Consider the following 56,220-nt stretch of genomic DNA (forward strand, 5'->3'; position numbering starts at 1 on the left):
GTCGCACTTGCAATGCTGAAAATCGTGTACTCACCTATCCGTACGGGCAGAGCTGGGTTTGCGGCAAATGCGAAACGCGGCATTCGTACGCCGGCGGAAAGTATGCTACGCACGGAGCCCAGCATACCTATAATCAGGAATTTTGTTTCGATATCGGCGACGGCATTACCATTGAAGGCGGAGACTACCAGGTGGTGGGCCTCGCTCATAAATATGACATCGATTCACGGACCGATTACTGGCATGAATACACGCTTTACAGCAGGCTGCACGGGTTTATGTTTCTTACCGAGTCGGACGGGCATTGGACTTATCTGAAAGAAACCCGGCACGCTCCCAAGCCGACCGACGCGAGGCTGCGCCGCATTATTTTTGATAAGCGGGAGTTCAGGCGTTATTCCAAATACCATTACCGCATTCTGTATGCACTGGGCGAGTTTCCCGGCAATGTATTTTCGAACCACGAGAAAACGGAGTCGATGGACTACATTGCTCCGCCGGAGATACTCAGCATCGAGAAAGATCACAAAAAGCGGGTTACCTGGTTCAGAGGGAAATATGTGCCGCGTGGAGTGATTGCCGAGCAAACCACCAGCTCGCTTCTCGAGCGAGCGGGCATTGCGCCCGCGCAGCCATCATTCATTAATGTAAGTACCGAAACGATCGTGAAATCGGGGGGAATTGCATTGCTGCTCGCGATGCTGGTGCAGATACTGACGGGGAGCATGCATACCAATCGGCAGATTTTTAATTCGGAATATGTCTTTTCGGATTCACTGAACACCCAGCTCTTTATTTCTCCCAAATTTGATCTCGAAAAAAAGAGTAGCAACCTTGAACTGGATTTCAATGCGCCTTTGAGCAATACCTGGCTGGAACTCAACGCTACGCTCGTCAACGCTGTGAACGGCAACGAGTACACCGCGGAGGAGGGCATCGAATACTACTCGGGTACCGACGGCGGAGAGCACTGGACGGAAGGTTCCCAGAGTGAGACGATCCATTTCACCAAAATACCAGCCGGGACCTATTTTCTGCAAATGACGGCCAGCCGGGATTCGAATATGTATACCCGGGCGGGGCTGTTCACCGGGAAACTGATATACGATGCCAGTACCTATCGGAACATCTGGATCGTGGTGATGTTGCTGCTGATCTGGCCGGCGAGCATGGGGATTATGAGATATTACACCGAAAAAGTGCGCTGGAGTAACAGCGAGTTTGCCAATTCCTGAAACATTACGAACATGAAAGAACTTTTAAAAGAACTCCTGCCGATGAAATGGTACTTTGTGTATGTGGCGGCACTGCTGGCCTGGCTTGCGTACGCCAACCTCTACGGCGACCGGATTTTGTCGTTTGATAGCCAGGAGGAATGGAGTTCCGGCGGGAGATCGTCGCACAGGAGCGGGATCATGCACCATAAATAGTCATTAAAACCTAAACACATATCGATGCAACAATACATCATCAGTTCGCTCGTGTACTCGGGCATTGGGATATTGGTCCTGTTCGTCACATTTGCGGTGATTGAAATACTTACTCCGAAGCACAACCTGCGACGCGAGATCATGGAAAACAAGAACGTGGCGCTGGCCATTTTTGCGGGCTTTTTCATGCTGGCGATCGCCATTATCATAGCGTCGGCAATCCACGGGTAAATGAAAAACGCGGCAGGCAGGAACAGTGCGCAGTGGGTGCTGCTCGTGGCGGTGTTCATCATCGCTACGTGCGGATTGATTTACGAGCTGGTTGCGGGCACGCTGGCGAGTTACCTGCTGGGCGACAGCGTCACGCAGTTCAGTATCATCATCGGCGTGTACCTTTTTTCGATGGGGATAGGGTCGTACCTGTCCCGGTTTTTCAACGACCATCTGCTCGAATGGTTTATCAGGATAGAGCTGCTGGTGGGGCTCGTGGGCGGTTTCAGTGCGATTTTGCTGTTTCTCGTGTTCCCGCTCGCATTCAGTTTTCAACCCGTGTTGTACGCGCTGGTGGGAGTTACCGGTATTCTGGTAGGGATTGAAATACCGCTTTTGCTGCGGATTTTGAAGGATAAGGTGGAGTTTGCCGAGCTGGTGAGCAGGGTTTTTACCTACGATTACATCGGGGCATTGCTGGCATCGCTCATCTTCCCGCTGATTTTTGTGCCCTACCTCGGGCTGATCCGTACGAGTTTGTTCTTCGGGTTGCTGAATGTGGGTGTGGGGTTGTACCTCTGCCGGTATTTTGCCGGTGAGGTGCGGGGCGTTACGGCCATCCGTTTCGGTGGGATCCTGATCCTGATCGCCGAGGTGGCTGCATTCATTTTCTCCGAGCAGATCATGAGTTTCAGCGAGACGCTCGCCTACAATGATCATGTTCTTTATTCTACCTCCACACCTTACCAGCGGATCGTGATCACCAAAAACAAGCACGACCTCCGGCTTTACCTGAACAATAACCTCCAATTCAGTTCAGCCGATGAGTACCGCTACCACGAGGCGCTTGTGCATCCGGCGATGACGGCGGCCGCGGAACCTCGTAATGTGCTCATCCTGGGCGGGGGCGACGGACTGGCTGCCAGGGAGATATTGAAATACAGATCTGTACGGAACATACAGCTTGTGGACCTCGATCCGGGGATGACAAAGCTGTTTACGGGCCAGGATATCCTGGCCGAAATCAACCGGCATTCACTGAAAGACCCCCGCGTAACCGTCACGAATGCGGACGCGTTTATCTGGCTGAAAGAGAACAAAAAGCGGTTCGATTGCGTGATCATCGATTTTCCGGACCCTTCCGGTTTTTCGGTGGGGAAGCTGTATACCACCGCTTTTTACCGGTTGCTGAAAACCGCCATGACGCCGCAAGCGGTGGCAGTGGTGCAAAGCACGTCGCCGTATGTGGCACCGAAGAGTTTCTGGTGTGTCAACGAAACGCTCAAAGCATCCGGTTTTCAGACCATCCCTTATCATAACTACGTGCCGTCATTCGGCGAATGGGGGTATGTAATGGCGCGGCAATCAGGTGCTTACCAGCTTCCCGACACGTTTGCGATCGAGAAAAAATACATTAGTCAGGCGGTGATGGAGCAAATGCTGCAATTTCCCGACGATATGCTTGCCCATGAGCCGCTGGAAATAAACAAACTGAACAACCAGGCTTTGGTGAATTATTTTGAAAAGGAGTGGGGTAAATTCCTGGATCAATGAAAAGGGGTGAATTCATCAGACTAACGACCGGAATCGCCGTCGCGGCTCCGCTTCTGTACGCTTGCGGGGAGACAAAAAGGGGTACCTCTGCCATTCCCGGCGAGATCGTGGGCGCGTCGGCCGCAGCAGGGCATTTACTGCGCGACCATACTTTTAACCCTCCTGCCGCATTCGAAGCGAAGGAAGTGGTGATCGTAGGCGCGGGTGTGAGCGGCTTGTCGGCGGCGAGGTATCTGGTGCAGCATGGTGTAACAGACATCATCGTGCTCGACCTGGAACAGCAGCCGGGCGGTAATGCGGCCTCGGGCGGCAATGCATTCTCCAAATATCCCTGGGGGGCGCATTATGTGCCGGTTCCAAACAACAACCTGACCGAGTACCTGTCGTTTTTGGAGGAAGCCCGGGTGATAACCGGGTATGACCAGGCCGGTTTGCCGGTTTACGACGAGTTTTACATTTGCCACGATCCCGAGGAGCGTTTGTATGTCAATGGGCATTGGCAGGAAGGGCTAGTCCCGAATTTCGGGCTGAATGCGGCCGAACTGGCAGATTTTAAACAGTTTTTTGCCCTCATTGATCATTTCAAAAAACTGAAAGGCTCCGATGGGCTGGATGCATTCAGCATTCCGGTCGATACATCAAGCCGTGACGAATCGTTGCGCGCTCTCGATCGCATGACGATGAAAGTGTGGATGGACAGCCAAAAGCTGACCAGTGAATACATCCGCTGGTACGTCGATTACTGTACGCGCGACGATTTTGGTACGCCTTACGATATGGTAAGCGCCTGGGCAGGCATTCATTACTTTGCCTCCCGAAAAGGAAAAGCAGCCAATGCCGCGCACAACGACGTGCTTACCTGGGAGCAAGGCAACGGGTTCCTGATTGAAGCGTTACGTAAAAATCTCGACGGTAAAATCGCTACCGGCGCGCTGGCGACTTCTGTTAAGGCATCCGGCGATAGAGTGCGGATCAGCTATCTCGATGTCGCTACACGCCAGCTCAAAGGGCTGGAAGCAAAGCATTGCATTATGGCAGTACCGCAATTTGTGGCTGCACGGCTCTTGGGAGACACCGAACGCGGAAAGGCCGTAACGGATTATTTTCATTATGTGCCCTGGATGGTCGCCAATCTGACCGTCGGCGACCTGCATGAACGTGGCGGACAACCGGCCAGCTGGGATAACGTGATTTACGGAAGTGCTTCGCTGGGTTATGTGGATGCTACCCACCAGCAGGTACAGCAGCGGAAGGAGCGGCGAAACCTTACCTATTATCTCCCGCTCACGCACACATCGCCCGAGGCCGCGCGCAAGGAAGCCTACCGTGCCGGGCATACATTTTGGGCGGAAAAGGTGCTCGCCGACCTGCATCGCGTGCATCCGGACATCCGGGAGCAGACCGAGCGGATCGACATCATGCTTTGGGGCCACGCCATGGTGCAGCCCCGGCCCGGTATGGTTCATGGAGAGGCGAGAAAGTCCCTTTCGGAGAGCATAGGAGGGGCCATTCACTTTGCCCATACCGACCTGGCCGGCGTAAGCATATTCGAAGAGGGCTTCTACCAGGGCCTGAAAGCCGCCAGGAAGATCCTTCAAAAAACCTGATGGCCATGCAAAAACAGCAGCCGTGGCTGGGTAAGCCGCTAACCGACATCTTTTTCATCCTCGCTCCGCCGTTCCTGAGTCTGGCGGTGGTGGTTTGCTTTCCTGCTATTTTTCAGGACAATGCTAACATGCCCGACGCCTGGTGGGTTGCTTTGATTTTGCTCATCGATGTAGCGCACGTGTACAGCACGCTCTACCGCACCTACCTGAACAAGCAGCTTTACAACCGCTTCAAACCGCTGTTGATCGGTATTCCGGTGTTGGCGTTATTGGTGGGGTCGGGTATTTATTCGCTGAGCGGGCTATGGTTCTGGCGGGTGCTGGCTTATCTGGCCGTGTATCATTTCGTGCGGCAACAATACGGGTTCATGCGTTTGTACAGCCGTTTTGAGCGTACGCCCGCGTGGTACCGGCAAGTCGACCGCTTCGTGATTTACTATGCCGCCATTTATCCGCTGTTATACTGGCACCTGCATGGCGGCCGTAATTTCAACTGGTTTGTTGAGAACGAATTCTTCATTGCCGCCTCCCGACCAGCCCTGAAAGTAGCCACAGCCGTGTATGGCGCTATGCTGGCGGTGTATGTGTTCAAGGAAACACATTACTGGCTGCATTTCAAAAATCTCAATATTCCCCGGATCGGGGTGATTACCGGCACGTTGGTATCGTGGTATTTTGGGATCGTGTATTTCAATGGCGACCTCGCATTTACGCTACTGAATGTCGTCAGCCACGGCATACCCTACATGGCGCTGATATGGATATTCGGGCAAAAAGAAGCAGCACGCCCGGAATCGGGCAGGTGGCTGCCGCTTTTCTTCGGGCAATATGGGGTTGTGCTCTTCCTGGGACTGATTTTTCTGCTGGCGTATTTCGAAGAAGGCCTTTGGGACTGGACCGTCTGGAAAGAGCACCGTAATCTTTTCTCCCTGTTTCATCAATTTCCGGTCGCGCTAGGCAAGCCGGCGCTTGCATTGATTGTGCCGCTGCTCGCTGTGCCGCAAATCACACATTATGTGATCGACGGCTTCATCTGGAAGAAGGGGCAGCATTAGAGTTTTACGATTTTCTTCACAACCTGCCCGTTGGCACCTGAATAGATAATCATATACTGGCCGGGAGGGAAGTTTCTCATATCCAGCCGTTTGCTCTTTCCAACTGTTACTTTGAGCTTCTCAAAACCCCTTGGATCCAGGATACGGATCAGCCCGCCTTCTTTCAGATCAATATTAAGTTCGCCGACGGCCGGGTTCGGATACACATTCAAATGCATATTGTCGGGCAGGTTGCTCACATGGTCGGGTATTTCGGGACGTGTAACAGGCAGTTCGTCGTCATCGTCGGGAATGAGGTTCATTTCGTCCATTTTCCAAACCTGCAAGCCTTTCGAATAGGTAAAAGCCGTCGCATACACACTGCCTTTGAAATGGAATACCTCGTGAATTGTTGCTCCTTCGGGGCCTTTGATGATTTCCGGAAAATGATACAGCGAGTCGCGATCGATCCTGACAAGCTCGAATCCCCTCGCTTTCGTGCTGAACGGCGTGTAATTTACCTGTCCGAAGGACGGCGAGTCATACCAGTCAATGAGGTCGTACATTTTCACCGGAGCGCTGCCTTCCAGCGCATAAACCGCGGGAGCCGTATTATCGAACACGTCGTACGCTATGGCAAGCTCGCCAGGCATCGTTTTGACGATCTGGAGTCCGGTTGGAAAATCGAACCGTTTTTGTTTAGCTAAATCGAAGAGCACTTGGTGCCGGTTATTTCCGCTATCGTAGAACAACAGCTGATCACCTGCTCCGGCGTTGGAGAAATCGATCGTCTGGTCTTTGGCAAGCTCGGTGATCTTCCCGCGTTTCAGTTCATAGATGTACCAGGAGCTACCCGTATTGCTTTTGACTTTGATCAATATGCCCTGCGGTACCGGACTTGAAAATTCGATGTCCTCAGTAAATTTCTGGCTGATAATACGGTCGTTGTGGACGATTACCGCCTCCCTTTTGCCCCAAAGCCCCACCGCGTTGGATGTAGTGGCGTCGACAGGATATATATCAGTGAACTCGCCAAGCAGCTCGGCTGTGCTGGCCTTGTAGATTTTTACGTCCGGCCCGCTCATCGTGCCGGCAATGAGGTAATCGCCACGCCGGAGCAGGTAACTCATCGGGCCGGAGAAAAGCCGGTTTACCTTGTCCGAACCTATATCGGTATAGCAAATATCATGCAGGTAACCGGCGCTGCTGCGGAGCATATAGTAGATCCGGTTATCATAAATCTGATGTTCCATCGCGTCGGCACCACCCTTGTTCAGTTCGATTAGTTTCAGATCGCCGTTTTCGAATTTGTAAACTGTACTATAACCGATCCCGTTTTTAACTGACGAATGGATCATGAAAAGGTCATTGGAAGTGGCACGAAACTCCCGTTGCGCGTATTGAGAATTATCTATTTCCCATACCTTTTCCAGGTCGGTCACAATGCCTACTATTTTCCCTGAGACACTCAGTTCAAACAAGGCCAGCCGGTTGTTGGTAACGACCCTTTCCACGTAGGGTCAGTCGGTGGTGGGATAATGGTATAGTTCTCTGGTGCCCGCCTTGGTACCATCCGTTTTGAATATCCTGAGCCCTTGCTGACTGATCGAAGCAAACACGATCCGGTTGCCAACCCTGATCGAATCCATCGCCATTCTCCAAGAAACTACCACGCCTTCGTACGAGAACAGTTCGGAGGTCGTTTTGCCGTCGCTTAACCACAGTTTTCCGTTGTGCTGATCGTCGTTATTTGTCCAGAATAGCAATTTGTTGTTGAGCACGGTCCTGAAAGCAAGCGCACTTTCTCTGTAAACAGGCCGGCGGTTTATCAGCGGTATCCTTAGCGCACTGCCCGAGACATACACATTATCCGAGAGTTCATATTCCGTATTTCCTACTTTTATCTTCTGAACCTGATAAGGAAGTTGCTCAACGGAAATGGCTTTGTTTTCAGCGATATTGTAGATGCATTTATTATTGCCGGAACGGATTTCAAATACATCGCGTGACTGCGAGGCAAGCTTTACTTCGCGTGCCGTAACCTCCCCCGGAAGGCGTGGTGACATGCGCTTGATATTCTTTTTAAAATCAAATACACCGAGGTATGCCGAGTGGACACTTTCGTATCCAAAAAGCGTAGTGAAAGTAAGCTGATCCCCCTCAATAATAAAATTGGTATGAAATGGGCCTTCGGTGGATCCCGTCGGCGTGTCGGCATACAGCATGCTGGGTTTAAAGTCGGCAATCGTTTCCCAATTCTGACCTTCAATGACTTTATATATTTTTAACGTAATATCATTGCCGGAGTAAATAGCGTCGTTAATTAAGAAAAGCGATCCGGCCTTATCTCTCAGCATCGTCGGCGCGGCGCCACGGTTCCATTCATAGGTTTTGGGAGCTTCGGCCCGGTTTGCAGCGGTTACCACCAACCTCTTTTCTACATTTCCGGCGTCGACGGCTATGTATTCGTATCCTTTTTGTATCTCAACAATAATATCAACCAACGCTGGACCCGGCTCACTCGCCAGGGTATGCAGTTCACTGTCCTGCACTTTCAAAGTCCATTTTCTGGCAGTCGAATCGTAGGAGCCATAGTAGAGATTTCCGCCCGCGCATTTAAAAGTTGTGGCTTCATCTTGTAGAAAATCGGTTTTTCCGTCGGCATTGAGCCATGCAAATACATACCGCTGGGTCTGGACGTTGCGAAATGTGACGAGCAGTTTTCCTGAAACTATGTTCAGGTTCAGGGTGCTGTCGGAGTGCAACAGCCTTTGGGTTCCAGCAGGAGAGCCATCGGTTTTCCAGATTTCATATCCATTAACAACGAAATAAACAAAATCACCGGATTTGCTGAAATCGGAAGGATAAGTGCCCTGATACCCCGGCGTAATGTCTTTCAGCAGCTTTGTATTGGCTTTTGTTCCTTCCGAAACCCAAAGCTCGTTTCCGGTTGCGGGAGCAAAAGACGAGAAGATCATCTTACTGCCTATCTGTGACCAATATACCGCATTAAATGCTTGCTTGTCTTCGGTATTGTTGAAGTTGGTAATCTGCCTTTGTGCAATGCAGCAGCCAGCATTGAATAGCAGGAAATAGAGAAAGTAAAAATGTTTTTTCATGGCTAATCGTTGATGGTTTGTTTAATATTCAGGCAAATAATTCCTTTAAAAGGTGTTTTCGCTGTTTACTGATCACGGCTTGATAGTTGCCTTCCATGAGCAGATAGCCCCCCTCTTCCTTTCTGAAAGATACAATCCTGTTTTTATTAATCAAATAGGATTGATGGGTCCGTATAAAGCCATATGGTTCCAGGATATTTTCGTATTCGGAAATAGGTTTGCTGACGGTTATATTTTTGTTTCTGGTTAAATAAAAAGTAGTGTAGCTGTTATCCGATTTGCAAAATATAATATCATCAATCAATACATAGTGAATTTCGTTGGCCTCCGCCAATGCGATCTTCTTTTGCCGTTGGGAAGGCAGGTTTTCAAACGATTGGATCAGCATTGAAATCTGTGCACTTTGGTCGCGCTCTTTCTTTTTTTCGGTCGCTTTTCTGACAGCCCCGGTAAGTTCCAGGTGGTCGAGGGGTTTGAGCAGGTAATCGGTAGCCGAAAATTTGATGGCCTGAATGCCGTACAGATCGTACGCCGTCGTGAAGATGATGCTGCCCTGGAAATGATTGAGCCGCTTCAAAAGGTCGAAACCCGTTTCATTTTGCAAACGGATATCCAGGAAAAGGATATCCGTTTGTGTCTGGGTAAGAAAATCGTAGGCGTCGCTTACGTTGTGCGCATACCCTGCGAGTTCTACCTGCGGGCAATGCGTTTCGAGCGCGAGGCGCAGGTTATGCACCGCCTGGATCTCGTCGTCGAGTATAAAGCAGCGGATGGGATTCATGAGAGCCATTTTAAAAGTCGGATTTCCGTGGTAGTCCCGGCACCGGGGCTGGATTGGGTTTGAACGATAATGCGCATCGCCGGCAGCTTTTCATTGATCAGCGCGATTCGTTTGCCGGTTAAGGAAAGGCCATGCCCCTGCGCTTTGACCAACGGGTCGTAGCCGATGCCGTTGTCGGCAATGGCCACAACCAGGTCGGTGGCGTCGCAGCGGATAGTAATGGTCAGTGTAGGGTCACGCACACTTTCGGCCAGGCCGTGGCGGATGCTGTTTTCGATAATAGGCTGTAAAAGAAGTGGCGGGAAATCGATCGAAGAGAGTTCATTCCCGCACTCGATCCGGAAGGTGTACGTAAATGCTTTTCGTTTTTGTTCCAACACAATGTACTTTTCCTCGATAGCGATTTCTTCGGCGAGCGAAACGAGCTCTTTCCGGCCGCTATCCATGATGGTGCGCATGAAAGTCGCCACCTCGGTAATGTATTGGTTGGCCGCTTCCCGGTCGTCCTGCCGGATCAGCGATTGCACGGCATTCAGCGAATTGAAAAGGAAATGCGGGTTCAGCTGGCCGCTGAGCAATTGGAGCTGGTTCTCGATCTCGCTTTTCTTGCGATCGAGCCTGGCGAGTTGCCTTTTGTGGCGTTGCTTTTGAATAAAAATTGCCAGTAGTGCGAGCACAATTATGCCAATTACCGGCAACGCAGTATCGATCCAGCCAGGGTGTAGAGGCGTCACATCAATGGTTACCTCGTGGATGCTTTCCGGTTGGTGCCTATACCGTAGGAATACTTTTAGCGTCTTGCCAGGTTTGGGTTTGTCTAGGTAAATGTAGGTGTAGCCGTTGGTGAATTTCAGATCTTTCCTACCACCGAGTGGTTTCCAGTTTTCAGGCTTATCTAATGCATATTCGATCCCGCTATTTCGTGGAATACGGCCAAAGAAGTAATACTGTTCATCATCTGCGAATCTAAGAAATGCAGAATGTCCTCCTTTTATTTCAAAATGAGTGGCCTGGGGGCCCTGTTCCGTACGTGCTTTATTAATTTCAGTATTAAGTATCTCTTCGAAGCTCTTGTCCGAGGAAAATTCGACAAAATTGAAATAATCAGGTACGCTATACACGCGCGTAATCGAGAAATGATACACATCCGCTAACGTATTTTTGTCCCTGACTTCCACTGTAAGGGAATCACTAAGCCGCAGGTCGAATGTGCCAGCGTGGTAGTGCTCTGCCGGTCTCGTTTTAATGTTTTGAGAGTGATCGTTGACCGCTTCCAGTGTGGCGTCGCCAAAATAAAAGTCAGGATCTTTTTTGAGCGATCCGATGTCGGTCCAATCCTGTTTGATAACTCCATTAATTCTAGTTCTGAATTGAAATTTCTTGAAATCCCAATAAACTTCGGAATTGCCTTTAAGCGGTTTGTGTATGAATGAATACGGATAGAAGTCAAGAGAAAAGCGTCCGACTGCGATATAGAACCTGGACAGCTTTTCAGTTGTAAAGCTGTTCATTAATAATGAGTCCTTGTAAAGAAACTGGTTGTAGTGGTTGGGGGTCAAAAACGATATTTGCCCGGGATTGGTACCAATAACGCCGGCTAATGGCACAAGACAAGATTCGCATACAATACCATTACGGATTTCTTTAATGACAAGAACATCATCAGCCACGCGCTGCCCGAGGGAATTAACTGACAGAAACCATAAAAGAAGTAGTGTTAGTTTTTTCATGTTGTGAAATGGTCTGGTTCTGCCGCAAATACGCAACCGCGCCCGACAGCAATCCGGCCAAAACTGAATAGGGTGCTTTTTGATTTGAATTCGGGACATTATCAGGGAAAACAGATTTCAAATGCCTAAATTTGTAACCATGAGATTCGCACCAACACTCTGACACTCCTTCCCGTGCAGCCGTTGCACACCGTCCCCGTTTTCGGGGATCAGGATTCTATTATCCCGATTTTTCAATCCTTAATTATTGAAATTCCATGGAAGGAGTACTGAATACTCAGCAAATAAATCAATTCATCACCCAGGGCTACATTCGCCTTGATCACGCATTTTCCGCCGAAATAGCCGCGCAGGCAAGGGACATTTTGTGGAATGACCTCGGTGTGGACCGGAACAACCCCGCGACCTGGACAAAGCCGGTGATACGCCTCGGGATGTACCAGCAGGAGCCATTCATCGCCTCAGCGAATACGCCGGTGCTGCACGCGGCCTTTGATCAGTTGGTCGGCGCAGGTAAATGGTTGCCTTGCCGGAGTATGGGCACATTTCCCGTGCGATTCCCCTCCAACGAAGACCCCGGTGACGCGGGTTGGCATGTCGATGCCAGCTTTCCCGGCCCCGACCCGGGTAACTTTCTGGGCTGGCGTGTGAATATCCATTCCAAAGGCCGTGGCTTGCTGATGCTCTTTCTGTACTCGGACGTAGGCGAGCACGACGCGCCTACGCGCATACGTATAGGCTCGCATGCGGATGTAGCACGCGTGCTGGCGCCCGAAGGTGGGGCCGGACTGTCATTTATGGAACTCGCGGGCAAGCTGGATGCCATGCCGCAAAGGGAGGTCGTATGGGCAACCGGTAAGGCGGGCACCGTTTACCTGTGCCATCCGTTCATCGTCCACGCCGCACAGGCGCATCACGGCACCGCGCCGAAGTTTATGGCCCAACCGCCGTTGCTGCTGCGGGAGGACCTGTCGGTTGATGGTGCCTCGCCGGTGGAGCGGGCTATTCGGGGAGCGCTTGTGCGAATCTCCTGATTTGCACGTATTATTTGCAGGCCTCTGGCCGGTCCTTACCGAAATTGGTGGTATTGACCGGCCGGAGGCCTGCGAATATCTTGTCACGAAGGTCGACCTTCGCGCTATTTTTACCACTCCGCAGCGCTGCCGTCTTCGTGTGACCAGAGCGGGTTTTTCCAGTTATGGCCGATCGCAGCCATTCTCCGGACCTGCTCTTCGTCTATTTCGATGCCCAGGCCGGGGCCGGATGGGATATTGACGAAGCCGTCCTTGTAATCGAATACCGTTCTGTCGCTGAGGTAGTCCATCAGGTCGCTGCCCTGGTTGTAGTGAATGCCCAGGCTTTGCTCTTGAATGAATGCATTGTGGGCGGTGGCGTCCACCTGCAAACACGCTGCGAGCGCAATAGGGCCCAGCGGGCAATGCGGTGCCGCAGCTACATCGAAGGCCTCCGCCATAGAAAGTATCTTTTTGCATTCAGTGATGCCGCCTGCGTGGGAGAGGTCGGGCTGGATAATGTCTACATACCCGTCCATGAGCAGGTTTTTGAAATCCCAGCGGCTAAACATCCGCTCGCCGGTTGCGATCGGAATGGAGGTATGTGCGGCAATTTCGCGTAGCGCCTCATTATTTTCCGACAATACCGGTTCTTCGATGAACATCGGTCGGAACGGCTCCAATTCCTTGGCAAGTACTTTGGCCATTGGCTTGTGCAAGCGTCCGTGGAAATCTACGCCGATTTCGAGTCCGTAGCCGAGCGCCTCGCGGATGGACGCTACCCGTTTGACAGCGAGATCTATTTTTTCGAAAGAATCGATGTATTGCACTTCATTGGTCGCATTCATTTTAATGGCCTTGAAACCACGGTCAAAGCATTCTTTCGCTGCTCCGGCCACTTCATCCGGTCTGTCGCCGCCTATCCAGGAGTATACCTTGATCTTATCGCGGCATTTACCTCCAAGCAGTTGGTAAACCGGCGCATTGAAGAACTTGCCTTTGATATCCCATAATGCCTGGTCGATACCGGCAATGGCGCTCATTAGGATGGGGCCGCCCCGGTAAAAGCCGCCCCGGTACATCGTATTCCAGTGGCCTTCGATATCGAGCGGGTCCTTGCCGATCAATGCTTCCATCAACTCGTGCACCGCGGCAGCTACCGTCGCAGCTTTGCCCTCGATCACCGGCTCGCCCCATCCGACAATGCCTTCATCGGTTTCAATTTTTAAAAACAACCATCTGGGAGGTACCTGGAACAGCTCGTAACTTCTGATTTTCATTCTATTTTTCTTTTACATTGTATAACCCTGCTAATTGGTTATAAATGTAAGGGAGGCATTTCTATATTTCGGCAATTTGAGCTGCTGTTTCATACTTTTAAATGTCTCCATAGGCCCCTCGGCCGCGAATGCGTTCACGGCCCAGGCAGGCAGATACCCGCCGGGGTCTGTGTGCAGCATGTACTCGATGCGCACCTTGCCAGCGAGCGGCGTAAGTACCCACCGGCCCTTTGAGTCACTTACCCTCACGACGTTTTTCTTTTTGGGTACCATTCCAGCGACCACCGGGCCGTCGATCGTCACGGTTTTGGTAGCCGGATCCTGTCGCGCAACCAGGTGTGCCACAAAATCACGGTTATCCAGCGGCCACGGCAGGCTTATTTCGGAGTGATAGTACAAATCGGTGGGAGAGACCCGCTTGACGAGCGTGCACGACTTGGTTTTGTAAACCCATTGGGTACCGGCCTCTACGTCCAGCAGCAGCGACACCATCTGAGCAAGCGAGGCGTCCACCACGCAATCGACCTTAATGGCCTTGATTTTGGATTCGGGCACTGCCGAAGAAAAAATACGGATTTGCTCCTCTTCGGCGATCTGTTTCCATTTGGTTTGGGCCGTGGCTGAGAAGGAAATGCCAGTGATAACGAGTAATAGGATGAATTTCTGCATTTGTTGGATGAAGTAAAGTATGGTTGCACACTTTGTTTTTCAGTATGACAACCTGACTTCTACAACCCCTGCCAAAAGCATTAAATTCCTGCTAACGCGTTAAATAAACGCATTATTGGACTAATCATGAGTACTCATCGGCATATGCGAGACAGAAGCGGCTATTCCACGACAATCAATTTCTGCGGAAATTTCAACCCCTTCATTTCTATCTGATACTTTCCGGGTTTGAGTTCCCGGTCAATGGGGGAATACAACGTGATCGCGATACGATTTGGCTCTTCGCCACGGCAGCCCGTGAGGCAGGCGCCATCGGCATATACCCAGGCGCCGCTTTTACCGTCCTCGCCCTTGAACGAAATTTGATCGATGCGGTGGTTATCGTAGAGGTTTCGGACCGGTAAACTCATTTTCAAGACGCCGGTTTTCAGCGAAAAGGTCGTTTCTTCATAAATGTCCTGTGGCGCCAGCGGGCCCGTAGCAACAATGTTCAGCCGGTAGGTAGCAGTTTTCGTTTGGTTACTAATCCGGAAGAAAACGTCTTGTGACGGCTTGCTGCACGCGCAAAAGGCAGAAATATCCACGGTTCCATCGGGAAGCAGGCCGATAGGCTGTGCTCCGTCCGTCAGTTTCATAACCGGCTTCAAACCGCCTTTCAACACCGCCGGCATTCGAACGGTAATCACCGAATTGGCGGCGTCGAAGGTCACATTTTCATCAGGTAAGCCCTCGAATGAAATGCTTCGAATGGCGGGCATGTCACTTACAGGGGCGGACGAATCCTTGCAGCCGAACAGCAGACTGCTGGCAAGGAACATGGTCAACAGAATGTGTTTCATGGCGTTAGCTGGTTGTTTCTTGTGAATATACAAAAAAAGCTAACTATGGTTACATCAGGTGAGATCCCATTCTTTTCTCGGCTTGCGGGATAGCAGCCGGTTGGCCTCTTTGTCGCCGGTGAACTTCTCTTTCTTTGGATTCCAGGTCAGTTCGCGTTTCAGGCGATAGGAAATCAGCCCCAAATGCATCGGGATCGTCAACTCGCGTGCGTAGGCGAGGTTGGATTCGGGTTGTTTGCGGGATTTCACGCAATCGATGAAGTTCTGCTGGTGCCCGGGTGAGCGTGGGTTGGTAATCGGGACGGACGCGATGTCCGTTATTTTCTCTCCGTTGATCGTCAGTTCGCGCGTGCCGTAATCGCAGATAAGCGTTCCTTTATCGCCTTCGAAGAATGCCCCAATGCCGCGGTCGGCAGCGCCGGGCACATTGGGCGGGTTGGACGACCAATACACTTTCAAACCATCGAATTCATAATCCACATCCAGCGTTTTCGGCGCGTCGGCTATACCTGCGTATGCGGTACCCCGTGCGTTGATTTTCCTCAGGCCCGTCGGGTGGATCGCCGAATACATCACATCGGCGATATGGCACCAGAAATCGGCGAACTCGCCGCCCGAATAATCGAGGAAATAACGGTAAGTGAAGTGACATTTTTCGGGAATATATTCGGTAAATGGCGCCGGGCCGAGCCACATATCCCAGTTCAAAGTCCTGGGGACCGGCTGAACGGTCGGCGAGCCCAATTCCTTGGTACTTGGTTTTTTCCAGAGCCGGACCGTATGCACCTTACCGATCGCTCCCGATTGGATCAGCTCTACAACCCGGTGGAAATTATCACCCGCATGGATCTGGTTGCCCATCTGGAACACGCGATCGTGTTTTTCGAGCTGTTTGAGCATCATTTTACCTTCCTTCATACAATACGAAAGCGGTTTTTCACCATACACATCCTTCCCGGCCTGAAACGCCAGCGTCGCGATCTGCGCATGCCAGTGGTCGGGTGTTGCTACGGTAATGGCATCGATATCCTTCCTTTCGAGAATGCGTCGGAAATCACCATAAGTATCCACCTTAATGCCCGGTTTCATGGCTTCCAGCCGTTGCTTCGTCTCGCCTAAATGCAGCTCATCCACATCGCAAAGTGCGACAATCTCCGCGTCGGGCAGGTCTGCAAACCATTTCATATGGTTGTTTCCCATCCCTCCCAAACCGATATGTGCTATACGCACACGATCGCTGGGCGCAGCACGCGTGATCAGATTGGGTAAAACCGTCAGTCCGAGTGTCGTAAGCCCGGCTGTTTTAAGGAATTCGCGGCGGTTGGTCGATTGTGTCATTGGTGGTTGGTTTAGGATGTTGTCGGTAAAAGGTGGGAGTTCTGGAATGTTACTGTTTTGTTTAGGGGAGAAGGGAGGATGGAGGAAAGGGAGATGGATAACGCAGAAAGTCAAGGGAGGAATGAGGAATGGGTGGATGCTTGCGGAGACCGTTGCTTTGCTGTTGCGTGCCTACGGCACTTTTTGTTCGTTAGGAATAGGACTTTGACTACTACCAATGTTACACCCCTAGCGGGATTCCAGAATATTTGCACATCACTATGCCGGTGCTGCAAATGCGTCTTTCACTGACAAAAGCCAAGTCCCGTTAGGGACGTAATATTGGTAGAAAGGAAATGGATTACCCCCAATCGGGAAGTGCCGTAGGTACGGAACAACAGGGAAATATGCAGTTTTCCGGGCGTTTGAAAATTGGTTGGTAGCCGTTTGTACATCCGTGGCACACACATATTGCATTTAAATCATCTCTTTCTGATTTTGTGCCCTCCTTTAACATATACTTTGAATTATTGAAGAAATTGCCCTGCGATGGTGCGGATCCAGCGAAAGCTCCGGGCGTTGTATATGACGTTAGGACACCTTAACGCAGGGCATCCCCAAACCTAAAACATATATGAAACCATCAACAACGACTTCTGCATCCGAGGATTCCATTTGCCTCACCTATGGCAGGGGCGTCAAAGAACTATTAAGCCAAAGCACCGCATCCGAATGGATCGAGGACCTTTGGATCATTTACAGCGACCATATGGCATTTCAAAAGGAGGCGGGGTGCAATCCGCGTATCGGGGAGATTTTTCTGTCGTTTCGGGAGCTGGTGTTTTTCTTTCAGAAGTTGGAGGTGGACAAAGAGAGATAACATTTGGACAATAGCTGAGAATGGCGCTGTTAGCTGGACAGCACCATTTCTTATTAATATTTGAATTTTTATAGTATTCATATGAATTCCGAAAATTATCCGATCTGCAAAACTTCTAGCGACGAATACCAATTTTTCAGCGATGGGCGACGAGGTGTTTTCGAAATGCGAATTGTTTTCGAACAAGTTGGCGACGATGTGTATAATTTGGCTTTTGGGATGCACTATTCGGAAGCATCAACGATAGCGAACTGCTCCGGAACGGAGATATGGATAAGATATTGGCAACAGTGGGATTCGCAGTGATTGAATTTGTAGGAACAAGAGAGAAGGCTAGTATAATCGCAACTGGAAGGACGCTGCCTGGTGAGAATCCTACTCGTAACCGCAAGTATCGCATGAGTATCGGTAAGCATCTCGACTGGCTCGCAAGAGAATACTACATTTTAGGGTTCATAGCCAAGCGTGACGATGATCGGCAGATAATCGGGCAATGGCCTCATGGATGGTCTGGTACCTGGAAGGTTTTCAATAGACAGACCAACTTCGACGCATTTTTGTTAAGAAGGAAGTAAATCATTAACTTTCAAATACCAATTACATATGATCCCAATGAAAAGAGCCGTAGAGGATACCCAAAATATGAAATCGGGCAATCAAGTACCGAATACGCTGACAACTAATGGAGAAAAGACACTTTCCAAAAAAGCGGCTGAAATGAAAATTTTTCTCGCCAACAATCCTATACCCAAAGAATTTCTGCAATAACTTCCTCCCTACGCGGGCCTCCCTTTCCTCCTTCCAAAAAAACCTCACATCGAAAACGAAATCCCAACTGCCCCTGCCTGGTCGTATTTCTCTTTCACAAATCGGTACAAATACGGGGACTTATTCGCTGCTCCGACGCGTTTTTCGTCCAGGCGTTCGAGGATGTCGTAGCTCATGAGCAGTTTCTGAAAATTCCGGCGGTCGAACTGGCGGTCGAGGATGGTTTCGTAGAGGCGTTGAAGTTCGGGCATGGTAAATTTCTCCGGGAGGAGATTGTAGCCGATCGGGTGGTTGCGGGTGTGCTGGCGGAGGGCTTTCAGGGCGCGGTCGATCATTTCGTTGTGGTCGAAGAGCAGGTTAGGGACATCGGCCAGGGACCACCAGCGGCATTCGTCGGTAAACCAGTCGGGCGTGGGTTGCACCTGGTCGAATTCCACGAGGGCGTAATAGCCAATGGATACGACGCGGCGGAAGATAATGCCGTCGAAAAAGCCCTTCCCGAATGTCGCTTCCAGTTTTTCGAGCAGTTCATTTTCCGGGTGGTAGGTGTATCGGTTCACATTACCGAACGTGTGAAATTGTTGCAGGTACACGTCGTTCAGGCCGGTGCGTTGGGTGAGAATGCGGTTCGCCGCGTCGTCGGCCGACTCGTCGAGCAGGATATGCCCTCCCGGCAGGCTCCACCCATCGGTGCCTTTCCAGCGCAGCAGCAACACTTTTAGCTCGCCTTCATGAAACCCGAACACCGTGCAGTCGAGCGAAACCTCCTTCAATGCCTTGTCAAAAAACTCCTTCAAATTGTGCTCCATCGGTAATAAGCTGACAATGAGAAAAATTTTCAATGCGTAAATTTTACACAAAGAAAATTTTCTTTATCATTGTATCCATGTTTTGGATTGATAAAATTCAATTTTTTAGAAAATAATTTCTACTGCTGTTTGCTTTCCTAACAAACCTACTTAACAACAATTGCTTCATGAACAAAACCTCTACACTTTTCTCCCTGCTGTTGTGCGCTTCGCTTGCCCATGCGCAGGTACCTGAGGAAAACCGGTTTCGGAAGGTCGTCCTGACGGAGAACCTCAACGAGCCATTGGAACTGACAGTACTTCCCGATGAACGCGTGCTGTTTATCGAGCGGCACGGCACAGTGAAGTTGTACAGCCCCGTGTCTAAAAAGACGACGGTGATCGCCACCATACCCGTCAGTACCAAGTATAGTGATGATTCCGAGGCGGAGGACGGTCTGCTGGGTGTCAATATCGATCCCAACTTTAACAAAAATCATTGGATCTACTTCTTCTATTCACCGGCCGGCAGCACGCCTGAAAACATCCTCGCGCGGTACGAGCTGAAAGGCAATGCGCTCGACTTGGCTTCCAAAAAGGTGATCCTGCGCATTCCCGTGCAGCGCGATAACTGTTGCCACACCGGCGGCTCGATCGACTGGGATGCACAGGGTAATCTCTACCTCTCGACCGGCGACAATACCAGCCCGCGTGCGTCGGACGGGTATGCGCCTATCGACGAGCGGCCGGGCCGAAGCCCGTTCGACGCGCAAAAGTCGTCGTCGAACACGGCCGATTTGCGCGGGAAGATCATCCGCATTCACCCGGAGGCCGACGGAACGTATACGATCCCCGAAGGTAACCTGTTCCCGAAAAATGCCTCGGGCGCTTACGATCCCAAAACCAGGCCGGAAATTTATACAATGGGGCACCGGAACCCCTACCGCATTTCGGTGGACCGGAGGAACGGCTATCTCTATTGGGGCGATGTCGGGCCGGATGCGGGTAAGGATTCTACCGGCCTGGGGCCTGCGGCGGAGGACGAGTTCGGGCAGGCACGCAAGGCGGGAAATTATGGCTGGCCCTATTTTGTGGGTGATAACAAGGCCTATTGGGACTTTAATTTCGAGACCAAGCAGTCGGGCGAGAAATTTAACCCCGAAAAGCCGGTCAATAATTCACCGAACAATACCGGGCTGACGGAGCTGCCACCCGCGCAAAAGGCATTGATCTGGTACACTGCCGCGGAGACCAAGCGCTTCCCACTGCTCGGTTCGGGCGGGCGCAGCGCTATGGCCGGGCCGGTTTACTATGCCGATCAGTTCAAAGAGGCAAAACGCGCGTTCCCTGCCTATTATGACAAGAAGTTGTTCATCTACGAGTGGATGCGCGACTGGATTATGGCGGTAACGCTCAGTCCGAAAGGAGATTACGTGAAAATGGAGCGCTTCCTGCCGAACCTGAAACTGGAACATCCGATCGATATGGCGTTTGGCCCGAATGGCGATTTGTACATTCTCGAATACGGACAGGGCTGGTTTATGGGTAACCCGGAGTCGAAGCTGGTGCGGATCGAGTACAATGGCGGTAACCGCAAGCCGGCGGTGGCGGCGGCGGTCGACAAAAAGGCGGGTGCGGTGCCATTCAAGGCGCAGTTTTCATCGGCAGGTACCGAAGATTTTGATAAAGATACTTTGCAATATCAATGGAAGATCACCCTGGCAAGCGGCGGAGCACCGGTTGTTTTGAATGAGCCAAACCCTGCCTATACTTTCAAAAAGAAGGGCATTTACAAGGTTTTGCTCACGGTAACGGATTCTAAAGGGCTGAAAGACTCGCAAAGCCTGACTGTCCAGGCAGGCAATGAACCACCACAGGTTTCGCTGGAACTGACAGGAGGGAACAAGACCTTTTTCTTTCCTGATAAACCCATTCAATACAAAGTAAATGTGTCGGACCACGAGGATGGAAGTCTGGAAAAAAATACGATTGCCGCGTCCAAAGTGAAGATTACTGCCGCTTACCAGGATGCGGACGACAAGCAGGCGGCTAATGCAGGCGGGCATCAGGAAGCGCCGGTGACGTTCACCGCAGGGAAGACTTTGATTGAAAAAAGCGATTGCAAAGCCTGCCATTTTGTTGACAAAAAGTCAATCGGCCCGGCATTTAAAGATGTTGCCGCGAAGTACAAGGCGGACGGCAACGCGGTGGCGTCGCTTTCGGACAAGATCATCAAAGGCGGCGCGGGTGTTTGGGGTGAAACGGCCATGTCGGCTCACCCGTCCATCGGCCTGCCCGAGGCCGGGCAGATGGTGAAGTACATTCTGAGTCTCGCCGATGAAAAACAGGCTGCACAAATGCTGCCACCGGCAGGGGAGGTGATAGCCAAAATCCCCGACGGCGGCGATGCCGGCAAAGGTATTTACAAGTTCATAGCGAGCTATACCGACAAAGGCGCAAATGGAATGCCCGCCCAAACGACCGAGAAAACGCTCGTTTTGAAGAACCCGACGTTGCTTTTCGGCAATGCCGATGATGCTTCCAAGAACATTATGCGCTTCAAAATGGGTGAGAATAACCTGCTGATCGTCACGCAGCCCAATACCCATGCCATTTTCAAAAGCGTTGATCTGACGGACATTACCGTGCTTGATATGGTGGTGGCCGCGCCAAAGGACCAGCTGAATGCACAAGGAGGCATTGTGGAGGTACACGACGGCTCGTCCGATGGCGCTTTGCTGGGGAAAACCGAATGGATACCACCTACCGACGATGCGAGTGCATTTACTTCCAAAACTCCGCCGAAACCATTCCGCGTACCCATTTCTCCTCAAAGCGGCCCCCGCGACCTGTATTTTGTATTTAAAAACGACACTGCAAAAGGTGCCTTGTTTGTCCCGTTCTCGGTCACATTTGTTTCAAAATGATTTTCAATACTAACTAATCTACTCATGAACAATTCACGTCGTCAATTTCTGGGCCAACTCGGGCTTGCTACCGCCGGGCTTGGCTTTGTTTCAATCGATACTTTAATCGGTGCACCGACCGCTGCCGCGCCGGCGGGCAAATTCAGTTTTGACATTTCGCTGGCGGAATTTTCGTTCGCGTCGGAGCTTTTCAGCGGTAAGATGACCAACATGGATTTCCCCGCCCGCGCAAAGAATGATTATGACATTACGATATTGGAATACGTCTCCGGATTTTTCAATAACAAACATAAGGACCAGGCTTACCTCAGCGAGCTGAAAAAGCGCTGCGACGACCTGGGTATGAAGAACCACCTTATTATGGTCGACGGCGAAAACCTCACTGCTCTGGATAACGCCGCGCGCATGAAGGCCGTGGAGGCGCATTATCCGTGGGTAGATGCGGCCAAGTTCCTAGGCTGCACGTCGATCCGGGTGAACCTGGGCGATGCCATGGCCATGATGTCGGGCAAAAAGGAAGAAGGTACGCCTGCACAGCTCGCCACCGCCGCGGTGGACGGCTACGGCAAGTTGCTTGAATACGCAGGTAAGGCGGGTTTGAATGTGATCGTCGAGAATCACTTCGGGGTTTCCACGGATCCCGACTGGCTGGTAGGCGTTATGAAGCAGTTAAAAGCACCGAACAAGGGCCTGCTGCCCGATTTTGGGAATTTTTGTGCGGAAAGGAGCAAGCCCGAAACGCTGGATATCAAGGGTTTTATGGCGACCAAATGTGTGAAAGAGCACGACAAATACGACGGCGTGCGTAAAATGATGCCTTATGCAAGAGGCATTAGTGCTAAAACCCATCAGTTTGATGCGAACGGGAACGATCCGGAAACGGATTTCATCAAAATCTTCAAAATCATCAAGGATTCAGGCTGGAACAATGGTATTGTCGGGATTGAATACGAAGGCGGCCTGATGCGCGATATGGGCGGGGATACGACCAAGCCTACCAACGACGAAGGCATCCGGCAGACCAAAGCGCTCTTGGAAAAGGTGTTGGAGGAGTTGGGGTAGGGGGGCCTGCGGCCGACCATGGACCGCCGACCGCCGGCCGTCAAACTCCCTTTTTCCGCCCCAGGGCTATCCTGGTCTTCCGTATCTGTCGGGTGGCTAGCCAGTGGACGTGTTCGTTGTACAGGATCCAGCCTCCGAGTGCGCCGATGATGCTTCCGATGAGGATATCGATAAAGCGGGCGGCAATGAGTCCGTTTGGACTGACGGACAGGTTGCTGCCCGATTCGGCCAGGAAAATGGTGAGTACGGTGATGAAAATAGCCGCCACCGCATAATTCCTGACCACCAGAAATTCAACAATTACCTGCAACATGATGATACTTACACAGATCATCAGCGGGGTAGGATGCATTAAAAGCAACATCCAAGCTATTCCCAGGCCGATTAAGGTACCCAGCACGCGCTGCAACCCCCTTTGCCAGATGTGCTGGGTACTCGCGCCCTGCATCACCGCCGCGCAGGAAGTGGGTACCCAATAGGGGTTTTCAAGTCTCAGCAAATGGGCGATCAGCAACGAAAACCCGACCATAAACCCGAAAGTTGCCGATTCGACCAGGTTCACATACTTGCTTTTTGCATGTAACGGGGCGTCGGTATTGTTCTTCACCACCAGCAAGGTATAGCCCAGGCCCAAAAGACAGGAAATGACCGTTCCGATACCGATATAGCCGATATTGGACGGTATTTTTTGCCAGTCAAAAGGCATGCAAAGGGCCACGGAGGCAATCATGATAAAGAAGAAATTGCCAGGCGGCCGGTTCATTTTCAGGTAAAACAATGCCAAATGCACGCCCATCGCGAACAGTCCCAGCGCCAATGCGCCGATATACGGATTGAACCCGAAAATGGCTCCCACCAGAAAGGACAGCATCATTCCGAACGAGCAGGTCATGAGCGTTACCATTCCGCCCGAAATGCTGAAAGTATGCACGTACAATATCACCAGCGCCGACATCGATGCCAGTTTCCCGCCCGCCATGGTGCCCGTGAAGTACCCGCCCAGGATGGGGATGCCCACACACAGGCCCGCCAGCACGGGGATGTGCCATTTGCGGTCGGTCTTTTTGAATTCGAATATTTGCTTGATCATTTTGGCGTGTGTTGAAGTTTTGGGGTGATAGTTGTTTGTTGGAATGGTGGTTTGGTCAGGTGTGGTCAGGTGTGGTCAGGTTTTGTCAGGCTGGTCAGGTTAGCTTAGGTCGGCCAGTTGGCTGCAATGGCCTGTATGCCTTCCTGCATTTGTTCCTCCGAAAGCGACGCATACCCGAGCCGGAGTCCGTTGGCAAAGCCTTTGTAACAAAAGGTGTCGGGTGAAATTAATGCAATGCCTCTATGTTTTAATGTGCTGGCCAGCTGCACCAGGTCAACCGGTTTTCTAGGTATGATCCAGAATGCGAGCCCACCTTCCGGTTTCACGAAATCCACTTTATCGGCCAGGTATTGCAGCAGCAGTTTTTCGAAATGATCCCTTTTGGATTTGTAAAGAGATGTTGTTCTTTTCAAATGCCTGCGGATTTCACCGTTGCGGATCAGCTGGAAAACAGCCTGCTCCATCATATAATCGCCCTGCACGTCGATGATCTTGCGAAGGCTCGTAACCTTGTCGACAACCGAGGCACAAGACGCAAGGTAACCGATCCGCAATGCAGGTGCCACAATCTTGCTCATCGTGCCGATGTACACGTAGTTACGCGCCTGGTCGAGGCTGCTTACGGGCATTACCGGGCGCGGATTGAAATGAAATTCATGGTCATAATCGTCTTCGATAATCATGAAACCGTGCTCGTTGGACAACGCAACAAGCTCCATCCGGCGCCGCAGGCTGAGCGTGACCGTCGTCGGAAACTGGTGGTGCGGGGTAATGTACACTGCCTTGATGCCGGGACATTGTTTCAGATATTCCCTGATTTCATCGATCACGATCCCGTGCGCGTCTACATTCACGGGCAGCAGGCTCGCGCCTGCGTGTGCGAAGGCCTCCCAGGCAGGCTTATAACCAGGATTTTCGATCAGGACATGGTCGCCGGGTTTCAACAATGCGTGTGCCGTGAGGAACATCGCCATCTGGCTGCCGCGGGTGATGAACACCTCGTCGGCCGAGAGGCGCATGCTCCTTTTGTAGTTCAACATTTGGGCAATGGCCTCGCGGAACTCGGGATCGCCCGCCTCGTGCCGGTAGCCCATCATTTGCCAACGTCCTTTTCGTGCGAAAATCTGCCGGTATGCCCGTGCCAGCTCGTCGATAGGCGCCAAAGCGCTGTCGGGCAGGCCGTCATCGAATACAACCAAAGGCTTCAACTCCAACTCCCTGACAATACCTGACTTGCTGACCAATGACGCTTCCGACGAAGCCACCGGCTGCACATCCGCTACAAATATCCCACGCCGTTCTTTCGACACCAGCCAGCCCTCGGCCATGAGTACGTCCAGCGCCTCCACGATCGTGTTACGGTTCACGTTCAGTTGCGTGGCGAGCTGGCGGCTTCCGGGCAAAATACTGCCCGCGACAAGTTTCCCGCTCTGAATAGCGGCAATCACCGCATCGGCGATCTGCATGTACACGGCCTTTTCCTCCCCGCGGTCGAGCGGTATGACGAGCTCCCAGGGTCTCAACATCTGGACTACTTGTTTTTGTAAATTCTGAACCAGTAAGCTAGTCCAAAGATACGGTTGTTTTGTATCGCAATCATGCAGCAACAAGCAAAAATTTATGAACCATGGAAGCAAAAACACAGCAATTCAGCTCCAAAGATTTTCACCAGACCTTCGCGCGTCCCGTGTATGTGAAGCCTGTAAAACTCATTCACCGCAACGTGGAGCAAGCCGGCGAGCATAACCAGTTTTCGACCGAAAGGAAGCACCCGGTATTCTTCGTGGATCTGCCGACGAAAAATATAAGCATGACGGTCGGCGGCCTGTTGCCCGGCCAGCTCACCAACCGTCACCGCCACACCTATGAAACTGTGTTGTATGTGCTCGAAGGAAAGGGCTACACCGAAGTAGAAGGGGAACGTGTGGAATGGCAGGCCGGCGACGCGGTTTACATTCCGAGTTGGGCATGGCACCGTCACCAGAACCTGAGCGATACCGAGCCGGCCCGCTACCTGGCTTGCGAGAATGCGCCGCAGCTCCAAAACCTGGGCGTAGCGCTACGTGAGGAAGAAGGTCGCGATCTTTAAGTAGGTTAATGCACTAGTGTTAAGTATTTGAAATACAAAATGTTATAATCTTGATGAGCAAATTGAAAACTTTGAGAGGCGTCATTGCCTACCCCATTACGCCGTTCGATGCGGAGGAAAAAGTGGATATTGGTTTGTTTAAAAAACTCACCGGCAGGCTGGTAACATCCGGGTCACATGCCATAGCGCCGCTGGGAAGTACCGGCGTATTGCCCTACCTGAACGACCAGGAAAAAGAAGCAGTTGTTGAAGCGACGGTTGAAGTAGTCGCCGGCCGGGTACCCATTGTGGTGGGTGTCTCCAACCTCACCACCGAGCGAACCGTTTACCACGCACGCTTCGCCGAAAAGGCTGGTGCGGCGGCGGTAATGATCATCCCGATGAGTTACTGGAAACTGACCGACGATGAGATCTTCGCGCACTACCGCAAAGTGGCCGAAGCCATTTCCGTTCCCATCATGGCCTATAACAACCCGGCCACGGGCGGTATCGACATGTCGCCCGCGTTGCTGAAACGCCTGCTCGAAATCCCGAATGTGACGATGATCAAGGAAAGCACCGGCGATGTGCAGCGGATGCATTACCTCCGGCGCGCGCTAGGAGAGGAAGTAGCGTTTTTCAACGGCTCCAACCCCTTGGCCCTGGCGGCATTTTCGGCCGGTGCGGTAGGCTGGTGCACCGCTGCCCCGAACCTGATCCCGGAGCTGAATCTGGCCTTGTACAATGCAATTCAGGCGAATGACCTCACTAATGCACGGGCCATTTTCTATCGTCAGCAGGAGTTGCTGGAATTCATCACCTCGAAAGGTTTGCCAAGAACTGTCGCAGCAGGGCTCGAAATACTGGGAATGGAAGCGGGTGGTTTGAGAAATCCGCTGGCACCGCTTGCCGCCGTCGAAATTGCCCGATTGGAAGGACTACTTGCAGAAGTGGCACCGTTCGCGGCGCAGCATTAGGCTGCCATTGAAAGGTGCTGGGCGTCTTCGAAAGAGGGCGCCCTTTTTGTATTGTGGCGGGTAGCTAATGCTAAAAAAGTGCTCTATCTGATTGTTACCGCACAACCAATATCTTTATTGAAATGTCTTATGGTTACAAATAAAACCAATCTCATGAAGACATTTTACAGCTTCTTGTGCCTCGTTATTTTAACCGGGCACGTGCATGGCCAGACGGCCAAGCCGGACAGACCGTGGAGATTCGGCGTGTTGGCGGGGCTTCCTGTGGCAGGGAAAATATATGATAACGGCAAAATGCAGTCGGCCTCGGGGCTGGTCGTTGCTGCGGATCTAGGCTACTATTTTGAAGATCGCAAATCCGGCCCTTCGTTGCATTTTCAGCCCGGTTTCTCCACTTTTAAAAAGACGGAAACCGATGGCAGGAAGGATGGTAGATACTATGTTGAATCGATCTGCGGCATTATATCTTGCAACGAAGTAAGCGGCGGACAAAGCATTCAAAATGTAGCCAGTAAAGACAAAGTAGGCATTCTTGCAGGTGTGGGCGTAGAGATGGACGCAGGGAAAATCACCATCCCGCTCAGTGTACGACTTGTCGATACTTTCCTGAAACCAAAAGTTTCCGACGACCTGGGCCTTACCCAGGTCCCTTCCAACCTGAGAACCAAATTGGTGCAAGTAACAGCAGGGTTTTCTTTGTGAGTATTCACTAAGCAGCCGCTACAAACGCAAGCACATGCCCGTCGGGATCGGCGATGTAAAACTCTTTTCCGTAAGGCATTTCCCGCAGCGGCTGCACGATTTCGATGTGCTTTTTCGAGATTTCTTCAAATACCGCTTCCACATTATCGACCGAAAACAATAGATCGATGTCGTCGTTGTTCCGGCGTTCGGGTTTATCTGTCCACTTGTAATCCGTTTTCAAATGAATAACGTTCCCATTCATTTCAATGCCCGCGTAGAAATCTTCATAGCGGAATGTAAGCGCGAAGCCCAGCTGCTCCACATAGAATGTAATGGCGCGTTCGAGATCGCCTACCAAAAGCAAAGGGGTGATTTGGTTAATTTTGGATTCCACGTTTGAATTATTTGATTGGTTAAAGCATTCAAATTAATATCACGGTTCAACGCCAAATGCCGACCGGCATGTAAATGGAGATAGGGAAAGTAACCGCACGCGTTCGTCAGTGCCTCCGGGCATGTAACGGCAGATTACCGGTGTTTTGCTGTTACATGCCAACCGGTATTTTCGCATTCCCGGTACTTGCATATCATTACCAACGGTGCATCACTATCCGATTCCTTACTTATATTTTTTATTGAAAAAGTATAATCTGCTCTGTTCTAATGCAATAAATATTTACATTTATGTGTCAATAGGTTACAACCAGACTGCATAGCCATGAAAAGACTTTCCCTCTCCGTCTTTTTAATTTTCTTCCTTCAGAACTTTGTGCATGGGCAATCGGCTGATAGCTCCCCGCGATGGCATTTTGGTGTTATGGGTGGGCTCCACCTCATAACTTATTCTCCAAACGGTTCTTATAAGGCGAATAAAAGTCCAATGGCAGGTTTCGATATCGGCTACAACTTTCAAAACTATCGCAGAGGGTGGTCATTGCGTTTGCAGCCTAACTTTATCGCGATTAGAAATAACTCTAAGTCGGGGACATACGGCACAGGGTATTATATGGAATTTAAGTGGAGAACGCAGTACGCCAATCTCCCAATGCTCGTCCGCTACACGATTACGGATGGCAAGATCAGGCCGTTCGCAGAAATCGGGGCGAGCTGGAATGTATGGAGACATTCATCCGTCGGAGGATCGGGGTTGGATTGCCGCGATGGCGGATGCTACCCTTTTGAAATAAAAAGAACCGACGCAAATTTTGAAGGAAACCGATTCAATGCATTAGCAGGTGCTGGTGTACAGATCGACATGGGTAAAGTAACGATCCCGATCACCGTTCGCGTCCTGGATAACTTGAAGAAAAGGGAAAGTGTCCTGGATCCGGGTACGGGCTCGGAATATAAGTTGCCAAAGGTGCGGATGGTACAGGTAACGACCGGCGTAGCGTTTTGAAGTCCACGGCTAGGGGAAGGAGTGAATGCAACGCAACCCACGCGGATTCTTGTCTATGCAAGCGAATGTGACCACTATTAAATACAGCTGCCATGAAGACATTTGTTACCACTGCTTTTGCCATACTTTTGTTCCTGTGCGTGTGGACGGAGCGCCGGAGCACGGACGGGACTATCAACCCGATCATCGGCGACGTTAGCTTCGAAAAGAAGTATGGGACGATTCCGAATGCGGATACTGACGACCAGGTTCGTATTGCCGCGCATCTCGAATATACGGAAAAAGAACTGAGAAAGCGCGATGTATCGCAGCTATCAGCCCAAATGCGCAGCAAGCGGATGCATTTGCTCGACCTTTTGCGTGATTACCGGTCGGCGGGCTTGTTTCCGAAGAACTATGAGCGTAACGAGCGCAAACCTTGCTTCATCGATCAGAACGGCACTATTTGCGCGGTGGGCTATCTCATTGAACAAACGGCCGGAAGGGCTGCGGCCGAAGATATCAACAGCAGGCATAAGTATGACACAATCCTGGAAATGAATGACCGTAAAGTAGACGAGTGGATCGCCGGAAGCGGATTGAGCAAAGAAGAATGTGCCATGATACAGCCGCAGTACGCACCAGGAGCCACTCAGAACGTCAATAACGTGAAACCGTCCTACGCTATCTCCTCCACCTTGCTCATGGGCGTGAATGTTGCATCGACGGTCGTGAACGGCATTCAGGTTGCCACGGGATCGATGCGTGGCGGCGCGCCCGCGCTCGGTATCATCGGGGGCACAGGCCAGATCACCATGGGCATAATCGGGTATAAGAAGAAAGCGGACGGCAGCGGAATGATACGGACTACGAACTACGGTAACAATTCCCAGCGTAGCGTTTCAATGCTGAATATGGCCGTTGGATCACTCACAATCGGAATGAGCATTTGGAATATTGCCGCACATAAAAAGCAGGTTGAAAGACGCTCTGTCTGGGACATTCGCAGTTTCCCGGATGCCTATGGCAAGTCGGGTGTGGCGTTGGCTTTTACGCACAAGTTTTGAAATGCATTATTGCCATTTAGCCAGCAGTTCCTTAAATGCATCTTTATAAAGATCGCCGACCGGAATATCCACGCTGCCAATATGCACCGCGCTTTTGCTGATGGAATCTACCTTTCCCACGGCCACTATGAACGAGCGGTGAATGCGGATGAATTTGCCGGACGGCAGCTTTTCTTCAATCGCTTTGAGGCTGCTATGCGAAACCACCGGGCTGCCGTTGGCCTGGTGGATTTTGACGTAATCCTTGAATGACTCGATGAAGAGAATGGCGTCGAAATCGATACGTACCAGCTTGTAATCCGATTTGACGAACAGGTAATTTTCACTCGAATCGAGTTCGGGTTCGTTCGAACCTTCACGCAGGTTTTCGAAGTATTTTCTGGCCTTCATGGCCGTCGCCAGGAACTGGTTATAGCCGAATGGTTTGAGCAGATAGCCCAGGGCATCCACCTCATATCCCTGCACGGCAAACTGGTTGTAAGCCGTCGTAAACACGATACGGGTTTTCGTATCCGGCGCCTGGCTGAGCACTTTGGCCAGTTCCATGCCGGTGAGCTCAGGCATTTGAATATCCAGGTAAACCAAATGGATATCCTCCTTCGTGATCACTTCCAGCGCGTCCAGCGCATTGATATACCGGCCGTGCAAATGCAGGAATGGCGTTTGCTCCACAAATGAGCTCACGAGGCCCAATGCGAGCGGTTCGTCGTCGACGGTAATGCAATTCAGGGTCATGGTGGGTTTGGTTTACGTCAGGTTGATGGTCAGGTCTACGGTATAAGTGTTCGCCCGTTCGTCGGTATGGATTTCCAGGCGGTGCTTCCCGGGATACAAAAGGTCGAGACGACGGCGCGTATTGCTCAGGCCGATGCCGCCGCTTTCGGCTCCTGCCACGTTCTGCGCCGGGAAAATATGGTTTTCTACGTGGAGCTTCAATGCACCGTTCGATAGTCCGGCGTGGATACTAATTTCCGATTGCTGCGAAGCATTGATCCCATGTTTGAATGCATTTTCAATGAACGGCAGCAACAACATCGGGGCGATGGGGTAGTCGGGCACCGGCTCGTCGCGGGTGTATTGCACATTGCTGCTGCTCTGTACGCGCAGTTTCATCAGTTCGATGTAGTCGTCGATAAACGCGAACTCGCGGCTGAGCGGGGCCACGTCCTGCTGCGTTTCGTAGAGCAGGTAACGCATCATGCGCGAGAGCGTAAGCGTGGCCTCGCGCGATTCCTCGACGTTGGTGTACGACAACGCGTATATGTTATTGAGTGTATTGAAGAAGAAATGCGGGTTGATCTGGGCCTTCAACAACGCGAGCTCGGAAGTAATGTTCTGCTTCTCCACCGCGTCGCGCAGGCGTGCGTCGGCTTGCCAGCGCTGGATGACGGCCATGCTCGTACTCACACCGATCACCAGAAGTGTGGTCATCAGCAGGATAGCGTCGATGATGTGCCGGGGCTTGGGAGGGCCACCGCGGTGCCTGGGACGGGGCATAATGTGCTCCATATGCCGGCGGATTTCAAGTTGCTGGTCGGCTATTTTGCTGACTGCCAACATGAGTACGACCAATGCGATCACACACAGGATGAATATGAAAATCCTGTTTTTCAGCAGGTAATTCGGGACAAGGTAATGGGAGTTGAAGTAGAACAGCGCTACCAGCAGACCGAAATTCAGGATTTGTTTTACCCAAAATACGGCAGGCAGGCTCACGCCCCACGACAATGGCTGGTAAAATACAAGCACAAAGCCGAGCAAAGCCCATGCAAGCAAATGCATCGCGACCACTACGCCGCCTTTTGTGTTTTCTCTCGTCATTGCCGTAAAAATAGCAGGCAAACCGCGGTATTTAACAATGCCCAAAAGGTGTTTCGACGTATCGCGGTTTTTGCCGGTTAAAGGGCCACTCTTTGGCGACAGGCCGACAAGTCCGCCGGAACGCCTTTTCGCCCGGCCGGTTTATCGGCCAAAATGGCCCATTCAGCTATACTTTCGGGCTCTCCGTCCAAGGGGTTTTTATTCGCGGGTTACATTAATTCTCTTTGTATTGGGAGTCCCCGATGGGAGTCCCGGCAACGACAGGTAGACCCGCAGAATGATCCATTGAAAAGTAAGAAACTATGCTCAAATTCCTGAATAAAATCATTTTCGATCCGAACGACTTCCGCTCGGTGATCGCGGCGTGCATTGCGGGGAACAGTCAGGCTCAGCATATTTTGTTCAAAAAGTACTTCGGTTATGCCAAAAGCATTTGCCTTCGGTATACCTATTCGCCGGAAGAAGCGGAGGAAGTGCTCAATGAAGGGTTTTTCAAGGTCTTCAATAATCTGGAAAGGTATGATCCCGAACAACCTTTCAAGGCGTGGCTGCGGACGGTGATGGTCAACAATGCGATCAGCTATTTCAGAAGGAACAAAAAGCACTATGCTGCCCGCACGGCGTTCGATGAAATCCCCGAGCCGGGCATTGCCGACGACGCGGTTTCCGAAATCACCGCAGGCGAAATCATGCAGCTCATTCACGAATTGAAACCGATCTATAAAACGGTGTTTCTCATGTATGCCGTCGACGGTTACAGCCATAAAGAGATTGCTGCCATGCTGGAAATCAACGAGGCTACCGTGCGCTCGCAATACGCACGTGCGCGGGCGCAGTTGCAGGAAGTGATTACCGTGCATTATCCCGAGCTTGCCGGTCAGTACGCCATGCTTTCGTTCTAAAACCTCCTATTTTCCCATCCAGACCTTGAAATCGTGGGCGCGTTCGCGGCTTACGATCGTTTCCTTGTCGAGTGCCGGGTGCAGCGTCAGCGCCAGCCGGTGATTATAGTATGCCTGCATTTGCGCCACGGCCTGGTGCGTGACAATGAGCGCGCGGTTGACCCGGAAAAAGCGGTCGGGATCGAGAAACTCGTCGAGTTCATCCATTTTGTAGTCCACTACAAATTTCTGTCCCAGGTGATTTTTGAAAAATGTCAGGCCATTGTCAATGTAGAAGTAGGCAATTTCCGACGTTTCGATCGATAGCAGGCGGGCGCCTTGTTTAACGAGGAACCGCTTTCGGTACTCGGGTACAGGCGATTGCAAATGCAGGCTCTTCAAAATAGCTTCCAGGTACAGCTGCGGTGCGGCTGCGGGATTGGCTTTTCCGGGGGCTACAAGGTCGTAATACTTGCGGATCGCGCGTTGGAGATCTTCCTGCTGCACGGGTTTAAGTAAATAATCGATGCTGTTCACTTTGAACGCCTGCAACGCATATTCATCATAGGACGTGGTGAAAATGACGGTACTCTGAATCTGAACACGGTTGAATATCTCAAAACTTTGCCCGTCGGCGAGCTCGATATCCAGAAAGATGATGTCCGGCTCCGGCTGGCCGTTCGCCCGGTTTGCGGTAATCCATTCCACAGTCGCTGCAATGCTGGGCGTAATGCCGCGCACTTCGAACTCCGGTGCAGTTTCTTCCAGTAACTTGGTCAGCTTGCGGACGGCCAGTTTTTCGTCTTCAACAATTAATATATTCATGCATTTGTGGTTTTCGGCGTGATCAACGGCAGGGTAACTTTGAAGAACTGATCCCCGTCGTCGATCATGGGCGTACGCTCGGAAAGCAGTTCGTATTTAGCCATAATGTTGGCCAACCCAAGACGCGTCGACTTCACCGGCGTCGATTTGATCAGCCGGTTATTACTGATTTCGAGCAGGTCTTCGCCCACAGAGCGGATTGATACCCGCAAGGGGTTGGTTTCCAGGATGCTATTGTGCTTGACGGCGTTTTCGAGTAGCAGCTGCAAGGTTAGCGGCGGTATTTTTTTATCCAAATCCCCATCATTGACTTCGATTACCAGGTCGAAACCGATGTCGTACCGCGTGCGCAGCAGGTGGTAATAGGAGCTGATGAAGCGGATTTCGGCCGAAAGCGTCGTCAATTCATTCTGGTTGGTTTGAAGCAGATAGCGGTAAACCTTAGCCATTTCATCCACAAACTGCTCGGCCCGCCTGGGTTCGTCGGCGATCAGCGCGGAAAGGGTATTGAGGCTGTTGAACAAAAAATGCGGGTTAACCTGGCTTTTCAAGCTCTGCAACTGTCCCTGCATACCCGCGCGCCGGAGCGCTTCCTTATTAATTTGCAAGGTTTTCCATTTATTTAATGAGTAATTGATTTCATAAAGGCCCGTCAGCAGAAGCACCGCCACGAACTCGAAAATATAGACATTCACCATCATTCGGGCGTCGAGCTGCGCTTCGAAAGGCCTGAAATGCATGATAAAAACCATATAGGACGTCACAAAAACGAACGTCAGAATCCAGAATGCAAGGGCTGTGAGAGCGCTCCGTTTGACCGACGAATCAAACGAAGGGTATTTCATGGCAATGTACCGCGCTGCCCAGTCGTGCGGAACGAATGCGAGGATCGTCATGAGGAAGATCATCAGTGTGCCGCCTGCGAAGTTGTACATGCTCGCCAGATAGGGCTCGCCGATGAGCAGATAGCTGATCGTAGGCACAAACCAGGGCACGAGCAATGCGAAAATCCACCTGCCGAAAAGGCTCAGCCATATCTGCCGGCCGATTCCGTTGTAAATGAAGGTCGGGGTCATGTGAATATCAGAGGCAGGATGATAGCAAATTCGTGGTCGTCTTCTTTCAGCTGAACCGCTCCGGCGCGGTTGAACAAGAATTTGTACCGGTTGATCAGCACGTGTATCCCTGGCGTATCGGGGGGCATCGTGAGCATTTTCGGCTGGCGGTTGTGCCGGAATTCCAGCTGGCCGGTTTCGGTGGTGGCAATGCTGATGTGCAGCGGGCGTGCAGAAGACACCATATTGTAATGAATGGCGTGGTCGATCAGTATCTGAAACGTGAGCGGCACCATTTGCCCGCTTAGGAACACCTCCTTCAAGTCGAGCGTAATGCTGATCCCGTTTTCGAACCGTGTTTCGAGGAGGTAAATGTAAGATTTGATAAAACGCAGCTCCGAGTCGAGCGTCACCAGAATATCCTCTTTGTCGGGGCCGTTCACACTCAGTTGGTAGCGATACACTTTCGACATTTCATCCACGAATTTCTCCGCAGTACCCGGCGCGTCGGTGATTAGTACCGAGAGCGAATTGAGGCAATTGAAAAGAAAATGAGGGTTAACCTGCTGCTTGACCGCTTCCAGTTCGGTTTGCAGCTGCTTTTCCTGCATTTGCTCCACCTCGTTCTGGTTGGTCCGCCATTGCCGGAACGCATAGGCAAGCTCGGTCAGCCCCGCCGCTATGAGCGAGCCGCTCAGTATAAAGAAGCTCACGCGCAGCGCCCAGAAGAGATCAAAACCAGCACCAATGAGCCCGATTTGGTGATACGCCGGCAATGCAACCCAGAAGAACGCCACATTCACCACACCATAAACACCGAACCACAGGGCCACGCGGTAAATGGACTGATCCATGTCCGGGAGGAGGCTGGTTACCTTCGGTGAAAGTGCGACATCGATGCGGTAAGCAGCCCATATCAAGAACATATTGATGGCACTGCCGGCTAGAAATAGCCGTGAATCTGAAAAATAGCGCTCCTGCCAAAGTCCCAGGCCGGCCAGCAAAGTCACCCCGGCCAATACCAGCACCGACGTGGTCACACCGACCGGCTTGCGGCCGATTTTTGCCAGATAGCTTTCAAGGATCATTTGCACGCATTTTCATTTCATGCAAAAATAAAGCGGGGGCAATCCAATCGGAAACGGGGAGGGATTAACCGTCGTATTTATGGCCCAAATCGTCGCAAAACATTGCCTAATCTGATTTAAGCCATTAAAAGGCATTGGTAAATGAGCAAATGGCAGTTTCAGTTTACCCGGCGATTTAGCGTATTCATGAGGTAAAAGTTACAATTCAACCGGGTCGCTGTTTGCCAGGGGCTGTTCTTGTACCACATTTGTATCACAACAAGGCCAAGCATCTGTTAGCCATAAAAGTCCATCAAATTTTAGCCATGAAAGTAAATAACCAATTGCCAGATCAATCCATGAAAAATCACTCTGTCCTTTCACCCATGCCAAACCTGTCCGTCATGTCTTCGGGCGGCGGTCCGTCGGGCGGCGCTCCGTCGGGCGGCGCCGGCGAAATCAAGAACGTCCCTACGATTACTGTTTACAAGTTCGGGAAAGCGATCTCCGTTAAATCCAGCGATATTACTTGCCTGGAAGGTGTCGGAAACTACACATTTGTGTACACCCGGCATGAAAAGCACCTGGTTTCGAAATGTCTGAAAGAAGTACAGGATGAGCTTAGCAGCGATTTTTTACGTATTCACAAATCATACAGCATCAATGCCCGCCACATCGCATCCCGCTGGCCTGACTACATTCACCTCAGCTGCGGTAAGGTGATCCCCATCGCGCGCCGCCGCATCCGCGAGACGCATGAGATATTGGGAAGAATGGCGCTTTCGGCGTAACAGATTGATTTATGCAGATAATTCACCGTCAGGATTGATGAATGTTCATCAATCCTGACGGTTTTTTCTTAATAGGCCCATTTTACATAAGCCGAAGCCCAGGTAAAACCGGCGCCGAAAGCCGAGAAAATCAGGTTATCGCCTTTTTTGAGTTGCTTCTCGTAGTCCCACAAGCAAAGTGGAATGGTAGCGGCGGTGGTATTTCCGTAGTGGGCGATGTTCATCATCACTTTGTCCATTCCCACACCCATGCGGTTGGCCGTTGCTTCGATAATGCGGCGGTTGGCCTGGTGCGGAACCAGCCACGCCACATCGTCGTGGGTCAGGTGGTTTCTTTCCATCATTTCCGCCGAAACGTCGGCCATATTCCGGACGGCCGATTTGAAAACCTGCTGGCCATCCTGGTGCAGGTAATGCATGCGGGCGTCCACGGTTTCATGCGATGCAGGGAATCTGCTGCCGCCTCCGCGTTGTACCAGGTTGTTGTAACCCACGCCATCGGCGCGGATCAGCGTGTCGATCACCCCGTAGCCTTCCGTGTTCGGTTCGAGCAGCACTGCGCCGGCCCCGTCACCGAACAGAATGCAGGTGCGGCGATCGGTGTAGTCCATCACGGCCGACATTTTGTCGGTTCCTACGACCACTACTTTTTTATATTTGCCGGTTTCAATGAACTGCGCACCGAGTTCGAGGCCGTAAATGAAGCCCGAGCAAGCAGCATTCACATCGAAACTACCGATGTTGCGGATGCCCAGCTGGTCGCAGATGAGGTTGGCGGTACTCGGGAAAACGAAATCGGGGGTAATGGTGGCGCAAATGAGGAGGTCTATTTCAGCGGGATCTGTGTTGGTTTTTTCGAGGAGGCCCTTCACTGCGCGGGCTCCCATGTGCGAGCTTCCGAGTCCGGGTTCTTTCAGGATGCGGCGTTCTTTAATGCCGGTCCTGCTCACGATCCATTCGTCGCTGGTATCAACGAGTGTCTCCAATTCGGCATTTGTGAGAATATAGTCGGGTACATATCCTTCGATGCCTGAAATGGAGGCTTTTACTTGTTTCATATTCGATTCTAATACTGGTAAATTTCGCTGTTTGGGGATTCTTATGCCCTAGACAACAAATATGCATCACAAAAGTGCGCATTTCTCCACCATTCAGTGGATTTTTTGGGAAGTTAATTTGAAAAGAAAAATTCTAAGGGACAATGCGTATTTCGACACGTCTGTTGAGCCTGCGGTTCGCTTCGCAATCGTTCGGCGCAACGGGCAGCCCGCTGCCGAAGGCCCTTCCGCGAATGCGGCCCATCTCGATACGCTTCGATAGCAGGAACTTTTTGACTTCATCCACGCGGTCGTAGGAAAGCAGGAGATTTTTCCGCGGATCACCCACATCGTCGGTATGCCCTGAAAGCTCGATCCGTGGCACGGTGTTCCTTACAAGGTAGTCGGCCAGGATTTCCAGCTCCTGATTGCTCTCCGGCAGCATCGACGGCTCGCTCTGGGTAAACAGCAGTACCGTTTCGATTTCCTCTTTCAAATCCAGCTCCGATAATATTAAAGGCTCCTTTTTGCAGGAATCAGTATTTTCTAACGGCGTTAAATAAAAAATCTTCGTTGGGCGAAGGGTGCGGGCCGCTATGATTTCCGAATAGGTTTCATACCCATTGGCGTGGATCGAGATAACGCCCATATCCTTGGCCGACATTTTAAACTGGTAAACGCCGTCTTCAAAAATTGGAACAACGAGGTCTTCGGGGCGCTGCCCCACCACCATGATCGTCGCCTCTATGGGCCGCAAGGTGTGCTTGTCGAGCACGCGTACGCTAATGCGGGTGCGCTGGGGGATAATTTTTTGCTGGTTCGAGACCTCGTCGGCCTGTTGCTGTCCGTGCGCTGCAAAAGCCGCTGCTACCGACATGAGTAGGATGATTGTAAAAGTTTTCATTCAAGCTCCGGTTAGGTTGAACAATCGTGTTTTACAAGCAGGAAGGTATTTTTATAAATATATAAAGGTTATTTATAGTTAATGCGATGCCGGGCATTTTTTTAGGGTAATACTTTAAAGTTGGGGCGCAATGGAACGTACAGGGGTGCCGGACTGGCGCCGTAGCCATATACCGACAGTTTTGTCTGCGGCGGCTCGTGCGCCGACAAGTTGACTTTTCGGTTCCGAAACAGTTTTTCGAGCTCATCTTTGATCAGGAAGGGGGCCTTCCATGGTTCCAGTTTCATTTTCCTGCTGAAAAGCCTCGGCACTTCCTCCTTGACTTTCAGCGGCAGCTTGTCCAGTTCCGGGTCGAACTGAATGCTGATGGTGTACCAAACGGCGATGGGTTTACCGTCTTTTTGAGCGGGCGTCCATTTAGGCATAATGCGTATAAGCCGCAGCGCTTCATCGTCCAGTTCAATGCCGGGGCTTTTGATGATCCGTCCGCTGCTGATATTACCGTCCTCATCAATCAGGAAAGAAACCTGTACAGGTCCCTGTACACCCGATTGGAGTGCTTCTTGCGGGTATTTCAGGTTGTTGGCAAGAAATTTCGTTAATCCCCTGAAATACGGCCAGCGGTCGAGCCGCAGGGAAGAGCCGGTTTCATATGCCTGGTTTGTCTCCACCTCCTTCTTTGAAAATTTGGATGGACCTTTCATGCGCATGGCCAGCACCTGCGGCCTCATTTTTAACGCAATGAGATATTCAGTCGTCGATTTGACAATGGGGATTTGCCGTAATTCATAATCAGGATGCTGGATAATGAGTGTCCCGTTCAGGGGCGCATCGGCAATTTCGAAGCAGCCTGTCAGGTTGGTGACCGTACCGCGCTCGGATCCTGCGATCAGGATGGCCACGTTCGCAATGGGGCGGGCGGATTCGTCGGTAATTTTACCGGTAATCCGGGTGGTTTGAAAAAAAGCTGCCCGGATGTCCAGGCTGTCGGAAACCGGTCGTGCAGCCGCTGCCGTAACCGAAGCTGCGGCAACGGCGAGCATCGCCAGGGAGATGTATAGGGGAAACAGCGGGAGAGGTATTCTTTGCAGCATGAGTTTCCAGGTGTTTGAAATGGCCGATATTCACTCAACTATACCTTTTTTCCATAAACGATTGTATTTCAAATATAGGATACGCAATTAGCAGCAGAATGTGTAATTTTTTCGAAAAAAATCGACGGTCTACGAGTTGGCCGGTGGATCATCGGAATGGGTATATTTTGGAAAAACATTTTACATTCGGCCGATCAGTAAGTAAATCATCCGTCAACAACACTATTCACGCACGCTGTCTATGGAAAATCTACAAGCGGACATCATGTTTTACAGTTCACCCGCCGGGAATGTTAGGGTGGAGGTTATTTTTAACAATGAGACATTCTGGCTGAACCAGAAGCGATTGGCGGAGCTATTTGGGGTGGAGGTAAATACGATCAACTATCATTTAAAGGAAATTTACAAATCCGGAGAACTGGAAGAGCACGCAACTATTCGAAAAATTCGAATAGTTCAAAAGGAAGGCAACCGGGATGTGGCGCGTGAAGTCGATTTCTACAATTTGGATGCCGCCATTGCAGTAGGTTACCGTGTCAACAGCTTTCAGGCGACGCAGTTTCGTATCTGGGCAACCAGGACTTTAAAAGAGTTTATTATCAAAGGTTTTGTGCTCGATGATGAACGTCTGAAGCAAGGGAAAAGATTCGGGAAAGACTACTTCGACGAATTGCTCGACCGGATCCGTGAAATCAGGGCAAGCGAGCGGCGGTTCTATCTTAAAATCACCGATATTTTCGAACAATGCAGTATCGACTATGTGAAGGATTCGCCGGATACTCAAAAATTCTTCAAGATCGTTCAGAATAAGCTGCATTACGCCATTTCCGGAAAAACAGCCGCGGCTATTATTGCCGAACGGGCAAACGCAGAAAAGCCGAATATGGGTTTGCAAACTTTCAAAAATGCTCCTCATGGTAAGATCCAGAGAGTGGATATTGGAATAGCTAAGAACTATCTTATTGAAAAGGAGATAAAGGAATTGGAACGTATCGTTTCGATGTACCTGGATTATGCGGAAAATCAGGCGGCCAGGCAAATCCCGATGAAAATGGCTGACTGGGCGGGTAAGCTGGACGCTTTTTTGCAGTTTAATGAGTACGAAATCCTGAAAGACGCGGGTAAGGTCAGTCATGAAGTGGCCATTCGGCTCGCGGAAGAGCAATTTGAGAAATTTCGCGTGGAGCAGGACAAAAATTTTGAAAGCGACTTTGATAGAGAGCTGAAAAAGTGGAAGTTGACGTAGCGTTTCCGAAACTCAAACAGCCATGGAACATTACTACACAACGCTTTTCGAATACATTTCCCGCATGATTGCATTGCCTGAGGCTGACCAGCAATCGGTGCGCAAGTCGTTTAAGCCGGTGTTTGTGCCGAAGGATACCGTGATAGAAAAAGCGGGTGAAGTGCCTAGGTATCATAATTTTATAGTGTCGGGGTTTATGCGGAATTTTCATTGGGATGCGGATGGCAATGAGATCACCACGGATTTGAACGACGGCCCGCGGTTTTTTACGTCCTACTTCCATTTCATGAACCGGACGGTTTCGAACGAGAACCTGCATTGCGTTACGGATTGTGAACTGTTGCGGATCAGCCGGGATGATGTTGACGTTACCGCGGCGCGGAGCTTTACGCAGAAGGACTATACGATCCGCATTTTGCAGGAGCATTTGCAAAAAGACAAGGACCGGATCAACGACATGGCTAATCTGACGGCAGAGGCGCGTTATGCGAAGTTCGTGAGGGCAAATCCTAACATTATACGGCATGTGCCCCTCAAATACATAGCTTCCTACCTGGGCATCACCCAGCGGCACCTCAGCCGGTTGCGGAGCGATGGATCTGCCGATACTTCCACACCAAAATAGAACCGTTTATCCGCATTGGACATTTGTCTAACGCCGCACGGCATGACCGGCTTTAAGTTTACCCAGAACTTAAATCTCCGACATCATGACCGAACCAGTTTCCATTCCTTCCATTCATGTTCATTACCGTGCTCGAAAACTGCTGAATATGGCCGTCACGACGTGGTTTGTGGTCACTATCATTGGCCAATGGACGTTTGGCGGCTACATTATCGCTTTCTATGGCAAAAGCACAGCCTCCGGCGACCTGGCAAAATGGAATGAGGTGCTGCCTCATGGCTACGTAAAGGGCGATTGGGCGGGTAACCTCGTTGTGGGCGTGCATGTTTTGTTGGCGGCGGTCCTGGTGTTGGGCGGACCATTGCAGCTGCTGCCATTTGTCCGACGCAGCGCGCCGTTGTTTCACCGCTGGTTGGGGCGCCTTTACGTTGTCACGGCCATCATTGTCGCCACGGGCGGTCTGGTGATGGTATGGACGCGCGGTGCGGTCGGCGATCGTGTGCAGCATGTGAGCATCAGCATTCAGACGATCTACATTGTTCTTTTTGCCTGGCTCGCGTGGCGTTGCGCACGTACGGGGCGGTTTGATCAGCACCGTAAATGGGGGTTGCGACTATTTATGGTGGTAAGCGGCGTATGGTTTTTCAGGATTGGGCTGATGTGCTGGCTGGTGCTGAACGGTGGCCCGGCAGGCTTTGATCCCCGGACATTCAGCGGGCCTTTTCTCACCGCGCTTGCAGTATTGGTGTATGCTCTGCCGGTGTCGCTCGGAATGCTTGAATTGTATTTTTACGTGCAAAAAACGAGGAAACATGGAGCGATAACGGCTGTTGCGCTACTGATATTGATTGTGACCGCATTGATGGCTGTCGGCATTTTTGGGGCGATAGCGGGCATGTGGCTGCCGAGGATCGGGTAGGGGCTGTTCCCAATAATAATCCCTAATCTGTATCTGTTCATATTGATCATATTTTGTGAGCTTTGCCGGAAATGCAGTCACATTTGTCATGAATGAACCGATTAAATTGATTATTGCCGGGAGCGAAGCACATTTCGAAGACGGAAAGAAGCTGTTTCGCGAGTATGCCGCCTCATTGCCGATTGACCTCGCTTTCCAGCGGTTCGAGGAAGAACTCGATACGGTACGGGAGCAATATGGTCCACCTTCGGGCGGGCTGATGCTCGCGTATGCGGGTGAGCGTGCGGTGGGTTGCGCGGGTGTGCGAAGCAAAGGTGCCGGGATCGCCGAGTTGAAGCGGATGTATGTCCAACCCGATTTTCGCGGGCATAAGTTGGGGAAATTGTTGCTGGAACAGTCCGTTGCAATCGCAAAAGATTTGGGGTATGAAAAACTCCGGCTCGATACGCTCGCCAGTATGACGGGCGCGCGCAGGTTGTACGAGTCGTTTGGATTTGAGGTCATACCGGCCTATTACGTCAACCCGCATGCCGATGCCATTTACATGGAAAAGGTGCTTAGCGATAGCGTTTGACGAGTAGTGATAATGGCCAGAAGATGGCGGTAACGAGCGCCTTGTTCCAGTTCGGGCGTTCCGGGTTTTCCCGCCATGCCTTCACGCAGTACCAGGTCAGAATGAACAGGGAAATGATCAATGCGCCGGCCATAGTTTTGAGGTTTGATGATAATATGTTGTAAATTAATATATTATCTCATCTTGATTACAAAATTCGTACCGGCGGTAAACTGGACCCTACGGAAGGGTTTATTCCTGATATTCGTTAAATTTAGGAAGACTCTAAAACGTACTGCGCCATGCCAAACAAACTTTTGACCCTGATCCTTCTGAACGTTTGCATTCAAGGAATGAGTACCGCGGCAAAATGCCAGACGCGCGAAACAATATCCGATGCTGACGGAAATACCTATTCCGTAAAGGTCATGCCCGATGGAAACCAGTGGCTGACGCAGGATTTGAACGTGCGGGTGGACAGCTCCTGGTGCTTTGCGGACGATCCCGCCAATTGCAAAATCTATGGACGTTTGTATACCTATGCCTCGGCAGCGGAGGCCTGCGGGATGCTGGGCAATGGATGGCGTTTATCCTCGCGCAAGGATTGGGAAGGTTTGTCCGACCATTATGGAGGCGCCAGCAATAAGTCGAAAGACGGGGGCAAAACAGCCTACAAAGCACTGCAAACGGGAGGTGAATCGGGTTTCAATGCTACGCTGGGAGGGAATCGCGAACTGGAAGGAGGAAAATATGCCCGGCTGAACAAGCATGGATTCTACTGGACAAACACGGAAATCGATGCGCTGACTGCCTGGAATTTCAATTTCGGAGCCGGAGGTAAAGCATTGCATTGCCAGGACGGTATGGAAAAGCGCGAGGGTGCCTCGGTCCGCTGCATCAGAACGATGGCAAAGCACTGATTTCTGTCCGGATTCCCCCGTGATAATGTCCGTTTCACACCGTCTTGGATGGAAATAGAGGCTGTAAATTTGTGTGGTTCATTGAAAATCAGCAATCAACACTTAAAAACATCAGATTATGTCAGCACAAGATTTCAGCGCAACGATCCTCGTGGATCAGTCACCGGAAGCGGTATTCGAAGCAGTGACCAATGTTCGCGGATGGTGGTCCGAAGAAATTGAAGGAAACACAGCAGCCCTGAACGATGAATTCCGATACCATTATGAAGACGTACACCGCTGCCATGCCCGCCTGGTAGAAGTTGTTCCAGCCGAAAAGGTAGTATGGCACATTCTGGACAACTATTTCAAATTTACCGAAGATGAAAAGGAATGGACCGGTACGCAGGTGGTATTCGAGATTACCCGCACAGGCAACCAGACGCAGCTGCGTATGACCCACCAGGGCCTCGTTCCGGAGTTCGAATGCTTCAATATCTGCCGCGACGCATGGAGCTTTTACATCAAAGACAGCCTTTACAACCTGATCACCACCGGCACCGGCAAGCCGAATGCCACCGGCAAACCTCAGACGGAGAACGAGAAGACGATTGTGGCTGCGGAATGATGGCTGATTATCGCGAGCTTAAAAAGGCGTTACCTAGCGGGCTTGGGGTATTTTTCCAGAGTGTTTGCCATGCGTAACGTCTTCGTGACGATGCTGTCCGTTTTTTGTTCGGCATTTTGAGCATCTTCGCGGCTTTTGCGGAGAGAAGTACCTTTGGATACGGATTTTGTTGCGGTTGATGACATAAATCCAGCGTATTAGATTCAAATTTATCGATTATTTCAGTGACAACAAAAAGGCATCGAAGTTGATACCCGGTTGGAGTTCAATGAATCCGACGTCCTTGTCTCTGATGAGCCCATAGATTTGCAGATTTTCAGGGATCAGGTGACGATGCCGCGTAATTTCCCGTTGATACAATCGGGTTCTGGCCGGCGTACTCCCTTCCGCGTATAATGAAGCCGTAGGGTTGGCTTCGAGGAAATCCAGCGATATGCTGGCTATCGTCGCGAGTATTTGTTGAAAATCGCCATTTTTGAGTTCGACGACGTCATCAACGGTGTGTTTTTCCGAATTCCAGACGCCAAATCCTAAATTGTAGTAAACATCTGTGTAATCTTTCGGACGCGTAATAAAAACTCTTAGCTGGAAATCTCCGTTTTTACCCGAGCTGAAAAATCTGCAAGCGTATGCCACATCAAGAAATGTAAGGTATGCTTCGTAGTCGGAAGTTCCAAGTTGTTGAATTTGATATTTAGGAAGGGTCATACAGTTATCGCTACCTGTAAAAAGCCAATACGTTTGAGTTTGGCCAAGGGTTGATAACCAATATTTAGATGATTTCGTGGCTATTCCAAATTGTAAGGCAAACCGATTTTCAAACGGCAGATTAATTTTCCTACGGAGGCGCCAGCACAAGGCTGGCCCCTTTTTTTCAATACATTATTTCTCGAAAATCACTTTTGGGCTGTCTGCTGTTTCCGTTTCACAAACTGTTTCAAAACGGATAATGCCGCATTCCGCCGTCAACCACCACCGCCGCGCCGGTGACGTAACGCGCACGCGAGGAAACGAGAAACACGGCCATATCGGCCATATCCTGCGGATGGCCAAAATCACCTAGTGGGATTTCCGTTTCAGCAAATGCCTTACGCTCGTCGTCGGAAAAATAGGGGCGGATGTTGGCGGTGTCTATCAGCCCGGGTTGCAGGGTATTGACCCGGATGTTATACTGCCCCACCTGTGCCGCCAGTTGCTTCGACCATACCGCCATACTGGCTTTGGCTACGGCCGATACATTGATACTTCGTAGTTCATAGGTGCTCGTCAGGTTCAGAATAGCACCTTGCCGCCGCCCGATCATATGGGGAAGCAGCTCCTGTGTGAGCTGACGCGGCCGGTCGAAATCCAGGGCCATCGAATCATCCCAGGGCTGTTCGGGGCCTGTGATAGCTACCGGGCGGCTTTGTCCGGCGTTGTTGATGAGGATATCCACTTCTCCCAACGCCGCCATCGCAGCTTGTGCAATGCGCTGCGGGCCATCCGGTGCGGTAAAATCCTGTGCGAAGACAACCGGTACAATGCCCGTCTCGGCAGCTACTTCCTCCCTGAGGTGGCTCAGAAGCTCTTCATTCCGGGCGGTGGCAAATACGCGCACGCCTTCTCTGGCCAGCTCCCTCACAATGGCCCGGCCGATTCCCTGGCTGGCCCCGGTTACAACGGCTGTTTTTCCTTTTAAATGCAAATCCATGACTTATTTCGAATGTGTTAAAACTGGTTGCAAACGTAGCCGGAAGCATTTAATTTTGGATGCTATACAACCAATTGTGGGGTACTAACAAAAGTGTAAGTAATGGGCGCCAGAAAACAGAATTCGACCTATACCAGCAATGAGAAATACATTGTCGAATGCGACCTTACCTATGCCGTCAACAAGATCGGAGGTAGGTGGAAGATTTTGATTATCAGTAAACTGGAAAAGGGGAAGATGCGGTTCGGAGAACTGAAAAAGGAATTTCCCTATATCACCGAGCGGATGCTGACGCTGCAATTGCGCGCGCTCGAACAGGACGGGCTGGTCAAGCGCACGGTATATGCGGAGGTGCCGCCCCGCGTAGAGTATGAGCTCACGGAAATGGCAGCGGCATTTGGTCCGATTTTCCAGCAGCTCAGCGAATGGGGCGGAAAGCACCGGAAGCTAGTCAATTGAGTTTGTAAGCCTCAGCCAGCTGTACGAGCGCTTTTCGGTCGGCGATATTCAGCTTTTCGAAAATGCGCCGCCGGAATGTGCTCACAGAGGTGTATTGAAGCTGCATCAGCTCGCTGATTTGCGTAATGGTGTAATCCTGAATGATGTATATCGCTACCTGAAACTCACGGGGCGTCAGTTCGTCGAACGGGTTCGATGCCTTGCGGTTCAGGGTGTCGTTCACGATGGCGTCGGCCAGATCGGCGCTCATATATTTCTTTCCCGAGATCACCACATCCACAGCCTTGATCAGTTCCTCGGGCGAAGCATCCTTCTCGATATAGCCGTGCGCACCCATTTGCAGGGCCCTTTTGCCAAAAACCACTTCGTTGTTCATGGAAACGATCAGGACTCGCGTGTCGGGATGAAAATTTCTGATCCAATGCAGGATCGTGCTGATATCCGTGTCAGGCATGTTCAAATCGAGCAGCACAAGGTCGTAGATGTCGGCTTTAAGCCGGTTCATCATCGACTGGCCGTCCCAGCTTTCGTCGATTTCCGCGTCGGTGAAGTGGTTGGTAAGTGCAACTTTAAGCCCGTAACGAACCAGCGAATGGTCGTCGGCAATCAAAATCTTTTTCATAACGTAGTAAAATCGGTCGGAGCAATGTCCTCCAAAATAGCGTCTGTTGTGTTAGCTTGGCCTGGTAAAAGACCGGAAATCGTTACAGTTGTTCCCTGCCCGACAATGCTGTTTACTTCCAGCTTGCATTCAAGGCGCGCCACGAAATCGATGATGATCTGATAGCCGAGACGGCCGCTTTGTTCGATCCCCGCTGTCGTGAGCACATTTTCGATGCGCCGGTTAATTTTGCTCAGGTCGGCCGGGGACATACCGCGCCCGTTATCCGAAATCGAAAGCCTCAGGTGTTTTTCATCGAGCCTGTTCAATTCTACTCTGATGTGCCCGCCGGTTGTGTATTTGTTGGAATTGTCTATCAGGTTGCGGATTACGGCTTTCAGGATCTCACGGTTCGTAAAAAGCTCCCAGCCGCCCGGATTAACGAATTCCAGGGTATTGTTTTTCAATAAAAGCATTTCTTTGAAAAACTCCCTCAGCTCATCGGCCAGGCCATCGAACGGGAACGGGCGCTTGCTGAGGAAGAAACCTTCCTGCTGCGATTTAGTCCAAAGATTGATCTCCTTCACAAATGCATGGATATTCGTAGCCGCCTTTTTAATTTCCGCAGTTCCGTTCTTCACGTCTTCGAAGCGCTCTTTTTCCAGCGCCGCCGTCACGTGATCCGACAGCAGGTTCAGAAAATGCAGCGGCGATTGCAGATCGTGCGCGAGGAGCAGGGTAATCTTCTCTTTCAGCCGGTTACTGTATTCGAGCTGGCGGGTGCGCTCGCGAACCTGGGCTTCCAGCTGTTTTTTTCGTTGGGTCAGATAATGGTAACGCAGCTTTACTACCACATAAAAGGAAAACGCCAGCACGCAAAGCGCGAAAAGCAGCGCGTACCACGTTTGGTACCAGAATGGGTCCACCGTTAAATTCTTGACGAGCACATTCACATTATTGTACCCAAAACCCGCCTTTTTACGCACTTGCAGGGTGTAATTGCCGTAACTCAACCGGTTGAGGGTGATGGTCAGGTTGCTGTTCACCGGGTACCATTCATCATCGAGTCCTTTAATATTGTATTCCAGATATTGATTCTCGGGCAGCCCGAAGTAAGGGGAGGCGAGAGTGACCTCAATGCGATTGAAAGAAGGCGGCAGCCGCAGCGCCGTACTGAACGGCTGTTGCTCGCCGTCGACAACAAACTTATCGATCAATATCCGTGAATTGGGAAGAATGTCGACGATGCTGTCCGGATACACCTGCACCAGCCCTTCCATGGACGGAAACGAGAATTTTCCATCGGGGAACACCACAGAAGAGGGGTCGCAGCCGCCATTGAACTCGTTGTTGGTAAAGCCGTTGCTTTTATCATAATAATAGTAAAATACGCTACTGGCTTTGCCGTCGAGGTAATCGTACAGGTCTTGGGTTTTACATTTGAAAAGCCCATGATTGGTAGTCATCCACATGAAGCCCTTTTTATCTTCCAGGAAGGTGTGGACGGCTAGCAGGTGGCCGTTACGGTCGAGCGGAAGGGCGGTGGCTTTGCCATTGCGGACGGCGTAGAAGCCCTGGCCATAAGTTCCGGCCCAGAGTGTTTGCCTTTTATCCAGGTAATAGGCCCTGACTTCCCGGCCTGCCATTTCGGGGACCTCCCGGGAGGTAGCGTTTTCTACATTCGTCAGAAACAAACCTTTGCCGTCGGAAGTCCAGAATTCCGTATTGTTTACAGGGTGAAAGGTTTGCACTTTCTTGGCCAAATTGAGCCAACGGACCGAGTCTCCGATGACTTTTCCCAGTTTTCCGGCTGCCAGATTAACCCAGATACTGCCGTCGGCTGTCTGTGCGAATTTCCCGAAAGGGCTTTCTATAAAAACACTACGGATCCATTTGAGATCGGGATCGCGCTGTTCCAGATATTTGGGCACTCTGTGCATCCATACATTGCCATTCCTGTCGACCAGGATACCGGTCCTTGAATACAGCGGAAAGGGGTCGCCCGTGATGATGCCCGTGGGAAGGATTGCCCCGTGATCGGTGAGGAGGCCAGTGTTTTTGTACAAATGCTGACTGTAAAAATTGTTGTTCGTCCCCGGAATGCGCACAGTTTGAAACTGTTTCTTTCTGAAAATGTACACGCCGTTGGTGAGCGTGCCCACTACGTGAATGCCCGATTCCGGGATGTTGAGATAGCAGGCAGTACCGCCGATATCCCCTGTTTTCAGAACAGGTTTGCATAGAAGTTCTCTGCCGCCTTTGGCAGGATCGGCTGCCGCAGGCGCCCCTGCGGCAGCCGATCCTGCAATCAGTTCATAAAAGGTATTGATGTTACGCAAGAAAAGGCGGTTGCCTTGTTGGTACAAATGCGTATCCTTCCCAAATTTTGCAATACCGCCGCCCATTATTCTGGGAAGTGCCGTGTACTCTCGTCCGGTGGAATCGATACAAAGGATGTGCCCATTCGGCTCGACAATATACATGCGGTTATTCAGGAGACCTGCCTTGTCGAAAAAGAGTGCGGGGTAATCGAATATTTTTCTAAAAACCACCTTCTTTTGACTCAGGTAGAATAAATGGCCCTCGCCAATGCTCAGAAACCCGTCGCCGAGGCGCCCGATCTGATAATATTTCCAGTCGGTTGCAAAAGTGCCGAATAGCGATTGTAGGGCCTGCCGGTCTGCCGGTCTCAGGTTTTGGATGACGTCAAACTGGTTTTTTTGCGACCGCAAAACTACCGCCCGGTTCCGTAGGCGCTGGTTAAGAACATAAGGCCTGTTGTTTTCATCAAATGAAATGACTTTAAAACCCGTGTCCTTGAAATAAACGGAACTATCGCCCGTAAGTCCCAGGTCAATAATGCGGTTGGTGGTTAGCTGAGGTGTGTTGCTTAGGTTATACGTTGCAAAATGTGTTCCGTCAAACCGCACCAGGCCGCCCTGGGTGGTCATCCAGATGAAACCGTTCTTGTCTTTCCGGAGCAGCATCACGCTGTTTTGCGGCAGGCCGTTGTCGCTGGTGTAATGCTGAGTCGTGAAATCGGCGATATCTTGTCCCGGCGCAGGCAGCACGGCCATGAGGGAGATGAGAAGGGTTATGATCTTCGCAAATTTCATAGCCGGGTCAACTGAAAGTACCGTCATTAAACGACAAAGTGGAGTCGGATTAAAGGATGCAATAATAGCTTAGATTTGCAATAAATTCTATCTGTTGTACAAACATTTCTAGCCGACAGGCCTGTTATCAAAGCTTCAACTTATTGAGCGGTTTTCGTTACTTTTAACGTATGGCACACAACGTGGTTGCCAGGTATCACCCGAAACTGTATGAAACCATGAGCCTGCCGGTCGACCCTTATGTTGGGTGAATCAGTCGATGGGATCGAAACCGTAGGCATTCACATCCAAAAGGAGCATTGACATAAGCCAGTTTGTACTTTCCTCTTCTTCCGGCAGTGGGTCGGCAACCCATACCGACCATCCCTCGATGTGCCGGTAGTACTTTTTGAAAATTTGATCGGAAAATAGTTTTAATTCACGGAGCCTCTCCTGATAAAACTCGCATACTTCGGAGCTTCTTCGTGGTAATTTTGCTTTCGCAAACGCTGCGACGGCCCGGGTAGGTTCGTCCATCCAATTCTCAAATGCGAGATAGTCGGGAATCAAACAGGAAGCATAATGTCCTAACAGCCTGGATTTAAGTTGAATGGGTGCATAGGTCTTGTTGAAGCGAAAATGGTCGACCAGTATTTTCTTTCTTTGCTCATGCAGGAAAGTCCTGTAATTGGCTCTGAGATAGTCGATTTTGCTGCGGTCGACTATGAGTGACAGAACCATGTGGGATTGGTCGAACACAATGGAGGGAACCAGCGTCATTTTCAGATAGTCGATTTTCTCCCGAGTCTGTTCGAGCCATATTTTGTGCGAGTTATCTTGTTCAATCAGGCTTACGATGTGCATCTCCTTCATTTCACCGATACGCTGCTGATATTGCACCATCTGATGCTCATTCAACAGTTCCTGAAAGACGGAATATTCAAAATCCCACTCTTCCCAGGCCGAGAACATGTCTGTCCTGGAATACGACTCTTTCATGTTTTCATACCTGAGAACCTTTTCGGCCTGCTCAACAGTGAGGTTGAGTTGGTGGTACCTCGCCTGAACGAATTGGATTTCTTCCCTTTCCATCGATATTAATTTGCTGATGAGCCAATATAGCAATGCGTCTCCAATTTTCAGCTTCATAAAATGGCTCCCTTCTTTAAGAGTAGTTACGACCAACCCTCGTCTTCCGGGTGAAGATTTTGGCATTGGTATGCAGATATGATAAGGCATTTAAGATTCTGGGTTTTTCTTTGGGTTGCCTCGGTATGCTGGGGAGTTGTAAATGGGCAAAATAGCACGGATAGCTTGGCGAAGCCGGTCCCCAAGGCTGCGGACGTCGGCGCGGGCAGGTTGCCGGCCACGATAGCACCGGTGAGAGCACCGTTCCCGATGCCGGTTTTTGCAATACCTGTTTTCCCCGCATTAGCCATCAATATCACCGACAAAGGCGCCCGGGAGGGAGCAATGGTGACCAAAGCGATCCAGTCGGCGATCGATGAGGCGAGCAAAAAGAAGGGTGGGACGGTGGTCATTCCCCGTGGCATTTGGAAAACCGGGCGCATTAGTTTGAAAAGTAATGTGAACCTGCACGTTAGCGAAGGCGCCGAGCTGCATTTTAGCGCAGAAATCGAGGATTACCTCCCGGCGGTGTTTACGAGGAACGAAGGTGTGGAACTGATGTCGCTCGGGGCCTTGATCTATGCCAATGGTCAGGAGAATATCGCGGTGACGGGTAAAGGTAAGCTTGTGGGGCCGCCCGATGGGCCGGTCAGGCAGCGGTATATGAAGGTGGATGTGATCGAAAAAGTGGTGCCAGCCGACAAGCCGGTGCATGAACGTGTTTATGAAGGAAAAGACGGCGGCTTCATATTCCCGCCGATGTTTATCTCACCTATTAACTGTAAAAGAGTCTATATAGAAGGCATTACGCTCGAAAACACGCCATTCTGGAACGTGGTGCCGGTGTATTGTGACCATGTGGTCATCCGGGGCATTACCGTGCGTTCGGTAGGCATCCCGCGCGGCGATGGAATCGATATCGAGTCGTCGCGGAACGTGCTCATCGAATACTGCACGCTCAGCTGCGGCGACGATTGTTTTACGATCAAAGCCGGGCGTGGCGATGACGGCATCCGGGTGAACAAGCCGACGGAGAATGTGGTGATCCGCCATTGCCTCGCACGTGAGGGGCATGGGGGCATTACGTGCGGGAGCGAAACGGCGGGTATGATCCGTAATGTGTATGTCTACGACTGTGTTTTTGATGATACCGATACGGGCCTGCGATTCAAAACGCGCCGTTCGCGTGCCGGCGGCGGCGATAACCTCACATACGAGCGCATACGTATGATCCTGCGCGGCGACGCGGTGAAGTTCGATATGCTGGGCAGCCGGCAATATGTGGGCGAGCTCGCCGATCGCCTTCCTGCCCGGCCGGTGGATAAACTTACGCCCGCATACCGCAATATTACAGCGCGGTTCATTGTCGTCGAAAAGGCAAGGACTTTTATTGATATCACCGGCATTCCGGAATCGCCCGCGACGAACCTCTTAATCGAAAATGCCTATGTGACTGCAAAAACGGCATTCAAGGCGAGTGACGCCGAGCATGTCACGATCCGGGCTGCGTCGATTACCGTCACGGACACCCTTATGCGTGCGCTCGACGTTCGGGACGTGCTTTTTGAAAAAGTGTATTTCAACATTCCCGGGCGAAAGCTGGTCATGGATGTTCAGGGCGAAAACTCAAAAAATATCCGGTTCACAGAATGTGTACCGGATAAGCCGGAGGGGCCGAATTAAGCCAGCTCAATTCGCTAAGCCATCTGCTTCGATAATGGCGTCGGCAAATGCCCTGGGCGCTTCCTGGGGCAGGTTGTGTCCTGCGCCTTTCACCACGTGGTGCACATGCTTGCCGGTGGATTTGCGGGCAAATGCCGAGCCGTCGCCGGCGGGGGCTACGCCATCCGAATCGCCGTCGAGCGTTACTGTCGGAACTGAAATGACCGGTCCGGCCGCGAGTTTTTGCTCGATTTCGTCGTATTGCTTCTCGCCCGGCTCGATGCTCAACCGCCAGCGGTAGTTGTGGATCACGATTGCCGCGTAATCAGGGTTTTTGAATGACTCTGCCGAACGGTCGTAGGTGGCCTGGTCGAAGGCCCATTTAGGCGACACATTTTTCCAGATCAGTTTGTTGAAGTCGTACCAGTTGGCCGTGTACCCTTTCTGGCCGCGGTCGGTGGCGAAATAGTATTGGTACCACCAGCCCCATTCGGCAGCGGGCGGAAGCGGCTGCTGGTTTCTTTCGAGGTTGTTGATCAGGTACCCATTCACGGACACCATTCCTTTCACGCGTTCCGGCCAGAGGGCCGCGATAATGTTTGCCGTGCGCGCACCCCAGTCGAAACCGCCGAGAATAGCCTGTTTGATTTTGAGCGCGTCCATGAGTGCGATAATGTCCAATGCAACGGCCGCCTGCTGTCCGTTCCGGAAGGTCTTTTCGGAAAGGAAACGGGTAGTTCCATGTCCGCGCAAATGCGGGACGATCACCCGGTAGCCTGCATTGGCGAGCAATTCGGCGGTTTCGGCGTAGCTGTGGATGTCGTACGGCCACCCGTGCAGCAATATCACAGGTTGCCCGTTAGCCGGGCCGGTTTCGGCGTAACCAACGTTCAGCACACCCGCTTCTATTTGTTTGATTGCTCCGAATGTATAGGTCCCGCTGTTGGCTTGCGGATTGTTTTTCGCATGAGCCAGTGCTTTTGAAGGCAATATTTGCGCGGCCGCGAAAGTAAGTGCGGCGAGGCCCAGGAAGTTGCGACGGCTGTATTTATTGCTGATTTCCATTTTTTGAGATGTTTAAGATCGATGGTTGAATGTCCGGCAGGCGATTTCCCCGTTTGGATGATTCAAAATTAGCTGCACTTTCGCCCGGCAGGAATGGGAACCTGGCCGAACCGGACAAATCAGCCGGCGGGCTGGACAGTCAGGATGCTGTACCCGACAATAAAAAAGCTGCTCACCGTGAGATGAGCAGCTTTCTTTACTGTTAATGCTTCTTACTTATTCCACCATAAAGCAGTGGTAATATCATCATTGCCCTGTGCCTTCACCGCATTCTGGTAATTGGCCAGGTTCACGCTCTGTTCTTTCGGCGGGTAATACAGGCGCTGCGGTACGCCCTCGCCGAACAGTGGCTGGAACTTATAATCGGTAGTTTGACCATCCACGGTGCGGCGCCAAACGATATCGCCGGGCTTCACGAGGAAGGTAGGGTAGCCGGTGCGGCGGATTTCGGCCCAGGCTTCGTCGCCTTGCGTGTAAAGCGCCAGGTATTTCTGGTTCAATACGTTGGCCTTGTCAGCTTTCGGCAGCGCGGCAAGGTAGGCAGTGATATCAGCCTGTGCAATGCCCCATTTTTGCAGGGAAGCGGTCACGCCATTGATGTACTCCTGCTGGTCCCAGTTTTTGTATTCCGAAATCAGGAATGCCACTTCTGCATATTCCTGCAAAACTTCTCCATAATTGGCTGCATTCACAACGGCACCCGGAAGGCTCACATCGGTGGCGGTAAGCAAGCCGGCAGCGGCCACAGGAAGTCCATATGGCTGGCCTACATAGTTACCGGCGGCATTCTTGGTGGCGTATACCGCCAGGCGGGGATCTTGCACTTTCACGGTGCCGAGGTCACCTTTCAGCACATTAACGATCACGTGCGAAACGGCGAAGTCCTTACGGTTCGCAGTCACCGTGGCGCGGTAAAGCGGTGCTTCGTTAGGGGCGAGTGACTGGTATTTAAACACGGCATTATCCGCATTAGAAGTGAAAACACCTTTTGCCAGCGCATCGTCGAAATGCGTTTTCGATTCGGCAGGCTGCTGTTTGCGGATGCGCGTTGCGATACGCAGGCGAAGGGAGTTCGCAAACTTGGCCCAAAGCTCGTTCTTGCCTTTGTAGATCACATCGTAGTTGCCGAACGTCGTCGCGGTTTTGTATTTGATCAATGTGTCGCCGGCGGCTTTCAGCTCGTTCAGGATGTCGAGGTAAATCTTCTGCTGGCTCGCGTAGGCCGGGCTCAGGTTTTCGGGTTCCTGCTGCAATGCCTGGAACTCGGGATCCTGGCTGCCGTACGACTGGTAGGGGATGTTACCGAACACATCCGTCAGGTTCTGGAACGCGTAAGCTTTCAGAATGCGCGCGATCGCGATCTGGTTGGCATTGGTCCCTGCCGTGCCGGCGGTCGCGATACTCCTGGTAGCCGGGTCGGTATTCAGTTTGATGATCTCGTTGAGGTTGTTCAACGCCTTGTATGCATTGCTCCAATAGGTATCCGAATACGAGCGCGGAATGTCGTAGCGCGACTGATCACTATAAATGTTCTGGCTGTAATACTGCGCAAAGAGCTGTGAGCCGCGCAGAGAGCTGTTCTCGTTGCGGATGTTGTCGATCACCTGTTTTTCAGCCGAGAGCAGAATCGTGGTCGTCGTCACAGCGGTAGGACGGTTCGGGTCTTTGTTGATGTCCTCGAAATGGCTGTCGGAGCAGCTGGCGAGCAACGCCCCGATGCCGAGGGTCAGAATGCCTTTTTGATATATGAACTTTTGCATGATTTTCAGTTTGAGGTGGTTAGAACTTCACATTTACATTCAGACCATACGTGGCCGGTATCGGAATGTTACCGCCTTCGAGGCCCTGGATATTGCCGCCGCCATTGGTGAACTCGGGGTCGATGTACTTGCTGGCGGTGTAA

Annotated in this window: 55 protein-coding genes and 1 pseudogene (2 of these 56 running past the window's edge); 27 read left to right on the plus strand and 29 right to left on the minus strand. The window is 51.2% G+C overall.

Annotation, left to right across the window (positions count from 1 at the left end; translation table 11 throughout):
- The 6 genes in view from J2Y43_RS18920 to J2Y43_RS18945 are tightly spaced (at most 24 nt apart) and all read left to right on the plus strand, a layout consistent with a single transcriptional unit that may run on beyond the window.
- Positions 1-1,235 carry the 3' portion of a DUF4178 domain-containing protein gene (locus J2Y43_RS18920; protein WP_309985585.1) on the plus strand. 643 nt of this gene lie to the left of the window's left edge, so only the last 1,235 of its 1,878 coding nucleotides appear in the window; its start codon lies beyond the left edge, outside the window; its stop codon occupies positions 1,233-1,235.
- A gap of 12 nt (positions 1,236-1,247) precedes the next feature.
- Entirely contained in the window at positions 1,248-1,430 is a 183-nt protein-coding gene (locus tag J2Y43_RS18925; protein WP_309985588.1) for a hypothetical protein, read from the plus strand.
- 24 nt (positions 1,431-1,454) lie between these two features.
- Entirely contained in the window at positions 1,455-1,661 is a 207-nt protein-coding gene (locus J2Y43_RS18930) for a DUF350 domain-containing protein (RefSeq protein WP_309985591.1), read from the plus strand.
- Positions 1,662-3,194, plus strand: coding sequence for a polyamine aminopropyltransferase (locus J2Y43_RS18935; protein ID WP_309985594.1), 1,533 nt, complete (start codon positions 1,662-1,664; stop codon positions 3,192-3,194).
- Entirely contained in the window at positions 3,191-4,801 is a 1,611-nt protein-coding gene (locus J2Y43_RS18940) for an FAD-dependent oxidoreductase (protein ID WP_309985598.1), read from the plus strand. Before J2Y43_RS18935 ends, J2Y43_RS18940 begins: the two co-directional genes overlap by 4 nt.
- Positions 4,802-4,806: 5 nt before the next feature.
- Positions 4,807-5,856: a hypothetical protein gene (locus J2Y43_RS18945; RefSeq protein WP_309985604.1), complete on the plus strand. Its 1,050-nt coding sequence runs from the start codon at positions 4,807-4,809 to the stop codon at positions 5,854-5,856.
- Here J2Y43_RS18945 and J2Y43_RS18950 read toward each other — a convergent pair.
- From J2Y43_RS18950 to J2Y43_RS18965, 4 genes are read right to left on the minus strand one after another with little or no spacing between them, the layout of a single operon-like run.
- The gene (locus tag J2Y43_RS18950; protein ID WP_309985608.1) at positions 5,853-7,349 is read right to left on the minus strand and encodes a T9SS type A sorting domain-containing protein; all 1,497 of its coding nucleotides are present in this window, start codon (positions 7,347-7,349) and stop codon (positions 5,853-5,855) included. The genes J2Y43_RS18945 and J2Y43_RS18950 overlap by 4 nt on opposite strands.
- A gap of 6 nt (positions 7,350-7,355) precedes the next feature.
- Positions 7,356-8,954, minus strand: a complete 1,599-nt coding sequence (locus tag J2Y43_RS18955) for a hypothetical protein (RefSeq protein ID WP_309985613.1) — start codon at positions 8,952-8,954, stop codon at positions 7,356-7,358.
- A gap of 28 nt (positions 8,955-8,982) precedes the next feature.
- Positions 8,983-9,735: a LytTR family DNA-binding domain-containing protein gene (locus J2Y43_RS18960; protein WP_309985616.1), complete on the minus strand. Its 753-nt coding sequence runs from the start codon at positions 9,733-9,735 to the stop codon at positions 8,983-8,985.
- Positions 9,732-11,465 (minus strand): histidine kinase, encoded by a 1,734-nt coding sequence (locus tag J2Y43_RS18965; protein ID WP_309985620.1) that lies wholly within the window; start codon positions 11,463-11,465, stop codon positions 9,732-9,734. The genes J2Y43_RS18960 and J2Y43_RS18965 overlap by 4 nt, the downstream gene beginning before the upstream one ends.
- 257 nt (positions 11,466-11,722) lie before the next feature.
- On the opposite strand from J2Y43_RS18965, the gene J2Y43_RS18970 reads away from it, so the two are divergent.
- A complete protein-coding gene (locus J2Y43_RS18970; protein WP_309985623.1) occupies positions 11,723-12,499 on the plus strand; it encodes a phytanoyl-CoA dioxygenase family protein in 777 nt (258 codons plus the stop codon).
- A 110-nt stretch (positions 12,500-12,609) separates the two neighbouring features.
- On the opposite strand, the gene dgoD is transcribed toward J2Y43_RS18970, so the two are convergent.
- The 4 genes from dgoD to J2Y43_RS18990 all read right to left on the minus strand — a co-directional run bounded on the left by dgoD (position 12,610) and on the right by J2Y43_RS18990 (position 16,604).
- Positions 12,610-13,758 carry a galactonate dehydratase gene (dgoD, locus tag J2Y43_RS18975; protein ID WP_309985626.1) on the minus strand — a complete coding sequence of 383 codons (1,149 nt, stop codon included), beginning with the start codon at positions 13,756-13,758 and terminating at the stop codon, positions 12,610-12,612.
- A 30-nt stretch (positions 13,759-13,788) separates the two neighbouring features.
- A complete protein-coding gene (locus J2Y43_RS18980) occupies positions 13,789-14,427 on the minus strand; it encodes an START domain-containing protein (RefSeq protein WP_309985628.1) in 639 nt (212 codons plus the stop codon).
- 161 nt (positions 14,428-14,588) lie between these two features.
- Complete coding sequence (locus J2Y43_RS18985; RefSeq protein ID WP_309985632.1) at positions 14,589-15,266, minus strand: hypothetical protein; 678 nt, start codon at positions 15,264-15,266, stop codon at positions 14,589-14,591.
- Positions 15,267-15,320: 54 nt separating this feature from the next.
- Complete coding sequence (locus tag J2Y43_RS18990; protein ID WP_309985635.1) at positions 15,321-16,604, minus strand: Gfo/Idh/MocA family oxidoreductase; 1,284 nt, start codon at positions 16,602-16,604, stop codon at positions 15,321-15,323.
- Positions 16,605-17,217: 613 nt separating this feature from the next.
- Here J2Y43_RS18990 and J2Y43_RS18995 point away from each other — a divergent pair.
- From J2Y43_RS18995 to J2Y43_RS19000, 3 genes and pseudogenes are all read left to right on the plus strand, one after another.
- A complete protein-coding gene (locus J2Y43_RS18995; RefSeq protein WP_309985638.1) occupies positions 17,218-17,463 on the plus strand; it encodes a hypothetical protein in 246 nt (81 codons plus the stop codon).
- Between the two features lie 81 nt (positions 17,464-17,544).
- A pseudogene (locus J2Y43_RS33630) lies at positions 17,545-18,038 on the plus strand (DUF6934 family protein).
- Between the two features lie 37 nt (positions 18,039-18,075).
- On the plus strand, positions 18,076-18,231 hold the full coding sequence (locus tag J2Y43_RS19000) for a hypothetical protein (RefSeq protein WP_309985641.1): 156 nt from the start codon (positions 18,076-18,078) through the stop codon (positions 18,229-18,231).
- A 44-nt stretch (positions 18,232-18,275) separates the two neighbouring features.
- Here the strand turns inward: J2Y43_RS19000 and J2Y43_RS19005 are convergent, their stop codons facing one another.
- Positions 18,276-19,040 carry an NrtR DNA-binding winged helix domain-containing protein gene (locus J2Y43_RS19005; protein WP_309985644.1) on the minus strand — a complete coding sequence of 255 codons (765 nt, stop codon included), beginning with the start codon at positions 19,038-19,040 and terminating at the stop codon, positions 18,276-18,278.
- Positions 19,041-19,207: 167 nt separating this feature from the next.
- On the opposite strand from J2Y43_RS19005, the gene J2Y43_RS19010 reads away from it, so the two are divergent.
- Together J2Y43_RS19010 and J2Y43_RS19015 are read left to right on the plus strand one after the other, a co-directional pair.
- Positions 19,208-21,946, plus strand: coding sequence for a PQQ-dependent sugar dehydrogenase (locus J2Y43_RS19010; RefSeq protein ID WP_309985647.1), 2,739 nt, complete (start codon positions 19,208-19,210; stop codon positions 21,944-21,946).
- Between the two features lie 24 nt (positions 21,947-21,970).
- Complete coding sequence (locus J2Y43_RS19015; protein ID WP_309985649.1) at positions 21,971-23,008, plus strand: TIM barrel protein; 1,038 nt, start codon at positions 21,971-21,973, stop codon at positions 23,006-23,008.
- Between the two features lie 40 nt (positions 23,009-23,048).
- Here the strand turns inward: J2Y43_RS19015 and J2Y43_RS19020 are convergent, their stop codons facing one another.
- On the minus strand, positions 23,049-24,098 hold the full coding sequence (locus J2Y43_RS19020; protein WP_309985652.1) for an FUSC family protein: 1,050 nt from the start codon (positions 24,096-24,098) through the stop codon (positions 23,049-23,051).
- Between the two features lie 104 nt (positions 24,099-24,202).
- Entirely contained in the window at positions 24,203-25,624 is a 1,422-nt protein-coding gene (locus tag J2Y43_RS19025) for a PLP-dependent aminotransferase family protein (RefSeq protein WP_309985655.1), read from the minus strand.
- A gap of 101 nt (positions 25,625-25,725) precedes the next feature.
- On the opposite strand from J2Y43_RS19025, the gene J2Y43_RS19030 reads away from it, so the two are divergent.
- The 3 genes from J2Y43_RS19030 to J2Y43_RS19040 all read left to right on the plus strand — a co-directional run bounded on the left by J2Y43_RS19030 (position 25,726) and on the right by J2Y43_RS19040 (position 27,845).
- The gene (locus J2Y43_RS19030) at positions 25,726-26,187 is read left to right on the plus strand and encodes a cupin domain-containing protein (protein ID WP_309985658.1); all 462 of its coding nucleotides are present in this window, start codon (positions 25,726-25,728) and stop codon (positions 26,185-26,187) included.
- A 53-nt stretch (positions 26,188-26,240) separates the two neighbouring features.
- The gene (locus J2Y43_RS19035) at positions 26,241-27,143 is read left to right on the plus strand and encodes a dihydrodipicolinate synthase family protein (RefSeq protein WP_309985661.1); all 903 of its coding nucleotides are present in this window, start codon (positions 26,241-26,243) and stop codon (positions 27,141-27,143) included.
- Positions 27,144-27,296: 153 nt separating this feature from the next.
- The gene (locus tag J2Y43_RS19040) at positions 27,297-27,845 is read left to right on the plus strand and encodes a hypothetical protein (RefSeq protein ID WP_309985664.1); all 549 of its coding nucleotides are present in this window, start codon (positions 27,297-27,299) and stop codon (positions 27,843-27,845) included.
- A 7-nt stretch (positions 27,846-27,852) separates the two neighbouring features.
- On the opposite strand, the gene J2Y43_RS19045 is transcribed toward J2Y43_RS19040, so the two are convergent.
- Complete coding sequence (locus J2Y43_RS19045; RefSeq protein ID WP_309985667.1) at positions 27,853-28,221, minus strand: VOC family protein; 369 nt, start codon at positions 28,219-28,221, stop codon at positions 27,853-27,855.
- A 324-nt stretch (positions 28,222-28,545) separates the two neighbouring features.
- Here J2Y43_RS19045 and J2Y43_RS19050 point away from each other — a divergent pair, with 324 nt between their 5' ends.
- Both J2Y43_RS19050 and J2Y43_RS19055 read left to right on the plus strand, forming a co-directional pair.
- Complete coding sequence (locus J2Y43_RS19050) at positions 28,546-29,226, plus strand: outer membrane beta-barrel protein (RefSeq protein ID WP_309985670.1); 681 nt, start codon at positions 28,546-28,548, stop codon at positions 29,224-29,226.
- A gap of 92 nt (positions 29,227-29,318) precedes the next feature.
- The gene (locus tag J2Y43_RS19055; protein ID WP_309985672.1) at positions 29,319-30,272 is read left to right on the plus strand and encodes a hypothetical protein; all 954 of its coding nucleotides are present in this window, start codon (positions 29,319-29,321) and stop codon (positions 30,270-30,272) included.
- A gap of 6 nt (positions 30,273-30,278) precedes the next feature.
- On the opposite strand, the gene J2Y43_RS19060 is transcribed toward J2Y43_RS19055, so the two are convergent.
- Both J2Y43_RS19060 and J2Y43_RS19065 read right to left on the minus strand, forming a co-directional pair.
- Positions 30,279-31,007, minus strand: a complete 729-nt coding sequence (locus tag J2Y43_RS19060) for a LytTR family DNA-binding domain-containing protein (RefSeq protein ID WP_309985675.1) — start codon at positions 31,005-31,007, stop codon at positions 30,279-30,281.
- Between the two features lie 12 nt (positions 31,008-31,019).
- A complete protein-coding gene (locus J2Y43_RS19065) occupies positions 31,020-32,093 on the minus strand; it encodes a histidine kinase (protein WP_309985678.1) in 1,074 nt (357 codons plus the stop codon).
- 302 nt (positions 32,094-32,395) lie between these two features.
- Between J2Y43_RS19065 and J2Y43_RS19070 the strand changes: the two genes are divergently transcribed.
- Positions 32,396-32,995, plus strand: coding sequence for an RNA polymerase sigma factor (locus tag J2Y43_RS19070; protein WP_309985681.1), 600 nt, complete (start codon positions 32,396-32,398; stop codon positions 32,993-32,995).
- Between the two features lie 6 nt (positions 32,996-33,001).
- Here J2Y43_RS19070 and J2Y43_RS19075 read toward each other — a convergent pair whose 3' ends face one another.
- From J2Y43_RS19075 to J2Y43_RS19085, 3 genes are read right to left on the minus strand one after another with little or no spacing between them, the layout of a single operon-like run.
- Positions 33,002-33,799 (minus strand): LytTR family DNA-binding domain-containing protein, encoded by a 798-nt coding sequence (locus J2Y43_RS19075; protein ID WP_309985685.1) that lies wholly within the window; start codon positions 33,797-33,799, stop codon positions 33,002-33,004.
- Positions 33,796-34,875, minus strand: a complete 1,080-nt coding sequence (locus tag J2Y43_RS19080) for a histidine kinase (RefSeq protein WP_309985687.1) — start codon at positions 34,873-34,875, stop codon at positions 33,796-33,798. Before J2Y43_RS19080 ends, J2Y43_RS19075 begins: the two co-directional genes overlap by 4 nt.
- Positions 34,872-35,942 (minus strand): histidine kinase, encoded by a 1,071-nt coding sequence (locus tag J2Y43_RS19085; RefSeq protein WP_309985690.1) that lies wholly within the window; start codon positions 35,940-35,942, stop codon positions 34,872-34,874. The genes J2Y43_RS19080 and J2Y43_RS19085 overlap by 4 nt, the downstream gene beginning before the upstream one ends.
- A gap of 338 nt (positions 35,943-36,280) precedes the next feature.
- Here J2Y43_RS19085 and J2Y43_RS19090 point away from each other — a divergent pair, with 338 nt between their 5' ends.
- Entirely contained in the window at positions 36,281-36,712 is a 432-nt protein-coding gene (locus J2Y43_RS19090; RefSeq protein WP_309985692.1) for a LytTR family DNA-binding domain-containing protein, read from the plus strand.
- A gap of 68 nt (positions 36,713-36,780) precedes the next feature.
- Here the strand turns inward: J2Y43_RS19090 and J2Y43_RS19095 are convergent, their stop codons facing one another.
- The 3 genes from J2Y43_RS19095 to J2Y43_RS19105 form a co-directional block, all read right to left on the minus strand.
- Positions 36,781-37,770, minus strand: a complete 990-nt coding sequence (locus J2Y43_RS19095) for a beta-ketoacyl-ACP synthase III (protein WP_223407598.1) — start codon at positions 37,768-37,770, stop codon at positions 36,781-36,783.
- A gap of 133 nt (positions 37,771-37,903) precedes the next feature.
- Positions 37,904-38,653 (minus strand): OmpA family protein, encoded by a 750-nt coding sequence (locus J2Y43_RS19100; RefSeq protein WP_309985695.1) that lies wholly within the window; start codon positions 38,651-38,653, stop codon positions 37,904-37,906.
- A gap of 101 nt (positions 38,654-38,754) precedes the next feature.
- Positions 38,755-39,747, minus strand: coding sequence for a TonB family protein (locus J2Y43_RS19105; protein ID WP_309985698.1), 993 nt, complete (start codon positions 39,745-39,747; stop codon positions 38,755-38,757).
- Positions 39,748-39,988: 241 nt separating this feature from the next.
- Between J2Y43_RS19105 and J2Y43_RS19110 the strand changes: the two genes are divergently transcribed.
- The 4 genes from J2Y43_RS19110 (at position 39,989) to J2Y43_RS19125 (ending at position 43,111) form a co-directional block, all read left to right on the plus strand.
- Positions 39,989-40,993, plus strand: a complete 1,005-nt coding sequence (locus J2Y43_RS19110) for a virulence RhuM family protein (RefSeq protein WP_309985701.1) — start codon at positions 39,989-39,991, stop codon at positions 40,991-40,993.
- A gap of 22 nt (positions 40,994-41,015) precedes the next feature.
- The gene (locus tag J2Y43_RS19115) at positions 41,016-41,618 is read left to right on the plus strand and encodes a Crp/Fnr family transcriptional regulator (RefSeq protein WP_309985703.1); all 603 of its coding nucleotides are present in this window, start codon (positions 41,016-41,018) and stop codon (positions 41,616-41,618) included.
- A gap of 85 nt (positions 41,619-41,703) precedes the next feature.
- A complete protein-coding gene (locus tag J2Y43_RS19120; protein ID WP_309985706.1) occupies positions 41,704-42,537 on the plus strand; it encodes a DUF2306 domain-containing protein in 834 nt (277 codons plus the stop codon).
- An 88-nt stretch (positions 42,538-42,625) separates the two neighbouring features.
- Positions 42,626-43,111 carry a GNAT family N-acetyltransferase gene (locus J2Y43_RS19125; protein ID WP_309985709.1) on the plus strand — a complete coding sequence of 162 codons (486 nt, stop codon included), beginning with the start codon at positions 42,626-42,628 and terminating at the stop codon, positions 43,109-43,111.
- On the opposite strand, the gene J2Y43_RS19130 is transcribed toward J2Y43_RS19125, so the two are convergent.
- Entirely contained in the window at positions 43,095-43,244 is a 150-nt protein-coding gene (locus J2Y43_RS19130; protein WP_309985712.1) for a hypothetical protein, read from the minus strand. The genes J2Y43_RS19125 and J2Y43_RS19130 overlap by 17 nt on opposite strands.
- 148 nt (positions 43,245-43,392) lie before the next feature.
- Here J2Y43_RS19130 and J2Y43_RS19135 point away from each other — a divergent pair, with 148 nt between their 5' ends.
- On the plus strand, positions 43,393-44,010 hold the full coding sequence (locus J2Y43_RS19135; protein ID WP_309985715.1) for an FISUMP domain-containing protein: 618 nt from the start codon (positions 43,393-43,395) through the stop codon (positions 44,008-44,010).
- 118 nt (positions 44,011-44,128) lie between these two features.
- Positions 44,129-44,617 carry an SRPBCC domain-containing protein gene (locus tag J2Y43_RS19140; protein ID WP_309985717.1) on the plus strand — a complete coding sequence of 163 codons (489 nt, stop codon included), beginning with the start codon at positions 44,129-44,131 and terminating at the stop codon, positions 44,615-44,617.
- A 216-nt stretch (positions 44,618-44,833) separates the two neighbouring features.
- On the opposite strand, the gene J2Y43_RS19145 is transcribed toward J2Y43_RS19140, so the two are convergent.
- Together J2Y43_RS19145 and J2Y43_RS19150 are read right to left on the minus strand one after the other, a co-directional pair.
- Complete coding sequence (locus tag J2Y43_RS19145) at positions 44,834-45,325, minus strand: DUF6934 family protein (protein WP_309985728.1); 492 nt, start codon at positions 45,323-45,325, stop codon at positions 44,834-44,836.
- Between the two features lie 229 nt (positions 45,326-45,554).
- On the minus strand, positions 45,555-46,307 hold the full coding sequence (locus J2Y43_RS19150; protein WP_309985733.1) for an SDR family oxidoreductase: 753 nt from the start codon (positions 46,305-46,307) through the stop codon (positions 45,555-45,557).
- Positions 46,308-46,409: 102 nt separating this feature from the next.
- On the opposite strand from J2Y43_RS19150, the gene J2Y43_RS19155 reads away from it, so the two are divergent.
- Positions 46,410-46,766 carry a helix-turn-helix domain-containing protein gene (locus tag J2Y43_RS19155; RefSeq protein WP_223407576.1) on the plus strand — a complete coding sequence of 119 codons (357 nt, stop codon included), beginning with the start codon at positions 46,410-46,412 and terminating at the stop codon, positions 46,764-46,766.
- Here J2Y43_RS19155 and J2Y43_RS19160 read toward each other — a convergent pair.
- From J2Y43_RS19160 to J2Y43_RS19170, 3 genes are all read right to left on the minus strand, one after another.
- Positions 46,759-47,388, minus strand: a complete 630-nt coding sequence (locus J2Y43_RS19160) for a response regulator transcription factor (protein WP_309985747.1) — start codon at positions 47,386-47,388, stop codon at positions 46,759-46,761. The two genes, J2Y43_RS19155 and J2Y43_RS19160, sit on opposite strands and share 8 nt — an antisense overlap.
- Positions 47,385-50,483, minus strand: coding sequence for an ATP-binding protein (locus J2Y43_RS19165; protein WP_310226578.1), 3,099 nt, complete (start codon positions 50,481-50,483; stop codon positions 47,385-47,387). Before J2Y43_RS19165 ends, J2Y43_RS19160 begins: the two co-directional genes overlap by 4 nt.
- A gap of 252 nt (positions 50,484-50,735) precedes the next feature.
- On the minus strand, positions 50,736-51,611 hold the full coding sequence (locus J2Y43_RS19170; RefSeq protein WP_309985755.1) for a hypothetical protein: 876 nt from the start codon (positions 51,609-51,611) through the stop codon (positions 50,736-50,738).
- A gap of 165 nt (positions 51,612-51,776) precedes the next feature.
- Here J2Y43_RS19170 and J2Y43_RS19175 point away from each other — a divergent pair, with 165 nt between their 5' ends.
- Positions 51,777-53,273, plus strand: coding sequence for a glycoside hydrolase family 28 protein (locus J2Y43_RS19175; RefSeq protein WP_309985758.1), 1,497 nt, complete (start codon positions 51,777-51,779; stop codon positions 53,271-53,273).
- 6 nt (positions 53,274-53,279) lie between these two features.
- On the opposite strand, the gene J2Y43_RS19180 is transcribed toward J2Y43_RS19175, so the two are convergent.
- The 3 genes from J2Y43_RS19180 to J2Y43_RS19190 all read right to left on the minus strand — a co-directional run.
- Positions 53,280-54,317: an alpha/beta hydrolase gene (locus J2Y43_RS19180; protein ID WP_309985762.1), complete on the minus strand. Its 1,038-nt coding sequence runs from the start codon at positions 54,315-54,317 to the stop codon at positions 53,280-53,282.
- Between the two features lie 212 nt (positions 54,318-54,529).
- Complete coding sequence (locus J2Y43_RS19185; protein ID WP_309985766.1) at positions 54,530-56,077, minus strand: SusD/RagB family nutrient-binding outer membrane lipoprotein; 1,548 nt, start codon at positions 56,075-56,077, stop codon at positions 54,530-54,532.
- Between the two features lie 19 nt (positions 56,078-56,096).
- Positions 56,097-56,220: the end of a SusC/RagA family TonB-linked outer membrane protein gene (locus J2Y43_RS19190; protein WP_309985769.1), read on the minus strand. Its footprint extends 3,056 nt past the window's final position; only the last 124 of its 3,180 coding nucleotides appear in the window; the start codon falls outside the window, past its right edge; it ends in the stop codon at positions 56,097-56,099.

The organism is Dyadobacter sp. BE31 (genome assembly GCF_031457695.1).
Taxonomy (GTDB): domain Bacteria; phylum Bacteroidota; class Bacteroidia; order Cytophagales; family Spirosomataceae; genus Dyadobacter.

Excerpts from the sequence above, each read along its gene's own strand:
- J2Y43_RS18925 (WP_309985588.1), top strand. The coding sequence starts at position 1,248 with ATGAAAGAACTTTTAAAAGAACTCCTGCCGATGAAATGGTACTTTGTG.
- J2Y43_RS18930 (WP_309985591.1), top strand. The coding sequence starts at position 1,455 with ATGCAACAATACATCATCAGTTCGCTCGTGTACTCGGGCATTGGGATA.
- J2Y43_RS18935 (WP_309985594.1), top strand. The coding sequence starts at position 1,662 with ATGAAAAACGCGGCAGGCAGGAACAGTGCGCAGTGGGTGCTGCTCGTG.
- J2Y43_RS18940 (WP_309985598.1), top strand. The coding sequence starts at position 3,191 with ATGAAAAGGGGTGAATTCATCAGACTAACGACCGGAATCGCCGTCGCG.
- J2Y43_RS18945 (WP_309985604.1), top strand. The coding sequence starts at position 4,807 with ATGCAAAAACAGCAGCCGTGGCTGGGTAAGCCGCTAACCGACATCTTT.
- J2Y43_RS18955 (WP_309985613.1), bottom strand. The coding sequence starts at position 8,954 with ATGAAAAAACATTTTTACTTTCTCTATTTCCTGCTATTCAATGCTGGC.
- J2Y43_RS18960 (WP_309985616.1), bottom strand. The coding sequence starts at position 9,735 with ATGAATCCCATCCGCTGCTTTATACTCGACGACGAGATCCAGGCGGTG.
- J2Y43_RS18965 (WP_309985620.1), bottom strand. The coding sequence starts at position 11,465 with ATGAAAAAACTAACACTACTTCTTTTATGGTTTCTGTCAGTTAATTCC.
- J2Y43_RS18970 (WP_309985623.1), top strand. The coding sequence starts at position 11,723 with ATGGAAGGAGTACTGAATACTCAGCAAATAAATCAATTCATCACCCAG.
- dgoD (WP_309985626.1), bottom strand. The coding sequence starts at position 13,758 with ATGAAAATCAGAAGTTACGAGCTGTTCCAGGTACCTCCCAGATGGTTG.
- J2Y43_RS18980 (WP_309985628.1), bottom strand. The coding sequence starts at position 14,427 with ATGCAGAAATTCATCCTATTACTCGTTATCACTGGCATTTCCTTCTCA.
- J2Y43_RS18985 (WP_309985632.1), bottom strand. The coding sequence starts at position 15,266 with ATGAAACACATTCTGTTGACCATGTTCCTTGCCAGCAGTCTGCTGTTC.
- J2Y43_RS18990 (WP_309985635.1), bottom strand. The coding sequence starts at position 16,604 with ATGACACAATCGACCAACCGCCGCGAATTCCTTAAAACAGCCGGGCTT.
- J2Y43_RS18995 (WP_309985638.1), top strand. The coding sequence starts at position 17,218 with ATGAAACCATCAACAACGACTTCTGCATCCGAGGATTCCATTTGCCTC.
- J2Y43_RS19000 (WP_309985641.1), top strand. The coding sequence starts at position 18,076 with ATGAAAAGAGCCGTAGAGGATACCCAAAATATGAAATCGGGCAATCAA.
- J2Y43_RS19005 (WP_309985644.1), bottom strand. The coding sequence starts at position 19,040 with ATGGAGCACAATTTGAAGGAGTTTTTTGACAAGGCATTGAAGGAGGTT.
- J2Y43_RS19010 (WP_309985647.1), top strand. The coding sequence starts at position 19,208 with ATGAACAAAACCTCTACACTTTTCTCCCTGCTGTTGTGCGCTTCGCTT.
- J2Y43_RS19015 (WP_309985649.1), top strand. The coding sequence starts at position 21,971 with ATGAACAATTCACGTCGTCAATTTCTGGGCCAACTCGGGCTTGCTACC.
- J2Y43_RS19020 (WP_309985652.1), bottom strand. The coding sequence starts at position 24,098 with ATGATCAAGCAAATATTCGAATTCAAAAAGACCGACCGCAAATGGCAC.
- J2Y43_RS19025 (WP_309985655.1), bottom strand. The coding sequence starts at position 25,624 with ATGTTGAGACCCTGGGAGCTCGTCATACCGCTCGACCGCGGGGAGGAA.
- J2Y43_RS19030 (WP_309985658.1), top strand. The coding sequence starts at position 25,726 with ATGGAAGCAAAAACACAGCAATTCAGCTCCAAAGATTTTCACCAGACC.
- J2Y43_RS19035 (WP_309985661.1), top strand. The coding sequence starts at position 26,241 with ATGAGCAAATTGAAAACTTTGAGAGGCGTCATTGCCTACCCCATTACG.
- J2Y43_RS19040 (WP_309985664.1), top strand. The coding sequence starts at position 27,297 with ATGAAGACATTTTACAGCTTCTTGTGCCTCGTTATTTTAACCGGGCAC.
- J2Y43_RS19050 (WP_309985670.1), top strand. The coding sequence starts at position 28,546 with ATGAAAAGACTTTCCCTCTCCGTCTTTTTAATTTTCTTCCTTCAGAAC.
- J2Y43_RS19055 (WP_309985672.1), top strand. The coding sequence starts at position 29,319 with ATGAAGACATTTGTTACCACTGCTTTTGCCATACTTTTGTTCCTGTGC.
- J2Y43_RS19060 (WP_309985675.1), bottom strand. The coding sequence starts at position 31,007 with ATGACCCTGAATTGCATTACCGTCGACGACGAACCGCTCGCATTGGGC.
- J2Y43_RS19065 (WP_309985678.1), bottom strand. The coding sequence starts at position 32,093 with ATGACGAGAGAAAACACAAAAGGCGGCGTAGTGGTCGCGATGCATTTG.
- J2Y43_RS19070 (WP_309985681.1), top strand. The coding sequence starts at position 32,396 with ATGCTCAAATTCCTGAATAAAATCATTTTCGATCCGAACGACTTCCGC.
- J2Y43_RS19075 (WP_309985685.1), bottom strand. The coding sequence starts at position 33,799 with ATGAATATATTAATTGTTGAAGACGAAAAACTGGCCGTCCGCAAGCTG.
- J2Y43_RS19080 (WP_309985687.1), bottom strand. The coding sequence starts at position 34,875 with ATGACCCCGACCTTCATTTACAACGGAATCGGCCGGCAGATATGGCTG.
- J2Y43_RS19085 (WP_309985690.1), bottom strand. The coding sequence starts at position 35,942 with ATGATCCTTGAAAGCTATCTGGCAAAAATCGGCCGCAAGCCGGTCGGT.
- J2Y43_RS19090 (WP_309985692.1), top strand. The coding sequence starts at position 36,281 with ATGAAAAATCACTCTGTCCTTTCACCCATGCCAAACCTGTCCGTCATG.
- J2Y43_RS19095 (WP_223407598.1), bottom strand. The coding sequence starts at position 37,770 with ATGAAACAAGTAAAAGCCTCCATTTCAGGCATCGAAGGATATGTACCC.
- J2Y43_RS19100 (WP_309985695.1), bottom strand. The coding sequence starts at position 38,653 with ATGAAAACTTTTACAATCATCCTACTCATGTCGGTAGCAGCGGCTTTT.
- J2Y43_RS19105 (WP_309985698.1), bottom strand. The coding sequence starts at position 39,747 with ATGCTGCAAAGAATACCTCTCCCGCTGTTTCCCCTATACATCTCCCTG.
- J2Y43_RS19110 (WP_309985701.1), top strand. The coding sequence starts at position 39,989 with ATGGAAAATCTACAAGCGGACATCATGTTTTACAGTTCACCCGCCGGG.
- J2Y43_RS19115 (WP_309985703.1), top strand. The coding sequence starts at position 41,016 with ATGGAACATTACTACACAACGCTTTTCGAATACATTTCCCGCATGATT.
- J2Y43_RS19120 (WP_309985706.1), top strand. The coding sequence starts at position 41,704 with ATGACCGAACCAGTTTCCATTCCTTCCATTCATGTTCATTACCGTGCT.
- J2Y43_RS19125 (WP_309985709.1), top strand. The coding sequence starts at position 42,626 with ATGAATGAACCGATTAAATTGATTATTGCCGGGAGCGAAGCACATTTC.
- J2Y43_RS19130 (WP_309985712.1), bottom strand. The coding sequence starts at position 43,244 with ATGGCCGGCGCATTGATCATTTCCCTGTTCATTCTGACCTGGTACTGC.
- J2Y43_RS19135 (WP_309985715.1), top strand. The coding sequence starts at position 43,393 with ATGCCAAACAAACTTTTGACCCTGATCCTTCTGAACGTTTGCATTCAA.
- J2Y43_RS19140 (WP_309985717.1), top strand. The coding sequence starts at position 44,129 with ATGTCAGCACAAGATTTCAGCGCAACGATCCTCGTGGATCAGTCACCG.
- J2Y43_RS19145 (WP_309985728.1), bottom strand. The coding sequence starts at position 45,325 with ATGACCCTTCCTAAATATCAAATTCAACAACTTGGAACTTCCGACTAC.
- J2Y43_RS19150 (WP_309985733.1), bottom strand. The coding sequence starts at position 46,307 with ATGGATTTGCATTTAAAAGGAAAAACAGCCGTTGTAACCGGGGCCAGC.
- J2Y43_RS19155 (WP_223407576.1), top strand. The coding sequence starts at position 46,410 with ATGGGCGCCAGAAAACAGAATTCGACCTATACCAGCAATGAGAAATAC.
- J2Y43_RS19160 (WP_309985747.1), bottom strand. The coding sequence starts at position 47,388 with ATGAAAAAGATTTTGATTGCCGACGACCATTCGCTGGTTCGTTACGGG.
- J2Y43_RS19165 (WP_310226578.1), bottom strand. The coding sequence starts at position 50,483 with ATGAAATTTGCGAAGATCATAACCCTTCTCATCTCCCTCATGGCCGTG.
- J2Y43_RS19170 (WP_309985755.1), bottom strand. The coding sequence starts at position 51,611 with ATGAAGCTGAAAATTGGAGACGCATTGCTATATTGGCTCATCAGCAAA.
- J2Y43_RS19180 (WP_309985762.1), bottom strand. The coding sequence starts at position 54,317 with ATGGAAATCAGCAATAAATACAGCCGTCGCAACTTCCTGGGCCTCGCC.
- J2Y43_RS19185 (WP_309985766.1), bottom strand. The coding sequence starts at position 56,077 with ATGCAAAAGTTCATATATCAAAAAGGCATTCTGACCCTCGGCATCGGG.